Genomic DNA, 57,671 nt, shown 5'->3' with positions numbered 1-57,671 from the left:
CTTGCGCATAATTTGTGTATCGTTGTCTTGTAAAGCGGCTTCACAATAAAAATTAGCAATGGCTTTAACATGCTGCGGTTTTGTAAATAGCTCACTGTGCGCCTCGTACATGTTAATGCCTTTATCCCACTCTCGCGTTTGCGAATATAGGTTAATAATAGGCTCTAAGGCTTCTTTGTATCCGGCTTTCACAAGCCAGACTAAATGCTCTTCCGCACCATCTAACAGCCCTGCCATAATATAATCTTCGGCAAGCTCTAAACGGCTGGAGGCTGCTTGTTGTTCATCTAAACTGGGGTGTTTTAATAACAGCTCATGAATTTTAATTGCACGGTCTAACTCGCCACGACGGCGAAACATGGTCGCCAATGTTGAATAGTGTTCAACGGAGTCTGCTGCAACTTCAAGAAGATTAATTAAGTGTTCTAAGCCTTGGTCTTCTTCTCTGTCTAAGAGAAACTTTAGGCCTTTAGAATATTCAGAGGTGATTTGGCGATTAAGCTGATGAGCTTGGTTTTTAGCACTGTTTTTACCCATTATCCAGCCGTAACCGGCTGCAACGGGTAAAAGTAAAAACAGAAGCTCAATCATGATTAGGTGTCTTTATTAGCAACAAGCTTTTTATTGTTTTTTTCAGGCGCTAACTTTTTCTTTAAGCGATAATTTTGCCACTTTAACTGCGAAAACAGTGTAAAGCTTATAAAACAACCAATGGCGACACCTAAAATAAAGCAGATACTTATTACAACAGCTAAGGGCAACGTATTACTGGCAATTAAATAATTGATTTGCACAAGTTGTGGATTTTGTGAACCAAGTACAAATGCAATAAATAAGCACAGCGCTATTAATACAATTTTTAATACCCTAAACAAGTAACTACTCCTGTATAAAACTAGGCAATACTCGCATTTACGCGGTCACGTAATTCTTTACCTGGTTTAAAATGTGGTACGTGCTTACCGTCTAGCTCAACTGTTTCGCCAGTCTTTGGATTACGACCTGTGCGCGGAGAACGATAATGCAATGAGAAACTTCCAAAGCCACGGATCTCGATACGATCTGAGCTAGATAATGAACCGGCCATTTGTTCAAGAATTTCTTTAACGGCATTTTCAACATCTTTCACTGGAATGTGTGCGTGTTGTTCAGCTAGTTGTTCTATCAATTCTGACTTAGTCATAACGTTTCCTTAAAAAGAGATAAAGGAAGGGCAAAACTGCCCTTCCAATTAAAGACTATAGATTAGTCTTTTTGAGCATTTTTGAATGCTGCAGCCATTGCGTTTTCAAACGCTGGCTCTTCTTTCTTAAGCTTCTCTAGTACTTCTTTCTCTTCTGCTTCGAAAAGAGCTTTAACAGATAAGCTTAAAGTGCGGTTCTTACGATCAACACCAACGTATTTCGCTTCGATTTCGTCGCCTGCAGAAACTACAGTAGTAGCATCTTCAACGCGCTCTTGAGCGATATCAGCTACACGGATGTAACCTTCAACGCCTTCGATTAGCTCAACAGTTGCGCCTTTCGCATCAACTTCAGTCACTTTACCTTTAACAATAGCACCTTTTTTGTTTGCGTCCAGGTAGTTATTGAAAGGGTCAGCTTCGATTTGCTTAACGCCTAGAGAGATACGCTCACGCTCTGGGTCAACTTGCAATACGATAGCAGTGATTTCGTCGCCTTTCTTGAATTCACGTACAGCTTCTTCGCCTGGCGTGTTCCAAGAAATGTCTGAAAGGTGAACAAGACCGTCAATACCGCCTTCAAGACCGATGAAGATACCGAAGTCAGTGATTGATTTGATCTTACCAGTAACTTGGTCGCCTTTGTTTTGTAGACGAGCAAATTCTTGCCATGGGTTAGCAATACATTGCTTAAGACCAAGAGAAATACGACGACGCTCTTCGTCGATTTCAAGAACCATAACTTCAACAGTGTCACCTAGTGAAACAACTTTTGAAGGGTGGATGTTCTTGTTAGTCCAATCCATTTCAGAAACGTGTACTAGACCTTCAACGCCTTCTTCGATTTCAACGAAACAGCCGTAATCTGTAAGGTTAGTAACACGACCAGAAAGCTTAGAACCTTCTGGGTAACGACCAGCGATAGCTGCCCATGGATCTTCGCCAAGTTGTTTAAGACCTAGAGATACACGAGTTTTATCTTTGTCGAATTTAAGAACTTTAACTGCGATTTCGTCGCCAACATTAACGATTTCTGAAGGGTGCTTAACACGCTTCCACGCCATGTCTGTGATGTGTAGTAGACCGTCAACACCACCAAGGTCAACGAACGCACCGTAGTCAGTAAGGTTCTTAACGATACCTTTAACTTCTTGACCTTCAACAAGGTTAGCAAGAAGTTCTTCACGCTCTTGTGAGTTTTCTGATTCGATAACTGCACGGCGAGAAACAACAACGTTGTTACGTTTTTGGTCAAGCTTGATTACTTTGAACTCAAGCTCTTTACCTTCAAGGTGAGTTGTGTCACGTACTGGACGAACATCAACAAGTGAACCAGGTAGGAAAGCACGGATTGAATCAACTTCAACAGTGAAACCGCCTTTAACTTTACCGTTGATAACACCAGTAACAGTTTCTTGCTCTTCACATGCTTTTTCTAAGCGGATCCACGCTTCGTGACGCTTCGCTTTCTCACGAGAAAGGATAGTTTCACCGAAACCGTCTTCGATTGCATCTAACGCAACATCTACTTCGTCGCCAACAGCAACTTCTAGTTCACCAGCAGCATTTTTGAATTGCTCAGCAGGGATTGCACTCTCAGATTTAAGACCAGCATCAACAAGTACGATGTTGTTCTCGATTGAGATAACTGTACCTTTAACGATAGAGCCTTGCTCTGCTTCAAAACCCTTTAGGCTTTCTTCAAATAACTGCGCAAAATTTTCTGACATTATACGTCTCTAAATAATTAAATAACCAATTAGCAACCATGCTGCATGGGGTTGTTAAAATAGCGCTGGCATCCTGCCGGCACATTAAAAAATTTACTTTTTAGCTTTAGGGAGCTTACCCGCAAGTACGGCTTCGTCGACTAAAGTAATAACTTTATCAAACACTTGCATTGCATTGAACTCGCTAGTATCGATTTCAATGGCATCTTTTGCAGGCACAAGCGGCGCAACTTCACGTGTCATATCACGGTGATCGCGTGCTTTTATGTCCTCAAGTAGACCACTTAGTGTAACATCTAGTCCACGATCGTTCAACTCAGCAAAGCGACGACGCGCACGCTCCTCAGCAGTCGCTGTTAAATATATTTTTAATGGCGCGTCTGGAAACACAACCGTGCCCATATCGCGACCATCTGCAATTAATCCGCTTTCAGAACGAAACGCGCGTTGACGACGCAATAATGCTTCTCTTACGCGTGGTAAAGCAGCGACTTTTGAGGCTGCAGCACCGACTTCTTCGTTGCGAATTGTTGTTGTGACGTCTTCGCCTTCTAGTACAATTTTAGACGTGTGTGTTTGGCTATCTACCAAAAACTGTACATCTAAGTTTGCAGCCAGCGGCACTAATGCATCTTCATTGTCTAATTCAATTTGATGATGAAGTGCAGCAAGTGACAGCACACGATAAATCGCCCCGCTGTCTAATACATCCCAACCTAATTTCTCGGCTAACAAGCGACAAACAGTTCCTTTACCTGAACCACTTGGGCCATCAATGGTGATTACGGGCATTAATAACGCCTGCATTTATAACCTCCTGCAATGCACACCAAAATAAAACCGCAACATTATACGTCAGTTCTCGTAATAGATCCGCACTTTGAATGTAACTTTTTATATTTTCTTCTGTTTTATTGACTTGAGACAGACTCTAGTACCTTGAAAAACGTTGGAAAAGTTTTATATGTACACTTAGGATCATTAATGGTTATTGGCTTACCGCCAACGGCCACCATCGCAAAGCACATGGCAATACGGTGATCATTGTATGTATCTATCGCTACATCATTAAATGTTTTTGGCGGTGTAATTTCGATGAAATCTTCACCTTCGACTACCTCAGCGCCCACTTTACGAAGTTCTGTCGCCATGGCGTACAAGCGGTCTGTTTCTTTTACACGCCAGTTATAGATATTGCGGATTGCAGTTGTACCTTTTGCGAATAACGCAACAGTGGCCAGTGTCATGGCCGCATCAGGAATAGCGTTTGCGTCGATATCAACCGCGTTAAGTTCACCTTTACGCACAACCAGCTTTTCATCGTACCAATCAATCTTAGCGCCCACTTGTTCCATCACTTTAGCAAAGCCAATGTCACCTTGAACAGACGCAGCACCAACACCGTTAATTTCTATTTCACCACCCGCTATTGCGGCAGCTGCAACAAAGTATGATGCGCTCGATGCATCACCTTCGACCATAATGCGCTCTAGTGCTTGGTATTGTTGGCACCCTTTTACATAAAATACTTCGTAGTTGTCGTGTTTAACTAACACACCAAAACGCTGCATAACATCTAAGGTAATATCAATATAAGGTTTTGATACTAACGTACCTTTAATACGGATTTCTGTATCACCATTAAATAATGGCGCTGCCATTAATAAGGCCGTTAAAAACTGACTAGATATACTGCCGTCAATTTCAACTTGGCCGCCATTAATTTTACCGCCTTTAATGGCCAGTGGTGGATAATCTTTATGTTTTAAATATTCAACATCACCACCCAGCGCATGCAGAGCATCCACTAAATGCCCAATAGGACGCTCTTCCATACGTGGCTCACCGACAAGCTCATACTCGCCCTCTACAGCGGCAAGAACCGCTGTTAAAGGCCGATAAGCTGTGCCAGCATTGCCGAGAAATAACGGCTCGCTAGGTGTTAAGAATTTACCTGCTACACCTTCAACGGTCGCAACGGTTTTATCGTCATTTAAGGTAACATTCACACCCAATAGCTTAAGTGCGCCTAACATATGACGAATATCATCACTGTCTAGCAAATTATCAACGACCGTGGTGCCCTGTGCAAGCGCCGCCAAAAGTAAAATACGATTTGATAAGCTCTTTGAGCCCGGCAGCGTGACACTGCCATTTACCTTTGAGATAGGTTCAAGACGAAGCTGTTCCATATTAGCTATTCTCCTTGGCGAATTTATCCATAAAATCAACCAAGGCTTGTACACCAGCAAGTGGCATTGCGTTATAAATACTTGCGCGCATACCACCTACAATGCGGTGGCCTTCAAGCGCCAGTAAACCCGCTTCTTTCGATTCTTTAATAAACTGGTCATTAAGCGATTCATCGTTTAACCAAAATGGTACGTTCATACGCGATCGGCAATGCTTAGCAACTTTATTATTATAAAAATCTGAATTGTCGATAAAGTTATACAGCAATTCTGCTTTGGCAATATTTTGCTCTTCCATGGCTTTTACGCCACCGTTTGCTTCTAACCATTCAAACACTTCTGCTGCTAAGTACCATGCAAATGTCGGTGGCGTGTTGTACATGCTGCCTTGCTTTGCTTCTAATGCGTAATCAAGAATACCTGGTTTTTCGAGACCTTCGCGCTCAAGCAACGTTTTACGAATAATAACAATTGCTAAACCCGATGGGCCGATGTTCTTTTGTGCGCCTGCATAAATGACATCGAACTGGTTTACGTCAATTTCGCGTGACAAAATTGTTGATGACATATCGGCGACTATTGGCGCAGATGGGTGTGAAGGCACGTCAAAAATCTCAATACCATCAACCGTTTCATTTGGGCAATAGTGAATGTATGACGCATCAGCTGGTAATTCCCAGCTTGTCGCTGGTTTAATTGAAAACTGGCCATTTTGCTGCTCGTCATTACGAACATTAATACTTGTCACTGCGGTGAACTTTTCGGCTTCTTGTGTCGCGCCTTTTGACCACACACCGTTTTCACAATACACCGCGGGCTTATCTGCTAAATGCAAATTTAGTGGTACAGCACTAAATTGGCCTCGGCCACCGCCATGCATAAATAAAACTTCAAATTCGTCACTGATATTCATTAGACGACGTAAGCTTGCTTCACATTTTGCTGTAAGCTCTAAAAAGTCGCTACTACGATGGCTGATTTCCATCACAGATACGCCTAAACCTTGCCAATCTATAAATTCTTTTTGTGCTTTTTGCATTACTGCCGGCGGTAACATTGCCGGTCCTGCACAAAAATTATATTTAGTCATTACTTTGCCTCATTCCAGTAATTATAGTGCGGATAAAAAAAGCGGCCGAAGCCGCTTTTTAAATCAATTTTACTCTGAAGGTGGGTTATCAACCGTTTCTTCAGTATGTGTATCGACTACTTCAACGCCCTCGCCTTCGATGGCTTCAAGCTCATCAACTTCGATTTCTTCGATACGTTGTAAACCAACTACTTGCTCTTCGTCAATAGTTCGTATCAAAATAACGCCCTGCGTATTACGACCAACCGTAGAAACCTCATTAACACGAGTACGTACAAGCGTACCACGATTAGAGATAATCATGATTTCGTCGTTTTCATCAACTTGTACTGCACCAACCACTGCGCCATTACGCTCGCTTACTTTGATTGATACAACACCTTGTGTTGCACGGCTCTTCGATGGGTAATCGGCAAGTGCTGTACGCTTACCATAACCATTTTCAGTCACGGTGAGGATTGCACCGTCTGTCTTAGGCACAATTAACGACACAACGCGTTGGTCGTCTGCCATCTTAATACCACGCACACCGGTTGCAGTACGACCCATTGGGCGTACACCTTTGAAGCGGATTTCAGGGTTACCCTCTTCATCAAGTACCGGATTGCCATTTTCATCAACGACGGTCGACTCTTCCGCTTCTTTAAAGCGTACTACCTTGCCTGCGTCTGTGAATAGCATGATTTCGTTTGTACCATCAGTGATATCAACACCAATTAGGCTATCGCCTTCATTTAGGTTGACCGCAATGATACCGCTTGCACGTTGACGGCTATAAGCCGTTAATGGTGTTTTCTTAACTGTACCAAATGCTGTAGCCATGAAGATGTATTTATCTTCTTCGTACTCACGTACAGGTAGAATTGCAGTGATACGTTCGTCAGCTTCAAGCGGCAGTAAGTTCACAATTGGCTTACCACGCGCTGCACGGCTGGCAAGTGGTAATTGGTATACTTTCAGCCAGTATAAACGACCAGCAGTCGAGAAACACAGAATCGTATCGTGTGTATTTGCAACAAGGAGACGTTCAATGAAATCTTCATCTTTCATCTTCGTTGCTGATTTACCTTTACCACCACGACGTTGTGCTTCGTAGTCTGATAATGGCTGATACTTCACATACCCTTCATGAGAAAGCGTTACGACAACGTCTTCTTCATTAATTAAGTCTTCAAGGCTGATATCGTGAGCTGCTGCACTGATTTCTGTACGACGCTCGTCACCATATTGTTCTTTAATTTCAACTAGTTCGTCGCGGATTACTTCCATAAGGCGATCTGGGGTTGAAAGGATATAAAGTAGTTCAGCAATAAGATCGAGTAGTGTTTGGTACTCGTCTAAGATCTTCTCATGCTCAAGACCCGTTAGTTTGTGTAAACGTAGGTCAAGGATCGCCTGTGCTTGTTGCTCAGATAAATAGTACTCACCATCACGAATACCTAGCTCTGGTGCTAGCCAATCAGGACGCGCTACATTTTCTTCACCGGCTTTTTCAAGCATGGCTTTAACAGTGCCTAGTTCCCAAGACCTTGCTGTTAAAGCTGCTTTTGCTTCAGCAGGCGTAGGTGATTTACGAATTAACTCAATGATTGGGTCGATATTCGCAAGGGCAATCGCTAAGCCTTCAAGCGTATGGGCACGGTCACGGGCTTTGCGTAAATCAAATACCGTACGACGGGTGACTACTTCGCGGCGGTGAATGATAAATGCTTCAAGCATTTCTTTTAAGTTGAAACACTTAGGCTGGTTGTTATCAAGTGCAACCATATTCATACCAAACACGGTTTGTAACTGTGTTTGTGCATAAAGGTTATTCAGAATAACTTCACCTACATCACCACGTTTAATCTCGATAACGATACGCATACCGTCTTTATCTGATTCATCACGGAGTGCGCTAATGCCTTCAATTTTTTTGTCTTTAACAAGTTCAGCGATTTTTTCAATCAAGCGTGCTTTGTTAACTTGGTACGGAATTTCGTGGACGATGATCGTTTCACGACCCGTTTTTTCGTCTACTTCAATTTCTGCGCGTGCGCGGATGTACACTTTACCACGACCCGTTAGGTAAGCTTGCTCTATGCCTTTCTTACCATTAATGATCGCGGCTGTAGGGAAATCTGGACCTGGGATATATTCAATCAGATCAGCAATTGTCATATCTGGGTTTTGGATCAGTGCCAAACACCCATTAATAACTTCAGTTAAGTTATGTGGCGGAATGTTCGTCGCCATACCAACCGCAATACCCGATGAACCATTCACTAATAAGTTAGGTACTTTCGTCGGTAATACGTCAGGAATTTGCTCCGTACCATCATAGTTAGGTACGTAATCAACCGTTTCTTTTTCGAGGTCGGCTAATAGCTCATGTGACATTTTTGCCATACGGACTTCCGTATAACGCATTGCTGCCGCAGAGTCACCGTCAACTGAACCAAAGTTACCTTGGCCATCAACAAGCATATAGCGTAATGAGAAAGGCTGCGCCATACGTACGATGGTGTCATATACCGCGCTGTCGCCATGTGGGTGGTACTTACCGATTACATCACCAACAACACGTGCTGATTTTTTGTAAGGCTTATTCCAATCATTATTGAGTTCGTTCATTGCGAATAAAACACGACGGTGAACAGGTTTTAGACCATCACGTACGTCTGGCAATGCACGTCCTACAATTACGCTCATTGCGTAATCAAGGTAGGAGTTTTTTAATTCATCTTCAATATTGACTGGCAGAATTTCATTGGCGAGATCAGTCATTTGATTTCACATTCCTTCAGTATTGACTCATAAAGAGGCAAAGCGCCGCCTTTAGAGCTTTAGTTATTATTTCATGACCATGCTACCACAATTAATTTAGATTTACAGGCGCTAAATCTTTGCGATTTATTAATTTACCCCTATATAATGGCCTCAGATTGACGAGGAAGTTTTTTATGACCGAACATCAAAATGTAGATAATGCAGAAATTGCAAAGTTTGAAGCCATCGCTGAACGTTGGTGGGACCGCGACGGAGAGTTCAAACCTCTTCATGAAATAAATCCTCTTCGCTTGGATTTTGTTGCCGACAAAGTTGGCGGCTTATTTGATAAAGAAACCTTAGATGTTGGCTGTGGTGGCGGCATTTTAAGTGAAAGCATGGCACGCATGGGAGCTAAAGTAACAGGCATCGATATGGGTCAAGAGCCATTAACCGTTGCTAAGTTACACAGTTTAGAAACCGGTGTCCCTGTTGATTATATGAAAGTACCGGCTGAAGAGTTTGCGAAAGAGCACCCTGCTCGCTTTGATGTAATCACCTGTATGGAAATGTTAGAGCACGTGCCAGACCCTGCTTCTATCATTCGTGCGGTCGCTGAGCTTGCAAAACCTGGCGCCGATGTGTTCTTTTCGACATTAAATAAAACACCTAAAGCGTATTTATACGCCATTGTGGGTGCTGAAAAGTTATTAAAAATGGTGCCCGAAGGCACGCACGACCATAAAAAGTTTATAAAACCCGCCCAATTAATTGCATGGGCAGAAGATGCAGGCTTAAAAGTAAGAGCAAGCACAGGCCTCAGCTATAATCCGTTTTCTAAGCAATACAGTTTAAATGATGATGTGAGTGTTAATTACATTCTTCATTTTGAGAAACTTGCCTAATGGCTGGTTGTAATCCTGATATCGCTTTTGATGCCTTTATTTTTGATTTAGATGGCACATTACTCGATACTGCGGATGACCTTGGCGGCGCATTAAATCGCGTATTAGCAGATGCGAATATCGCGCCTGTTGATAAAAGCATTTATCGCCCAGCAGCGTCAAATGGGGCCAATGCATTATTAGAGGTCGGCTTTGGTGATAAATGGCCCGACGTTGAACAATTAGCATTAAGGCAGCAACTGCTCGACTATTATGCAGAAGACATTGCGATTCATAGCAAGTGCTTTAATGGCATAGAGCAACTTCTCGCCTCACTTGAGCAAAACAGCATTAAATGGGGGATCATGACCAATAAGCCCGGCTTTTTAACCGAGCCATTGGTGCAAGCTATCCCAAGCCTTGCTAATGCCATGGCTGTCGTGAGTGGTGATACCTTAGCAGTTGCTAAACCATCGCCAGAGCCACTTATTCATACTGCAAACATGCTCGATGTTGATCCAACGCGTTGCTTATACATAGGTGATGCCGAACGCGACATACAAGCAGCAAAAGCTGCCAATATGTACAGTGCAACTGCACTTTGGGGTTATATACCAAGTGTGGATACCGCACTGAGCTGGGGCGCAGATTTTAACTGGCAAACTCCAACTGATGGATTTATCCATATATAGTGTTAGTTTTAAGTTAAAACACCATATATTGTGATTGGGTTGAGTTTTAAGCAAACTTTGTTGATAAAAAAAACAGTCAGAAATTATTTTTAAAAACGATAATTTTTGTAGATCTTGAGTTGATTTTTACAAATTTCATCATCAATGAATGATCAAAGGTTAATGCTTACTAACACAATTCGTTTATCCAATAGTTATCCACAAAATGGGGCATTTCTATCCCTTGCAAATGATCGCAGACCACACTATCTTGTGATCTGCGTTTTAAAGAACACCAGATATTGTGGCTAAATGTTATTCAATTGACTCATGCTGGTGCTAATAATAATTATAATTAAGAATACCTTTGTCACTAAAAATATAATTTCCCAAGGAATACAGGCAAAACTATGAACCAACAGCTATCTGTAAGCAAACGTGACGGCCGTAAAGAGTCACTTGATCTAGATAAGATCCATCGCGTCATCGCTTGGGCCGCCGAAGGTCTAAATAATGTGTCTGTGTCACAAGTTGAATTGAAATCACATATTCAATTTTACGATGGCATTCGTACTGACGACATTCACGAAACTATCATTAAAGCAGCAGCCGATCAGATCTCTAAAGATACCCCTGATTATCAATACCTTGCTGCTCGTTTAGCTGTATTCCATTTACGTAAGAAAGCGTATGGTCAATTTGAGCCGCCGCGTTTATACGACCACATTACAAAACTGGTTGAAGACAAACGTTATGATCAACACTTACTCGTTGATTACACTGAGCAAGAAATTGACGAGTTAGATGCGTATATTGATCATAACCGTGATCTAAACTTCAGCTATGCCGCTGTAAAGCAGCTTGAAGGGAAATACCTAGTACAGAACCGTGTAACGGGTGAAATTTACGAAAGCGCGCAGTTTTTATATATCTTAGTGGCAGCGAGCTTATTCTCTGACTACCCTCGAGAAACACGCCTTGATTACATCAAGCGCTTTTATGACGCGGTTTCGACATTCAAAATTTCATTGCCGACTCCTATTATGGCTGGTGTGCGTACACCTACGCGTCAATTTAGTTCATGTGTACTGATTGAGTGTGGTGATAGCCTTGATTCAATTAATGCGACATCATCTGCGATTGTAAAATACGTATCACAACGTGCAGGTATTGGTATTAATGCGGGCCGTATTCGTGCTTTAGGTAGCCCAATCCGTAACGGTGAAGCATACCATACTGGGTGTATTCCATTTTATAAACACTTCCAAACGGCGGTTAAGAGCTGTTCTCAAGGCGGTGTCCGTGGTGGTGCAGCAACCCTATTCTACCCGCTGTGGCATTTAGAAGTTGAAAACTTATTAGTCCTTAAAAATAACCGTGGTGTTGATGACAACCGTGTTCGTCATCTAGATTACGGTGTACAGTTCAACAAATTAATGTACAGCCGTTTAATTAAAGACGACTACATTACTTTATTCAGCCCATCAGACGTACCGGGTCTTTACGATGCATTCTTCGAAGACCAAGCTAAATTTGATGAGCTATACGTAAAATACGAGCAAGATGAGTCGATTCGTAAAAAACGTATTAAAGCGATTGAGCTGTTCTCAATGTTCGCACAAGAGCGTGCTAGTACAGGTCGTATTTACTTACAAAACGTTGACCACTGTAATACTCATAGCCCGTTTATCTCAACGGTAGCACCGATCCGTCAGTCTAACTTATGTTTAGAAATTGCATTACCGACTAAGCCACTTAGTAACGTAATGGACGAAGAAGGCGAAATCGCACTGTGTACACTTTCTGCATTCAACTTAGGTGCAATTGAGTCACTTGATGAGTTAGAAGAGCTTGCTGAACTTGCAGTACGTGCGCTTGATAACTTACTTGATTTCCAAGACTACCCTGTCCCTGCAGCGAAAAACGCAACCATGGGTCGTCGCACGTTAGGTATTGGTGTCATCAACTACGCATACTACCTTGCTAAAAACGGTAAACGTTATTCTGACGGTAGTGCAAATGCATTAACGCACCAAACATTTGAAGCAATTCAATATTATTTAATGAAAGCATCAAATGAGCTTGCTAAAGAACGTGGTGCTTGCCCTAAATTTAATGAAACAACGTACTCGCAAGGTATTATGCCAACAGATACGTACAAGCGCGACCTTGACCAAATCTGTGATGAACCTCTTCACTTAGATTGGGATACACTGCGCGCAAACATTAAAGAACATGGTATGCGTAACTCAACATTGTCGGCATTAATGCCATCAGAGACTTCATCACAAATCTCTAATGCAACAAATGGTATTGAGCCACCGCGTGGACACATCAGTGTTAAAGCAAGTAAAGATGGTATCTTGAAACAAGTAGTACCAGAGTATGAGCGCCTAAAAGACAATTATGAGCTACTTTGGGATATCCCATCAAACGATGGTTATCTGCAATTAGTGGGCATTATGCAGAAGTTCGTTGACCAAACGATCTCTGCGAATACAAATTATGATCCATCTAAGTACGAAGGCGGTAAAGTACCTATGAAGGTGCTTTTAAAAGACCTCCTTTCAGCATATAAACTGGGTGTTAAAACGTTGTATTATCATAACACCCGTGATGGCGCTTCAGATGCTCAAGATGAGCTTACACCTGAGGTGGAAGATGATGGTTGTGCAGGCGGTGCTTGTAAAATCTAATTAAATTAATAACATACACAAGCGGGCTCCTTAGCCCGCTTTGTCCTGACTGTTTTTTGAGTATTCACTATGTCATATACAACTTTTAGCCGAAACCATAATAACCAATTACTAGAACCGATGTTTTTCGGCCAGACGGTAAACGTGTCACGTTACGACCAACAAAAGTACCCTATCTTCGAGAAGCTAATTGAAAAGCAATTATCTTTCTTCTGGCGTCCTGAAGAAGTTGACGTAAGTAAAGACCGTCTTGATTTTCAAGCTTTACCTGACCATGAAAAACACATTTTTTTAAGTAACTTAAAATACCAAACATTACTTGATAGTGTGCAAGGTCGTTCGCCTAACGTTGCCTTACTGCCAATTGTGTCAATTCCTGAACTTGAAACGTGGATTGAAACATGGGCATTTAGTGAAACAATTCACAGCCGTTCTTACACGCACATTATTCGTAACGTAACGCAGTCACCTGAGCTTATTTTTGATGATATCGTGAGTAACGAAAAAATCAGTGAACGTGCCGATGCGGTGACTAAGTATTACGATGAATTAATCAACATGATTTCGATTTACAACCTTTACGGTGAAGGTAAACATGTGATTAATGGTGAAGAAGTTAAAGTGAGCTTGTTCGACCTTAAAAAGTTGCTTTACCTTGCGATGATGTCGGTTAATATTCTGGAAGCAATTCGTTTTTATGTCAGCTTTGCATGTTCATTCGCGTTTGCTGAACGCGAGCTAATGGAAGGCAATGCAAAAATCATTAAATTAATTGCGCGTGATGAAGCTCTTCATTTATCAGGCACACAACACATCTTAAACATTATGCAAGACGGTAAAGACGATCCTGAAATGGCGATTGTTGCAGCGCAATGTAAAGATGAAGCAATTAAAATGTTTGTTGATGCCGCAGAGCAAGAAAAAGACTGGGCTGAATACCTGTTTAAAGATGGCTCAATGATTGGCTTAAATAAAGATATTTTATGCCAATACGTTGAATACATTACAAATGCACGTATGACTGCGGTAGGCTTACCTGCTCAGTTTGAAAGTAAGAGCAACCCGATTCCATGGATCAATTCGTGGTTAGTCTCTGATAACGTGCAAGTTGCACCGCAAGAAGCCGAGATAAGTTCTTACCTTGTTGGTCAAATCGATTCTCAAGTTGATGCATCAGACTTTGGTGATTTCGATCTGTAATGAGCACTAAACACACTGCACAGGTTATCCTTGCAGGAACAGACAGCCAGAGTATAGATTTTGACTCTGGCTGTTCATCTCTCCTTGAATGCCTTGAACAACATAAAATAGATGTACCCTATCAATGCCGCGAAGGATATTGCGGTGCTTGTCGTGCTCAGCTTGTAGAAGGCGACGTACGTTATAATCAAGAGCCCCTTGCCTTTGTGCGTCCAGGTGAAGTATTACTGTGTTGCAGTAAACCTAACGGTAAAATTACTATTGAACTTTAATGCCATACAAGATCACGTGTTTGGTAAAAATGGTGTTTATCTGCCACGCTAATCGTTTGCTGATCAATAGTAATATCCCACTGCAAATTTTTACTTAGATGAGTAACGAGTTGTTCAATAAACTGGCTATCGAAAGCGATAAGGTGACTGTTGCTGATCAACGCAAGCTGACGTTGATACTCATTTAACCAGTCACTTTCAAGCGTGGTGACAACCCACAGTTCATCAACTCGCTTAGCGATTTTAGTTAACATGGATATATCGGGCTGATCAACAGACAGCCACGTCTCATAATGCTCATCGAGCGCTTTTATTGACACATCGGGTTGATTGTTTTTTAGCCGAGCATTGATAGTTGCCTGCTTATTATGCGAAAACAAACAATAGCTCAGCAATTTGAGCACAAAATGCTGATAACTTTCCCCTCTGTCACAGGCGGTGGTGAAGGTTTCCTGATGATTACAATGCTCACGTAAATCTGCGATGGTGAACTGCGCCTTAAATACTCTATTTTTATCAGACATAACCACGGGCCATACCGATTAAATAATCTAAGTATAGTGTATGAAATTTAAATCGCGACAGTTTATAAGTTATAGTATAACGTTATTGCCATTGAAAAATGGTGGTGTTATATTATATCACAACATTCAACAACCAACGTAAAAAGTAGTAACAATGAAGCAATTTTCAATTATTTCTAGTGCTGTTGCCGCTGCACTGTTTTCTCAATCAAGCATTGCTGCTGTTATCACAGGCCAAGTAGTAGATAAAAATCAACAACCCGTTGTTAATGCACAAGTCCATGTACATGGTAAATCACAGGCTGTAATGACTGACGCGCAAGGTGAATTTAAAATTGATGTCGACAGCAAAGGTCAACTTCATGTAAGCAAAGATAATTTCATTGATAAGCGTGTTGATATTAATGGGGATGATCAATCTGTTGTTGTTACTTTGACGCCTACATCCGTAGAAACCGTTGTTGTGTATGCGTCAGCCTTACACAAAAACAGCTTAGAGATGATCTCACCGGTTAATGTGTTATCAGGTGACAATTTAAAAAATAAAGCGAAACCGACTCTAGGTGAAACTTTAAAAGGCTTACCGGGTGTTAATGCCAGTTATTTTGGTCCCGTTTCATCAAGCCCTATAATTCGTGGTTTAGATGGCCCGCGTGTTAAAATTACACAAAATGGTTTAGACAGTAGTGATGCATCTCGTATCGGACCCGATCATGCCACTTCAAATGACAGTTTAGCAGCAGAGCAAATTGAAGTGCTTCGTGGCCCAGCTACCCTACTTTATGGTTCAGGCGCAATTGGGGGTGTTGTAAACGTTGTTGATAACCGTATTCCTACCGATAATATCGAGACATTGACAGGTGCGGCTCAATACACACACGACACAGTATCAAATACGAATACCTATGCAGCTAAGTTAGAAACAGGTAACAACGGTTTCAACTTCCATTTTGATGGCACAAAACGCACGGGTGACGACTACAAAACTCCCACGTTTGAACTTCCAGAAGAGCATGAAGAACACGAAGGTGAAGAACACGCTGAGCACGAGACTGCTAACAGCGTAGAAAATACCTTTATAGACAGCCAAACCGTTAACTTTGGAACTAGCTACGTTGGTGAACATTTAACGTTAGGCGTGTCATATGGCCGTATTGAAACAGATTATGGTATTCCTGCCCATGAACATCATGGCCACGATCATGAAGAAGAAGCTGAACATGAAGAAGCTGGACATGGCGAAGAAGCCCATGAAGAATCTGTATTTGCTCAGTTAGAGCAAGATCGTTGGCAAGGCTACATGAGTTACGCTCTTCATAATAATTGGATTGAAAACATCTCGTTGCGCGTAGGTTATACAGATTATAAACATGCTGAAATTGAAGACGGTGAAGTTGGAACGGTGTTCAGTAACAAAACAACTGAAGCACGTGCGACAGTCGAGCATAAACTTGGTCTTTGGCACGGTATGGCTGGTTACCACTATACAGAATCTGACTATGATGCCGATGGCGAAGAAGCGTTCACACCGGCCAGTGTAACAAAATCAAACGCGCTATTTTTACTTGAGGAAAAACAATTTGGTGATGTCACTGTTGAACTAGGTGCGCGCATCGAAGATTACCAAATCGATTCTGCTGTCACAATGGCTGAACATCATCATGATCATGCAGAAGAAGCGCATGATGAAGAGGAAGAAGCTGAAACAATTAACTACAGTGCCGATTTCACTAACTTAAGCTTATCTGCGGGTGCTATTTGGCAATATCAAGAAGGCCAAAGCGTTGCGCTTAGCGTGTCTCACTCTGAACGTGCACCATTAAGTGCAGAACTACTCTCGAATGGTGTTCACATTGCAACAGGTACTTATGAATTAGGCTTAGGTTATCATATTGAAGAAGGTGAAATTCACTTTGAACCTGAAGACATCAAACAAGAGACTGCAACAAACTTTGATTTAAGTTTCCGTCGTTTCATTGGTGACTTTGGTTATACAATCAACTTTTTCTATAACGACATTGAAAACTTCTATTACCAACAAAATACGGGCTATTTCTTTGATGAAGAACATGGCTTAGAAATGGCAGAAGAAGTACACGATGATGCCATGGCGGTTTACCAATTTACCAGTAAAGATGCCAAATTGTATGGGTTAGAATTTGATGTGCACTATCAAGTTTCACCTAGCACCTTAGTGAAAGTATTTGGTGACTCGACGACAGCTAAATTAAAAGATGACAATAACTACTTACCACGAATCCCAGCGAATAAATTGGGTTCAGAGTTACAGTATACCGTCTCTGATTGGCAGTTTAGCCTAACAGGTACACATTACTTTGAGCAGTCAGACATCACAGCCTACGAGGCAAAAACTGAAGGGTATACTTTGTTTGATGCGTCAGCGAATTATCAACTTGACTTAGGCCCAGTAGATACACAACTTTATATCAACGTTGATAACATAACAGACGAACTTGGCTTTGTTCACAGCTCGTTTATTAAAGAAAAAGCGCCACTACCGGGCAGAAACTTCAGCCTAGGTATCCGCGGTTACTTCTAAAAAGTAACGAATATAAAAAAACCCTTTCACTTTAATAAGTGAAAGGGTTTTTTATTATCTTTTAAAAAAGTTAAACGCGCTGTTTAACCTTTTTGTTCGATTTTAGCCCATGAATCACGAAGACCCACCGTTTGGTTGAACACAAGTGTCTGTGCTTTATTATCGCGACAGAAATACCCTGTACGTTCAAACTGGAAGCCCTGCTCTGCTTGTGCATTTGCAAGTGAAGGTTCTAACTTCGCATTTGATAACACCACAAGCGACTCTGGATTAAGCGTTGCATTAAAGTCTTCAGCAGCTGCTGGGTTAGGTACGTTGAATAGACGATCGTATAAACGTATTTCTGCAGTAATAGACTCGCTAGCAGATACCCAATGGATTACCCCTTTCACCTTGCGACCATCACTTGGGTTTTTACCCAGCGTTTCATCATCGTAAGAACAGAAGATCGTGGTGATTTCACCATTAGCGTCTTTTTCAATGCGTTCAGCTTTTATCACATAAGCTCCGCGTAAACGCACTTCTTTACCCAGCACTAAACGCTTAAACTTATTGTTTGCTTCTTCACGGAAATCTTCGCGTTCAATATAAAGCTCGCGAGTAAATGGCACATCACGGCGTCCCATTTCTTCTATGTTCGGGTGATTAGCGACTGATAACGTTTCTACTTTATCTGCATCATAGTTCTCTAGAACCACTTTAACAGGGTCAAGTACAGCCATAGCACGTGGTGCATGTTCATTTAAATCTTCACGAATACACGCTTCCAACATGCCCATTTCAACCATGTTTTCTTGCTTAGTAATACCAATGCGTGAACAGAACTCACGTACTGAAGCTGGTGTATAACCACGACGACGTAAACCAGCAATCGTTGGCATACGTGGGTCATCCCAGCCTTCAACATGGCCATTAACCACTAAGTCATTTAATTTACGCTTAGACATAATGGTGTATTCAAGATTTAAACGTGAAAACTCGATTTGCTGTGGATGGCATTCTAGGCTGATGTTATCAAGCACCCAGTCATAGAGACGTCGGTTATCTTGGAATTCAAGCGTACATAAAGAATGTGTAATACCTTCAAGCGCATCCGAAATACAATGTGTAAAGTCATACATTGGGTAAATGCACCACTTATCACCTGTTTGGTGATGGTGAGCAAAACGTACACGGTACAAAATAGGATCGCGTAATACAATAAACGAGCTTGCCATATCAATTTTAGCACGCAGTACACACTCGCCTTCTTTAAACTCACCGTTACGCATTTTTTCGAATAAGGCTAAGTTCTCTTCAACAGGTGTATCACGATAAGGGCTATTTTTTCCTGGCTCTTTTAGCGTACCACGGTACTCACGTGCTTGGTCTGCTGACAAGAAACACACATACGCAAGCCCTTTTTCGATAAGTTCAACGGCATAGCCATAAAGTGCATCAAAGTAGTTTGATGAATATTTAATTTCACCATCCCATTGAAAACCGAGCCACTGCACATCTTCTTTAATAGAGTTTACGTAGTTGATATCTTCTTTTTCTGGGTTTGTATCATCAAAACGTAAGTTGCAAAGGCCATTGTAATCCTGGGCAATACCAAAATTTAAGCATATAGACTTTGCATGACCAATGTGTAAAAAACCATTTGGTTCTGGTGGAAAACGTGTATGCGTAGTCGCGTGTTTACCGCTTGCGAGATCTTCGTCGATACGCGTTCTTATAAAGTTACTTGGGCGATTCTCAATTTCCGCCATAGGAGCATAATCCTCTGAATATTGCATGGTGACAAAACTACTGCATTATTACAAAAAGAAGCGCTAACATACAGTAGTTGATGTGTGTTTATCGAAGATAATAATGCGATTGTTAAAACCCTACGGTCAAATCGGTAAAAAAGTTGTTCTAACGCAATAAAATGATCATTGACTGACGATATAGTGCCGATAGTTTCACTATTTAATAAGGAAAAGAGATGGCTTCACTCAATCAACACCGAGTCTATATTCCTAGCTCTGCACGTGCAAACCAGTATGTGTTAGTTGAATTTAAACCCAATGATGAGTTTTTTGCCCAGTTTACGAACATTAGCTGCGGTTACAAGCGTCTTGCAAGGGAATTATTTGCGCTGTGCGATGAGTATGAACTTCATAACGTACATCTCATTGCGAATGATAAACTACCTGTCGTACGCTACCATGACGAGGCGTACAGTTTAGAAACAACAAAACAAATATTATTTTTCTATAATCCACAATACCACGAAGCACACAATGTATTTGCTAATGGCGAAGAAAAATGCAAAAAAATTCGCTTATTATTCTTAGCAACCGGTGACGATATTCGTGCAAATGCGGCACAGTTCCACCATAAAGTGCAACGGGTAATCAATACATTACAAGACAAGCTTTTAAGCAACCAACCCCCGCTTAAGATTAGAGATCATCAACACTTAACCTATGACTTATTTGCCAAAGCCAAAGGCCACAAAGAAAGCTATGGCTATAAGTTGCGAAGTTTATATCCGCGTTATCAATCGCGCCAATGCCATTTGCCAAGCGATTACAGCGAAATGACCTATGCAGGCTTTTCAATTCCTGTCACACGCGCAATTAAGACACAATTTCAGCATATGCTAAATGAAGAAAACTACAGTCAGTTTTATCACTATATTTTTGATGCGTTTAAACGTGCCTGTGATAAGCGTCAACTTAACTTAGCTGCCTTTATCGCAAATGGCACACGCCCGATTGTGCGTAATAGTAATATTGACAATGCACAGAGCAATAGCGAGTTACAAAAACTGACTTTCGACTGCACCAGCGAGCAAGTACAAATACAACAATTTTGGAATGCGGATACGTTGGTCGATGTGCTGCACTTTGTTATTGCAGCAGCAGAAAAAGATAAGCACGATATCGGTTACGGCCGATTTATGAACCAAGTACAAAGTGCCATTAATGAGGTGACAGACGAACTTGCGTTTAATCCAACACGCCAAGACTTACGCGTGCGCTTTTATCAGCATATTAACTATCAATATTAAACAGGTTTTACGTGGGTGACAGCGATGTGTCACCCCTTTTACCTTAACGATTTTTTGGTAATTTAGATAAGTCTAAGCGTAATACCTTTGAGCGTCGCTGGTAGTTATACAGCGACTTTTTCTTTGCGGGCAGTTCATCGACCGTCACCAATTCAAAACCTTGTTCAATAAACCAATGAATACTGCGCGTTGTTAACGCAAATAACCCATGATAACCACAACGTTTGGCTTTATTAATTATAAAACGTAATAAATTACTGCCACGGTCTGCATCACGATATTGAGGGTGAACAGCAAGACTTGCAAATTCACCAACCTGCTCTTCATCAAATGGGTAAAGGGCAGCGCACGCGATAATAAGTCCATCACGCTCAATCACTGTGAATTGCTCAATTTCTATCTCTAATTGCTCTCTTGAGCGACGCACTAAATAGCCCTGCTCTTCAAGTGGTCTAATTAAGTTTAAGATACCGGTTATATCACTGATCGTTGCACTACGAAGTTGTTCAGAACTTTGCGGCGCAATCTGGGTCCCGATACCATCCAAAGAAAAGAGCTCTTGCAATAAGGCACCATCTTCTTTGTAGCTGACAAGGTGACACCGATGCACCCCGCCCCGACATGCATCAATAGCAGCTTGCAAAAAGACAGGGGCGCTCAAACATGAAGGTGTATGAGTGCGATAGTGCTCTAACACTCGCTCGGCTTCGTTTGGCATTAATTCAGCTATCGCTTCGCCATTTTCATCTAAAATACCTGCATCTTGGCTAAACCCTAGCATTTTGTCTGCTCTGAGCTTTAAAGCAACTTGAGTCGCAATTTCTTCTGCGGTTAAATTAAAGCTCTCACCCGTCACTGAGGCAGCAATCGGACCTAGGAGCACAATACTATTGTTATTGAGTTGGTGGCGTATTCCCTCAACATCAATTCGCCTAACACGCCCCGAGTGGTGGTAATCAACCCCTTCATCAACGCCTAAAGGCTGCGCTATAACAAAATTACCACTCACTACATTTAAAAATGAGCCCGACATGGGGGTGCTACTTAATGACGTGGATAAACGTGCGGTGATGTCAAATTGCATTGCTCCGGCCACTTTTTTAATCACTTCAAAAGTGGTGTTATCGGTAACACGGATCTCGTTATGAAAATGACTAGTTATGCCAACCTCATTCAAAGCGGCATTAAATTGTGGCCGTGCGCCAAACACCAAAACAATCTTAATACCTAAGCTTGTTAATAGAGCAACATCATTAATAATACTTCGACAGCCTGGCTGGTCTATCGCCTCACCACCCAGCATTACAACGAAAGTCTTGCCTCTATGGGCATTTACATAAGGAGTCGACTGACGAAATCCGTCTACTAATTCTGTAGTACGCACGTGCTAATTACCTTTTAAATTCAAGCGTTTTTTATTAAAACGGAAACAGAGGAATTAGTGTAAGGAATTTTTATTCATAAATAAAGAATTTTTATTCTTTATTTATGAATAAAAATTGACAGTGAATTTAGCAATAAAAAAGGCCCGCATAAGCGAGCCTCTTTTTAAGAGATTAAAGACCGATTACCAGCCTGTTTTCTCTTTAAGTGCAGCACCGATGTCAGCTAGTGAACGTACTGTTTTAACGCCAGCAGCTTCTAATGCAGCAAATTTCTCATCAGCAGTACCTTTACCGCCTGCGATGATTGCACCCGCGTGACCCATACGCTTACCTGGAGGCGCAGTTACACCCGCAATGTAAGAAACAACAGGCTTAGTTACGTTGTGCTTGATGTATTCAGCAGCTTCTTCTTCTGCTGTACCACCGATTTCACCGATCATAACGATTGCTTCAGTTTGCTCGTCTTTTTCGAACATTTCTAAAACGTCGATGAAGTTAGTGCCAGGGATTGGGTCGCCACCGATACCAACACATGTTGATTGGCCGAAACCAGCATCAGTAGTTTGCTTAACCGCTTCGTAAGTAAGTGTACCAGAACGTGATACGATACCTACTTTACCAGGCTTGTGGATGTGACCAGGCATGATACCGATCTTAGTTTCACCCGGAGTGATAACACCTGGGCAGTTAGGACCGATCATGCGAACACCAGTTTGCTCAAGCTTAACTTTAACGTCAACCATGTCTAGTGTTGGGATACCTTCAGTGATACAAACGATAAGCTCGATGCCAGCATCGATAGCTTCTAAGATTGCATCTTTACAGAAAGGTGCTGGTACGTAGATTACTGATGCAGTTGCGCCAGTTGCTTCTACAGCGTCACGTACTGTGTTGAATACTGGAAGACCAAGGTGCGTTTGACCGCCTTTACCTGGGCTAACACCACCAACCATTTGTGTACCATACTCAAGCGCTTGCTCAGAGTGGAAAGTACCTTGGCCACCAGTGAAACCTTGACAGATAACTTTTGTATCTTTATTGATTAATACAGACATTATTTGCCCTCCGCAGCAGCAACAACTTTTTCAGCTGCGTCTGTTAGTGATTCAGCAGCGATGATGTTAAGGTCAGAATTAGCAAGTACTTCACGACCTAGTTCAGCGTTAGTACCTTCTAAACGTACTACTACTGGTACGTTTACGCCTACTTCTTTAACTGCACCAATGATACCTTCTGCGATCATGTCACAACGAACGATACCACCGAAGATGTTAACTAAAACAGCTTTTACGTTGTCGTCTGAAAGGATGATCTTGAATGCTTCAGATACACGCTCTTTCGTCGCGCCGCCACCAACATCTAGGAAGTTAGCTGGCTTGCCACCGTGTAGGTTTACGATGTCCATCGTACCCATTGCTAGGCCTGCACCGTTAACCATACAACCCACGTTACCGTCTAGTGCAACGTAGTTAAGCTCGAAGCTTGCAGCGTGAGCTTCACGTGCATCTTCTTGAGATGGATCGTGCATTTCACGGATTTTAGGTTGACGGTAAAGCGCGTTACCATCTACACCGATTTTGCCATCTAGACAGTGAAGGTTGCCTTCGTCTGTGATAACAAGCGGGTTGATTTCTAATAATGCGAAATCGAAATCGTTGAACATGTTCGCAAGACCCATGAAGATCTTAACAAACTGTTTCATTTGCGTTGGGTTTAAACCTAGTTTGAAGCCTAATTCACGAGCTTGATACGCTTGAGGACCTACAAGTGGATCGATTTCAGCTTTGTGGATTAGCTCTGGCGTTTCTTCAGCAACAGTCTCGATTTCAACACCACCTTCAGTAGATGCCATGAAAACAACTTTACGAGAAGCACGATCTACTACAGCGCCTAGGTATAATTCGTTAGCGATGTCAGTGCAGCTCTCAACAAGGATCTTAGCTACTGGCTGACCATTTTCGTCTGTTTGGTAAGTAACTAAGTTTTTACCTAACCAGTTCGCAGCGAACTCTTTAACTTCGTCGATTGTTTTAACTAGCTTAACACCGCCAGCTTTACCACGGCCACCTGCGTGAACCTGTGTTTTAACAACCCACATATCACCGCCAATTTTCTCAGCAGCTGCTGCAGCTTCTTCAGGTGTATCGCAAGCGTAACCGTGAGAAACTGGTAAACCATATTCGGCAAAAAGTTGTTTTGCCTGATACTCATGCAAATTCATGATGCTTTATCCAATTTTTTATACTAAAAGAGCTGAATATTTATGCAAATAAACAGCTATCCCAAATTGCGCACCTAGTATAAATCCCAAGGCTCAACATGAAAACCCCAGTTAGACCAAAGGCGCAAAAAAAAAAGCTGTGAACGCAGTCCACAGCTTACATTTTATACAACTAGATTAAACATCTAGTAATAAACGTGTTGGATCTTCAAGTAACTCTTTAATTGTCACTAAGAAACCAACAGATTCTTTACCATCAATTTGACGGTGATCGTACGATAACGCTAAATACATCATTGGTAAGATTTCAACTTTACCATTTACAGCCATTGGACGATCTTGGATTTTGTGCATACCTAAGATTGATGACTGAGGTAAGTTGATAATCGGTGTAGAAAGTAACGAACCGAATACACCACCATTAGTGATAGTGAAGTTACCACCTGTCATATCATCAAGTGTTAATTTGCCGTCACGACCTTTAAGCGCTAATTCACGGATACCTTTTTCAATTTCTGCAACTGATAACTTGTCACAATCTTTAAGTACTGGTGTAACTAGACCACGTGGTGTTGATACCGCGATGCTGATATCGAAGTAGTTGTGATAAACAATATCATCACCATCGATTGATGCATTCACTTCAGGGAAACGTTTAAGCGCTTCTGTTACTGCTTTCACATAGAAAGACATGAAACCTAAACGAATACCATGACGTTTTTCGAATACTTCTTGATACTGCTTACGAAGGTCCATGATAGGTTTCATGTTTACTTCGTTGAATGTTGTTAACATTGCAGTTGAGTTTTTCGCTTCAAGAAGGCGATTTGCAATAGTCTTACGTAAACGCGTCATTGGAACACGTTTTTGAGTACGGTCACCCATAGGTGCAGCAGGTGCTGCCGCTTCTGCTTTAGGTGCAGCCGCAGGCGCTTTTAAGAATGTATCAACGTCTTCTTTCGTTACGCGACCATTTTTACCCGTGCCCTTGATTTTTGATGCATCAAGGCCCTTTTCAGCGATTAGACGACGCACTGACGGTGTTAATACGTCTGAGCTATCGCTTGAATCGCTTGCTGGTGCCGCTTCTTCTTTTTTCGATTCTGCTTTAGCAGGTGCTGCACCCGCTTTAACAGTACCAATCACTTGTTCGCCAAGCACTGTTTCGCCTTCTGCGTGGATGTGCTCGCCCATGATACCGTCTTCTTGAGCAACAACTTCAAGAACAACTTTATCAGTTTCGATGTCAACTAGGTTTTGGTCGCGCGTTACCGCTTCACCTGGTTGAACATGCCAAGTAGCTATTGTCGCGTCTGCGACTGATTCTGGAAGTACAGGTACTTTAATGTCCACTTCTTTACCTTCTGATGCTGGTGCTGATTGCGCCGCTGGCGCGTCTTCTGATTTTGCTGGTGCTGATTCTTTAGCAGAATCGTCACTTGCTGGTGCAGCATCTGCATCACCAAGTAAACCAATTACTTGTTCACCAAGTACGGTTGCACCTTCTTCTTGTGAAATTTCAGTAATGACACCGTCGTTTGGTGCAACTACTTCTAAAACAACTTTATCTGTTTCAATATCAACTAAGTTTTGGTCACGGCTTACTTTGTCGCCAACACTTACGTGCCATGTTGCTACGGTAGCATCAGCAACCGACTCAGGAAGTACAGGAACTTTAATTTCTGTGCTCATTGCTTATCCTTTATTTTCAATAGTAAGCGCATCTGCAACGAGCGCTTGTTGTTCTTTAGTATGCACTGACATGTAACCACATGCTGGCGATGCTGATGCTTTACGGCCAGCATATTTTAATTTAGCGCCTTGTGGAATTGCATCGACAAAGTGGTGTTGAGAACAATACCAAGCACCTTGGTTTTGTGGCTCTTCTTGACACCAAACGAAGTCTTTAACGTGTTGATAACGCTGCATGATTGCATCCATCTCATCGTGTGGGAATGGATAAAGTTGTTCAACACGAACAATTGCAACATTATTAAGCTCTTGCTTACGACGCTCTTGAAGTAGTTCGTAGTAAACTTTACCGCTACAGAAAACAACGCGTTCAACTTTCTCTGCTGGGATGTCATCAATCTCGTCAATCATATTATAGAACACACCTTCAGATAACTCTTCCAGTGTTGATGTTGCTAATGGGTGACGTAATAATGACTTCGGTGTCATAACAATCAAAGGACGACGCAGTGGACGAACTGATTGACGACGTAGCATTGCGTAAACTTGCGCAGGTGTTGATGGCACACACACTTGCATGTTGTGATCAGCACACAGTTGTAAGAAACGCTCTAAACGGGCTGAACTATGCTCAGGACCTTGACCTTCATAGCCATGCGGTAACAAACACGTTAGACCACATAAACGGCCCCACTTTTGCTCGCCTGAACTTAAGAACTGGTCAAATACAACTTGAGCGCCGTTCGCAAAGTCACCAAATTGGGCTTCCCACATGACTAATGATGTAGGTTCTGCAGTCGCATAACCATATTCAAACGCAAGCACCGCTTCTTCAGATAACACTGAATCGTATACTTCAAATGCACCTTGCTTTTCGCTGATATTTTGCAACGGTAAGTAAGTTGACGCATCTTGTTGATTATGAACAACAGCATGACGATGGAAGAATGTACCACGGCCTGAGTCTTGACCCGTTAAACGGATATCAGTACCTGCATCAACAAGTGTGGCATAAGCCAGTGTTTCTGCCATACCCCAATCAAGTGCTTTTTCACCTGATGCCATTAGTTTACGGTCGTCGTAGATTTTCTTAACACGAGACTGTGCTTTATGACCTTCTGGGTAACTTGCGACTTTCTCGCCAAGTTCTTTAAGTTTCTCTACCGACACTTTAGCGTCGTATTCTACATCCCAATCGTGACCAACGAACTTAGCCCAATCAGATGAATGAGATGTTTCAGGTTGAATTTCTTCAACAACGCACGAGCCACGGTCTAAGCCATTACGGTAATCATCTGCGAGTACTTTAATTTCGTCTTCAGTGAATGAACCTTCAGCCACAAGCTGATCAGCATAGATTAAACGAGGAACAGGGTGTTTTTTGATTTTTTGGTACATAAGTGGTTGAGTCGCATTAGGCTCGTCCGCTTCGTTATGACCATGACGGCGATAACAGACCAAATCAATAACAACATCACGTTTAAACTGATTTCTGAAATCAAGCGCAATTTGTGTTACGAATGCAACGGCTTCTGGATCATCAGAGTTAACGTGGAAAATAGGTGCCTGAACCATCTTCGCAATATCTGTACAGTATGGTGTAGAACGCACATCAGCCTGTTTAGACGTTGTAAAACCAACTTGGTTGTTAACAACAATACGGATACTACCACCACAACTAAATGCATTAGTTTGTGATAGGTTAAATGTTTCTTGTACAACACCTTGACCTGCAATCGCAGAGTCACCATGAATTGTAATAGGCAGTGCTTTAATACCTGACTTATCACCTAAGCGGTCAAGACGCGCACGAACCGAACCCATCACTACCGGGTTTACGATTTCTAGGTGAGACGGGTTAAATGCAAGTGCCATGTGCACATTGCCACCCTTAGTCGCAAAGTCAGATGAATAACCCATGTGATATTTAACGTCACCTGAGCTTAATGTATCTTTATGTTTACCAGCGAACTCATCAAATAAATCTGATGGGTTTTTACCTAAAACGTTCACTAGTACGTTCAGACGACCGCGGTGAGCCATACCAATAACAGCTTCTTTTTGTCCGCTTTCACCTGCACGATGAATCAGTTCTTTAAGCATTGGTACTAACGCATCACCACCTTCAAGTGAGAAACGTTTTGCACCAGGGAACTTAGCCCCTAAATATTTTTCAAGACCATCCGCTGCTGTTAACCCTTTAAGGATGCGCAGCTTTTCTTCTTTAGAAAAAGTTGGGCGTGATTGCACTGATTCCAAACGCTGTTGTAACCAACGCTTTTCTTCAGTCGATGTGATATGCATATACTCAGCACCAACAGAACCACAGTACGTGGTTTTAAGTGCTTGATATAACTCACCTAAAGGCATGGTTTCGCGACCGACTGCAAACGAACCCACATTGAATTCACGGTCAAAATCAGCTTCAGATAAATCGTGGTACTCTAATTCAAGATCGCGAACACGTTCGCGTTGCCAGATACCTAATGGATCTAGGTTGGCATTTTGGTGACCACGGAAACGGAAAGCATTTATAAGTTGTAGCACTTTGACCTGTTTAGGATCACCAGAGCCACCCTCTGCTACCACCACTTCTCTATGCTTGTTTTTAGCAAGCTCCGCAAATTGTGCACGAACTTCAGAATGTTTTACGTCAACATCCACACCATCAACTTTTGGTAATTGTTCGAACACTTCTCGCCATTCTTCTGGCACAGAAGTCGCATCATCTAAGTACGCTTCATAAAGCTCTTCTACGTAAGCAACGTTACCGCCGTTTAAGTGAGAAGATTCTAGCCATGCCTTCATCACACCTTCGTGCATTTATAAGCCCTTTTCTTTAGCGCAGAAATTAATTGTTGTAAAAACAAGGTGGTTAATAAATTAACCACCTTACATATTCAATATTTTAAACCGAACGATTTAAAAGCATTGACTTGATTTGTCCAATTGCTTTGGTCGGATTAAGACCTTTTGGACACACGCTAACACAGTTCATGATACTGTGACAACGGAACACGCTGAACGCATCGTCAAGGTCAGCAAGACGCTCTTCTGTCGCTGTATCGCGGCTATCAGCCAAGAAACGATATGCGTGAAGAAGGCCTGCTGGACCGATGAACTTGTCTGGATTCCACCAGAACGAAGGACACGATGTTGAACAACATGCACATAAAATACACTCATATAAACCATCAAGCTTATCGCGTTCTTCGATTGACTGAAGACGCTCACCCGCCGCTGGCGTGTCGTTGATAAGATAAGGTTTTACTTTTTCGTATTGAGTGTAGAACTGACTCATGTCAATAACAAGGTCACGTACCACAGGTAAACCAGGTAATGGACGAATTACGATTTTACCTTTGCCACCTTTAAGTAGCGTTGATAAAGGCGTGATACATGCCAAACCATTTTTACCATTCATGTTGATACCGTCTGAACCACACACACCTTCACGGCATGAACGACGGAATGATAACGTTGGATCTTGCTCTTTTAATTTCATAAGCGCATCCAACACCATCATATCTTGACCTTCTTGCGTTTCTAGCGAGAAGTCTTGCATACGTGGTGCGTTATCAATATCTGGATTGTAACGATAAACGGAAAATTGTACTTGTGCCATCGTCTCGCTCCTAGTATGTACGTGCTTTAGGTGGGAAAGCTTCACGCAGTTTCGGCGCGTAGTTTACTTCACGTTTGCTCATTTCATCCGTTACAGGATTGAAAATTGAGTGACATAGCCAGTTTTCGTCATCACGATCTGGGTAGTCGAAACGAGAGTGAGCACCACGGCTTTCTGTACGGAAGTTTGCAGCTACTGCAGTTGAGTAAGCTGTTTCCATCAAGTTATCAAGCTCTAAACATTCAATACGTGCTGTGTTGAATTCAGTTGATTTGTCATCAAGACGCGCATACTGAAGACGTTCACGGATTTCTTTAAGCTCTTTAAGACCTGTTGCCATTGCTTCACCTTCACGGAATACCGAGAAGTTAAGTTGCATACACATTTGTAGATCTTTCTTGATTTGAACAGGGTCTTCACCTTGGCCAACTTTAGAGCTTTCCCAACGATTAAAGCGTGCAAGCGATGCTTCAAGGTCTGAATCAGACGCATCTTTACCTGCTTCAACACCGTTTAGGTATTTGCCTAAGAAGTTACCAGCAGCACGGCCGAATACAACTAAGTCAAGTAGTGAGTTACCGCCAAGACGGTTAGCGCCGTGTACAGATACACACGCAATTTCACCAACAGCGAATAAGCCTTCAACAACTTTTTCTTGGCCATTTGCATCAATTTGTAATGCTTGACCATTTACGTTAGTTGGAACACCACCCATCATATAGTGACATGTTGGGATAACTGGAATTGGCTCTTTAGCAGGGTCAACGTGTGCGAATGTTTTCGCAAGGTCACAAACACCTGGAAGACGAAGGTTTAGAGTTTCTTCACCTAAGTGGTCAAGCTTAAGCTTGATATGTGGACCATAAGGACCATCGCAACCACGGCCTTCACGAATTTCTGTCATCATTGAACGAGCAACAACGTCACGCGATGCTAAGTCTTTCGCATTAGGTGCATAACGCTCCATGAAACGTTCGCCGTCTTTGTTTAGAAGGTAACCACCTTCACCACGACAACCTTCCGTCACAAGTACACCCGCACCAGCAATACCGGTTGGGTGGAACTGCCACATTTCCATATCTTGCATTGCAACACCCGCGCGTGTTGCCATACCAACGCCGTCACCTGTATTGATGTGCGCGTTAGTTGTTGATGCAAAGATACGACCTGCGCCACCTGTTGCTAAAACAACCGCTTTAGATTTGAAATAAACAACTTCACCTGACTCGATGTCGATTGCTGTACAACCAACAACGTGACCGTCGCTGTTTTTAACAAGGTCTAATGCATACCACTCAGAGAATACATTTGTTTTGTTTTTAACGTTTTGTTGGTAAAGACAATGCAATAATGCGTGACCAGTACGGTCAGCTGCGGCTGCAGTACGTGCAGCTTGTTCACCACCAAAGTTTTTCGACTGACCGCCGAAAGGACGTTGATAAACACGGCCATTTTCAAAACGAGAAAATGGTAAGCCCATGTTTTCTAATTCAGTAATAGCTTCTGGGCCTGTTTTACACATATATTCGATAGCGTCTTGGTCACCGATGAAATCGGAACCTTTAACCGTATCGTACATGTGCCATTCCCAGTTATCTTCATGTGAGTTACCCAGAGCTACCGTAATACCACCCTGTGCAGACACAGTGTGAGAACGTGTAGGGAAAACTTTTGAGATAAGTGCACAGGTTTTGCCTGACTCAGTGATTGCAAGTGCTGCGCGCATACCTGCACCACCGGCACCAATCACTACAGCGTCAAATTCACGAACAGAATAATTCACTTAAACACCCCATAAAACGATTAGACCTATTGCTACGTAAGCAACGGCCATAAGGTTTAATACAAAGCCTAAAACAGCACGTAATTTAGCGCATTTAACATAGTCAGTTAATACTTGCCAAAGGCCAATACGGGTGTGAACCATGATGCAAACAAGGGTAATTAGTGTAAACCCTTTCATTGCTAGGTTTGAAAATAGGCCTTGCCAGGCTTCAAAAGTGACTTCGGGTGTACATAAAAAATAGCCAACAATAAAAATCGCGTAAGCGCTGATAATTAAAGCGGTTGTACGAAGTGATACGTAATCTTGTACACCATCACGTTTAAGAGTTGCTTGATTTAAAACCATATCCACACTCCTGCTAGAATTGCAGCAACAACGCCTAAAGCCATTGCAACTTTAGCGCTGAAGTTACCTGATTCAAGTTCTTCCCAGTGACCCATATCCATAATGATATGACGGATACCACCAATTAGGTGATACGCCAATACAGAAATGGTACCCCACGCTATGAATTTGGCAATGAATCCGCTGAACAGACCCTTGACGAATTCAAAACCTTCAGGAGAAGAAAGAGACTCAGACCACGCCCAAATGACAAACGTTAAAGCAAAAAATAATGCAACACCGGTGACGCGGTGAAGAATTGATGCTTTAGCCGTAGCCGGCATAGATATAGTTGTTAGATCTAGATTTACAGGTCTTTGCTTTTTCACAGTTACTTGCCCATCTTGCCCACTTAGGGGCTCATCTACTTGTTTTTCTAAAACCCATCAAAATGAATTTCGATGGAACTATCTAAGTAAACCGTGTTAATACACAAAAAGTTCACACTGGTGCAAAACTCAAATGTAAAAATAAAGTTTACCTACAGACAATACGGTATAAAACCTTGGATAGTATATATAGCCAATGGTCTTTTTACAATTCTTGTTTAGTAAGAGACGTTTGCGAATTAGCCAATGGTATAATATTTAATCCTGACAGAATATTTATTATCCTTTTATGCATACTATTTATAAAAATTGACTTTACACCCCTCTTTCACGTTAAAATGAAAAGAATGTGCTTAAACAGATTCAGAACATAACAATCAGAGTTGTTATCTTAATAGGAGATAAATAGATGGCGGATAAGAAAGCCACGGTCCATATTGATGGTCTTGATCCAATCGAACTTCCAATTTACCAAGGCACTGCTGGCCAAGACGTAATCGACGTACGTACGTTAGGTTCTCATGGTTATTTCACTTACGACCCAGGTTTCATGTCAACGGGTTCATGTGAATCTTCAATCACTTACATCGATGGTGGTAAAGGTGTTCTTTTACACCGTGGTTACCCAATTGAACAATTAGCTGATGAATCAAACTACATCGAGCTTTGCTATTTGTTACTTAATGGTGAGTTACCGACTAAAGAACAATACGATGCGTTTGCACAAGAAATCACGCACAACACAATGCTTGATACCAAAATTGCAAACTTCTTCCAAGGTTTCCGCTTTGATGCTCACCCGATGGCAATGCTATGTGGTGTAGTAGGTGCACTTTCTTCTTTCTACCATGAAGATTTAGACATCACTGATGCAACACAGCGTAAAACTAGCGCGATTAAGTTAGTAGCTAAGTTACCGACAATCGCAGCAATGGCTTACAAATATAACGTTGGTCAACCGTTTGTTTACCCACGCAACGATTTAAGCTTTGCTGAAAACTTCTTACACATGATGTTCTCTGTGCCTGCTGAAGAATACAAAGTGAGCCCAGTTTTAGCTAAAGCAATGGACAAAATCTTCATGCTTCACGCTGACCACGAGCAAAATGCGTCAACGTCTACGGTTCGTTTAGCGGGTTCATCTGGTGCAAACCCTTACGCATGTATCGCTGCTGGTATCGCATCACTGTGGGGCCCTGCACACGGCGGTGCTAACGAAGCATGTCTTAACATGTTAGAAGAAATCGGTTCTGTTGACCGTATCGACGAATACGTTGCTAAAGCGAAAGACAAGTCAGACCCATTCCGTCTTATGGGCTTTGGTCACCGTGTTTACAAAAACTTCGACCCACGTGCGACGGTAATGCGTCAAACATGTCATGAAGTATTAGCAGAGCTAAACATTCAAGATCCATTGCTTGATATCGCAATGAAACTTGAACAAATCGCGCTTGAAGACCCGTACTTCGTAGAGAAGAAACTATACCCTAACGTAGATTTCTACTCAGGTATCATCTTAAAAGCAATCGGTATCCCGACTAGCATGTTCACAGTAATCTTTGCTATGTCTCGTACTGTTGGTTGGATCTCTCACTGGGATGAGATGCTATCTCAACCTGGCCACAAGATCAGCCGCCCACGTCAGTTATACACTGGTGAAACATCACGCGATTACGTACCAACAGACAAGCGTTAATACGATTTCGTGTTTAAAAAAGGCCGCTAAGCGGCCTTTTTTATTGCCCACCACTTGTCTATTTGTGCAAAGTAATTAAAATCGTCGCATTCTTGTTGTTTAGGCTTATCCATGTTTGATTTCGAAACTATACGCGCCGACTTTCCTTTACTCACACAGACAGTAAATGAATACCCATTAGTGTATTTAGACTCAGCAGCTACCTCGCAAAAGCCTCTATCAGTTATCAAAGCCTTAGAAAGCTATTACAGTGCTGAAAATGCCAATGTTCATCGCGGTCGCCATTTTCTCAGTGAGCATGCGACACGTCGCTATGAAGATACACGAACAGCAATCGCAGAGTATTTCAATGTACAGCGTACCGAAATTGTTTGGACTAAAGGGGCAACCGAATCACTAAACTTAATTGCAAACGGCCTAACTTCACACCTAAAATCAGGCGATAAAATAGCGATTTCAGCGATTGAGCATCACGCTAATATCGTTCCGTGGCAAGAACTTGCAAAAAAAGTAAATGCAGAGCTCATTATTTTGCCCATTACAGCTGATTTAGTCTTGGATAGTAATGAATGTGCTGCATTTATTCGCGAGCATAAACCGAGCGTTGTTGCTGTAACCCATGCTTCGAATACATTAGGAAATATCACTGACTTAGAGCCAATTATCACTGCTTGCAAAGAAGTTAATGCGACTTCTGTTATTGATGGCGCACAGGCGGCGATGCATTTAAGACCCGATTTAAATAAACTCGATTGTGATTTTTATGTTTTCTCTGCACATAAAATGCTGGGCCCAACAGGATTGGGGGGGCTTTATGGTCGTTACTCACGCTTAAATACGCTTGATGTCTATCAAACAGGTGGCGAAATGATTGAGACTGTAAGCTTAACACACAGTACATTTCGTGATGCGCCAGGCAAATTTGAAGCGGGTACGCCACACATTGCAGGCGTAATCGCCTTTGCCGAAGCAATCGCTTATTTAACAGCACTTGATTTCAATGGAATGCGTCAACATGAGCATACAATTTTCAATTATGCGATAAAACAATTATCAACCATTGCGGGGATTACTATTTATTCGCATAAAGAAAATAACATTGGCAATATCAGTTTTAATTATCGTGATGAGCATCCATTTGATTTAGCAACGCTACTGGATGGTTACGGCATAGCTGTTCGTAGTGGCCATCACTGTACCCAACCAATTATGAGCAAATTAGGCATTCCTGGCACTGTAAGAGCGAGCTTCGCACTGTATAATTCACTTGACGATGTTGATGCGTTTATTAAAGCACTCAAGCACTGTATAGAACTATTAGATTAATGTTGGATATATTATGAATTCACCTTTTCACACCGTGACTCAAGACATCGAGAATGCAAATGGCTGGCAACAAAAATATCGTCAAATTATGCTGTTAGGTAAAAAGCTACCGGTCATGCCCGATGTTTTAAAAGTTGATGATGCGCTTGTAAAAGGCTGTGAAAGTAAGGTATGGCTTTATATTGATTTTGACCACTCCGAAAACAGCCTAGTGCTTGCGGGTGATTCTGATACACGTATTGTTAAAGGGTTACTGGCCTTAATTTTGGCCTTATACAATGGTCTAACACCCGAGCAAGCAACTCAAATTAATGCCTATAACGAATTTGAACGACTTGGTCTAATTAGCCATTTAAGCCCATCACGCGGCAACGGCATAAAAGCCATGGTTGATAAAATTCAAACTATGGCTCAGGAAAAGCGCTAAAAAGCGCTATTTTAAACTTCGCTGTTTTTTATCCAGGTATTTTCTAATTGCTTTGGCTGCAACAAAAAAGCCAAAGCTACCCGTTACCATGGTTGCTGAGCCAAAACCGTTGTTACAATCCATGTTCATCGAGCCATCTGCGCCTTGTTTTGCTTGACACACTTCACCGTCGGACGTTGGATACACTAATTGTTCGGTTGAATAAACACAATCAACATTAAATTTTCGCTTAGGGTTGCTACTAAAGTTGTACTGTTTTCTGAGAATATAACGGACTTTTGCAAGCAATGGGTCATGGGTTGTTTTAGCAACATCACCAAAACTAATTTGGCTAGGATCCGTTTGCCCCCCAGCACCACCGGTTGTAATAACAGGTAACTTGACTCGCTTACAATGGGCTATCAGTGCCGCTTTTTCTTTTACTGCGTCAATACAATCAATTACATAATCAAAGCCCTGAATGTGCTCACGAATGTTATCTAGAGTAATAAAGTCATCAATGACATTGACTTTAATATCTGGATTAATTAATTCACAACGCGCTTTCATCGCGTCTACTTTAGCGTCACCAATCGTGCCAGTTAAAGCATGTATTTGACGATTAACATTCGTTGCGCAAATATCATCTAAGTCAATCAACGTCAATTGACCTACCCCGGTGCGTGCTAATGCTTCAGCAGCCCAGCTTCCAACGCCACCAATACCTATGACACAAAAATGTGCTTGCTGTAACCAATCAAATTGTTGATGGCCATATAAGCGCTTGATACCACCAAAGCGAATGTCTTGTGTTGTTTCTTTCATTTACCAATCCAACGTCCAAGGAGTCAGCCACTCTTTGAATTCGTCTGCGTTAAAAACTTCATTGAGATATGCGCCTGTCGTATGCGCACAGCGATATTCTTTTAGTTGACCTTGATACATAAATTGCAGGGCATATGCATGCAAATTAGTACGTTCATCTGGCGTACCAGCATAAGTAACGTCACCCAATATAGGCGCACCAATGCTTTTCATTGCCACTCTTAATTGATGCGTCTTGCCAGAAAAAGGTTTTAATAAGTATGCGCGCAGGCCGGGGCGAATACTTTTTGAATAAAAGCGCGTGATAGCTGGGTTTTCTTGGCTTTTTAGCAACTTAAACGCACCTCGGCGACTTTTTTGCATATCACCTTTGATCCAGCCTTGCTTTTTTTTAGGTTTTTCATCACTCACAGCAAGGTAAAATTTATTCACTTGGTGCGCAGTGAAAAGCGATGTAAATTCTGCTGCTGCCTGCTTGTTTCTGGCTAAAATAATTAACCCTGACGTTACTTTGTCTAGCCGATGAACAGGAAACAGCTTTTCATTCACTCGTTGCTCTGCAAGTACAACAAACCCTGCACAGTCTTCACTGTGAAAGCTAACGCCCGCAGGTTTGTAAAAAACAAAAAAGTCATCTTCGCTAGCGTGAAGGTGAACAGCGTGAACATCAGTCATTGCACTCGTTGCTCAAAGCGGCTATTACACGTGTGAGATCGTCGGGTGTATCAACACCGGCTTGAGGTTCACACACAGCTCCTGCAATTTTAATGCTATAGCCGTGGTATAAAACACGTAACTGTTCAAGTGACTCAAGTTGTTCTAAACGCGATTCAGGCAATGCGATATATTGCTGAATGAAGCCAGCACGATACGCATAGATACCAATATGACGCGCATAATCAGCCAGATTTAGCGTGCTGTTATCGTCGTTCATCATTGCATCGCGATGATAAGGAATAGGCGCCCGTGAAAAATACAGTGCGTTTTGCTCAGTATCACTGACAACTTTGACACAATTCGGGTTAAATATATCATCAGAGTCAGTTATTTTAGCACTGAGCGTTGCCATCGGTGCATCAGATTCAGCCAGTAACTTTGCCACCTGACTGACGTTTTCACTGGCCAATAATGGCTCATCACCTTGTACATTGACGACAATCGTGTCACTGGCAAGGTTTAGCTTTTCAACCACTTCGGCAAGTCGTTCTGTACCCGATTGATGGTCTTCACGTGTCATTAATACGTTATCTGTAAAGCCCTTTACAACATCAAACACCGCTTGATGATCGGTGGCAACATACACAGCACTTGCACCTGATGCAGCCGCTTTGTTGTAAACATGCTGGATCATGGGTTTACCACATATGTCAGCTAAGGGTTTACCCGGTAAGCGGCTAGAAGCATAGCGTGCAGGAATGACAACTACGAATTCCACTTATCAACCTCTTCTTGGCTTAATTCACGCGCTTCGTTTTCAAGAAGCACAGGGATATCATCTTTTATTGGGTAAGCTAATTTTGCAGCAGTACTTATAAGCTCTTGATTTTCTTTATCTAAGCGCAACTTACCTTTACATACTGGGCAAGCAATTATTTCAAGTAATTTTGTATCAAAGGCCATGAAGGATCCCTTTTTGTTTTAATAATGAATGTAATTTTTCAATAACAGCGGCAGTCGGCCTTGCATCAACAGGTAGATAATACCAATTAGGTTTAGCAAAACTAAAGCACTTTACTGCGTCTTTTTCAGTCATGAACACGGCATCATTTTCAAAGTCCGAAAAATCAGTCGGTTGATAGTTATAATGGTCTCGAAAATGGTGTGTCGAAAGCAGGTCTATGCCTTGTTGCTTAAGGCTTAACTCAAAGCGTAAAGGATTACCAATTGCACTGATAGCGTGCCCGGTATTTAGCGTATCTGATACGCGTTCAAAGGATGCAACCGATCTAAATTGGCTGGGTACTAAGTCATAGCGGTAGTTTGTCGCCCCACCATTCTCTACCACAACATCAACTGACTTTAAACGCGCTTTAGTTTCTCTTAGCGGGCCTGCAGGCATCAAAAATCCATTGCCAAACTGGCGTTCACTGTCGACAATACAACACTCAATATCACGCGCCATTTTATAATGCTGCATACCATCATCTGAAATGATGATATCAATAGCGTGTTCTTGTTGCAGCTTTTCAATACTCGCTTGGCGATTGGGTCCTACCATCACCACGCATCCTAGCCGACGTTGAATAAGTACAGGTTCATCACCCGCTTCACTTGGGGTTGTTTTTTGTGTGACTAACAGCGGATAACTCGAAGACTTACCGCCATATCCACGGCTGATTACCGCGACCTTTAAACCCTGCTGTTGTAAGTACTCAGCGAGCCAAATAACAAAGGGGGTTTTACCATTACCACCTACGCTAATATTGCCAACGACAATGATAGGAACATTGGCCTTAAACGCCTTGAGTATTTTGAGCTTATAGAGACTAACTCGTAAGGTTGAAATTAGCCAAAAGATACAGCTCAAAGGTAAAAGCAGCACCGTTAAAAAGCGGGGCTGTTTGTACCAGCTTTGTTCAATCATACTCACTATTGTTCACCAAATTGCATCTTACAAAGCGCAGAGTAAGTACCGTTTTTTTCTAGCAGCTCGTTATGAGTGCCCTTTTCGATTACTTGGCCATTATCGATAACATAAATACAATCACTGTTTTCAATCGTTGATAAACGATGCGCAATCACGATTGATGTCTTCTCTTTCATTAAAGTATCAAGTGCCTGTTGGATCAGTTTCTCTGACTCGGTATCAAGCGCTGAAGTTGCTTCATCAAGAATCAAAATAGGTGCATCTTTTAAGATGGCTCGCGCAATGGCAATACGCTGACGTTGACCACCCGATAACATCACACCATTTTCTCCTACCAGGGTATTTAAACCCTCAGGTAAGTCTTTTACAAACTCCCAAACATGGGCCTGCTTGGCAACAGCAATTAATTCATCTTCAGTCAAACTTCTGTCTAACCCATAACAAATATTGTTCGCTATCGTGTCGCTAAACAACACGACTTGCTGAGAGACCAATGCAAACTGTTTACGAAGATCCGTTAGCTTGTAATCGGCAAGTGACACACCGTCGAGTAATATTTCGCTTTCACCTTCTAATTCATAATAACGAGGTAATAAATTAGAGATTGTAGATTTACCCGAGCCTGAGCGCCCGACCAATGCAATACTTTCACCGGCATCAATGCTGAGTGTTAAGTTTTTAAGAACAGGCTCTTCTTTAGTAGGGTAACAGAATGTCACGTTTTTAATTTCAATGCGGCCTGTTACCTTATCTACTGTATATGTACCTGTGTCTTTTTCGATTTCTTCATCAAGCACTAAAAATATACTTTGTGCAGCCGAAATACCTCGCTGAAGGTCGCTGTTCACATTAGAAAGTTGCTTTAAGGGTCTTAACAACATCATCATAGATGAAATTAATAACACAAAATCACCTGAGCTTATCGTGTCAATCATCGACGGCATCGATACAACCCATAAAATAACCGCCATCGCACTGGCTGCTAATATTTGTATAATCGACACGCTTAAAGCTTTCGTCGCATCCATTTTAATGCGTTGCTGGCGGTTGTGGTTGTTAATTGCAGAAAACTGAGCGATTTCTTGTTGTTGTCCACCAAAACCATGGATCACTTTATGGCCTGACAACATTTGCTCTGAAGTACGGGTAACTTGACCCATTGCTGATTGAATTTTTTTTGAAATCATTCGAAAACGTTTAGATACAAACGCAACAATCACTGCAACGAGAGGAATAATCACTAAGAAAATAAGTGATAATTTCCAGCTAGTATAAAACATATTAAACAATAAAAAAACAACAAAGGCGCCCTCTCTCACCACAATTAATAATGCTTTGGTAATCGCTTGCTGTACTTGTTCTGTATCAAATGTGATCTTTGATATTAAGTCACCATTCGAATTTTTATCATGAAAAGAAACGGGTAAATGTAAAATATGTTCAAATAACTGTTGGCGTAATGTACGCACGACTTGTGAGCCAACATAACTCAAACAATACGATGACATGTAGTTGAACATCCCACGTCCCAATACCAGTGCAACAACGACAAATGGAGCATATGTTAACACCTTCGAATTACGGGCATTTAACCCTTCATCAATGAAAGGTTTCATTAAGTTGATAAACAAGGCGTCCATTGCTGAATAACCAATCATGCCCACGATTGCAAAAAACGCGATTAATTTGTAATCACCGACATAACTCACTAATCGCTTATAGATTTGGGTTGTAGTTTGATCCATAACACTCTCTTATTCATAGACTTCGACTATTGTAGCCTTATGACAGTAAAAACAAAACGCCAATCTTATTCAAACCAGTAACTTTCCTGCTCACGGGCGAATTCTAAACGGTATGACTGAGGGTAAAATTCTATTCTTATGTGTCCATACTCAGCTGTGGTGTATTGTGGTATGTCACGGTCATTGTATCGCTTAACGACATCAGAATGAGGAAACGACCATTGTCCTTGGTAGGCAGATGAATGAAGTACAATCTCAGGATTTACAGCATCGATAAATAGGCCACTTGAAGATGTATTGCTACCATGATGGGGACTGATAAGAATGGTCGCATTTAAATCAACTTCCTGACTCACTAACTGCTGTTCAATGAATTTAGAAATATCGCCAGTCAATAACACGCTATGCTGGGGATTGCTTATTTTTAAAATACAGGAGCGGTCATTATTATTATCATGATTCGAGTCGGCTGTAAGCGAAGTGATATTGAGGTTTTCAAATTTAAAATGCTGAGACAAACATGGCAGTTTGATTCCACTGGGATGAAACTTTTCAAACGTAGCAGTGTAACCTGCTTGTTTCCAACTCGTCAGTCCTCCCGCGTGATCATTATCTTGATGACTTATAATAGTCGCCACAACTTCTAAGTTTTGTTGTCGAATATTTGCAACGAGTACTGAATTTACATAATCATAACGCGCAAAGTATTGCGGACCTAAATCATACACAATGGCTTTATTATTGGTGCTTATCATCGCCATTAGACCATGCCCTACGTCAAATAAATCTAATTGAAATAAAGGTTTTGGTGTCAGCAACCAGTCAATAATAAAAATAAAGCTCGGGATTATACTAAAGCGTTTAAATGGGCTAAACAGCCCAATTAACAAGGTACAATACAAGTACAACAATGATTTAAAACCATTAATCCTCACATCAATCCAACGCCAATCATGAGGCGTTGAAATAATAAACTCAAAGGAGCTGTAAAATACAGCATCGAACAGCTTAAAAACGTAACTTGTATCAACAATCATAGACAACAGCGAATACATTACTAAGAGCGGCATAACCACTAAACTAATCAATGGCACAGCTATCAAATTAACTAAAAGCCCAATGACACTGACTCCGTCGAAAAAATATAACGACAAAGGTAAAAGCCCCACAAAAAGCGCTCCTTGGATCATAAACAGCTGAACACTGTGCTTTATTAAACCGTTTTTTATAGTTAGAGGCTGGTTAATCACTAAAAAAATAATGGCAACAGCAGTAAAACTAAAATAAAAACCAGGATTGAGTAGTGAAAATGGATTCATGACCAACACCACTGATAAAGCAAATAAGATACTTCGCCACTGCAGAGGATTTTTAGCTAAAAGGTAAATTATTAAGTAACAACCCAACATCACCAACGCTCGGGTTGCAGATACAACAAAATCGCTTAAGTAAACATACAAAAATGCACAACAGAACCCAAACACCACAAAAAGTTTACTAAGTTGCATGCTTTGTTTAATAGCAATCTGAGTACACATAAACACCCATTTGCAGGTATAAAAACCGAGCGTAAATATCAGACCAATATGTAGTCCCGATATCGCAAGTAAATGACTGAGCCCCAGTTCGCGCAAATGAGTTTTATCGACTGACGAAATTTTACTTCTGTCCCCTGTTAATAAGGCATAGTACATCCATTGTAGTTTCGTACCCGCGGTAATATCACTGATATAAGATTGATAGTGTGACCTGATCGCAGCGCTACTTGTACTGCTTAAATGATGTGTTTTGCCAACTGTTCTGCCCTTATAAATAATTCGCTCTGTGAACGCAAAGCGCTCACGATTAAAGCTGTCAAAGTTTTTAACAGTTCGAAATGCTTTTAATTTAATTTGGCTTGTTAACAAGCTTCCCACATCTAGTTGCTTTTCAGTCGTAATACTTAGCATCGCTAAAGGGGCTATAAACCGAGGCAGCGAGCAGCCTTGAACATTAATCAAGCGTACTTTGGCATAATAAGGCGATGCAACAGAGTGAATTGAAATAATCTGTAAATGAGCGTCAATGGGTTTGTCTATTTCTATTTGGCATAAACTGGCTGAGTAAAAAATAAGATAATGAAAGATTACGATAAAAATACCACAAATAAACCCTGACAATACCGACAAAAAAGGCTTAAAATAGAGACTCGCTAAAATGACAGCAAAACTCATTATATAGAACGCCGCAGTGTTCAGTGTGTAAACGGTTATAAAACACCCCAACACAAAGCCACTGCATAACCAAATAGATGTAAATGGTTGCTTTAGATGGCTAAAAAAACGATCCAACGGTTTTTACCCGATCATAACAAGGTAAGAGATCATAAATATTTAAGAATTTTTGGTCGTTTATTACATGACGCCAACTTATGGCACTTAAATAGACGCTCCGCTCGGGGTGCTTTTGCGGTAGGTTTGTTTTTTGCTTTCATCCCTGTTCCTTTTCAAATGGTTTTAGCTGCCGCCTTGGCAATTCCATTACGTGTTAACTTGCCTATTTCTGTTGCAACAGTGTGGATCACTAACCCGTTGACAATGCCCCCTATCTTTTATTGTTCATACATTGTTGGGACTATAGCCCTTGCTCAACCCACTCAACATTTCCACTTTGAGCCAAGTTGGCAATGGTTTATAGATAGCCTCACTACGATTGGACCCGCTTTTTTAGTCGGCTCATTAATTTGTGCTTCAGCGGCATCACTTGTAGGCTATTTTGCCATTGATATGCTTTGGAAGCGCTCAGTGCGAAAAGCGTGGCTACACCGTCATAAATAAAGCAACAACAAAATACTAAAAAACATACCTTTCAGTATAGACAAAAAACCCAGCTTAAAGCTGGGTTTTTTCTGTTAATTATCGCGTAGTTAATTATTTCTTACTGAACACGCGGCGCACTGCAGCAAATGGCAACAGTAAAAACGCAAACCACGGAAAGCTTGCAGATTGGCGTTCATATTGCTCAACTTCTTCAGCCGGGCATTCCTCTACACTGCCACTAATAGGTGTTAGTTTTACAGCTACCGTAACACTCTCGTGTTCGATGTTGCCATCGACATCACGCACTACATTACCAAACGAATCTGTTTTCTCAACCGTTTTAGTCGCAACACCGAAAATTTCGTTATTGTTGTTGATTGCTTTCGCTTCAGCTATTTTATAACCAAAACGTGTTTCACCATCCGCTTCATAGCACGGTAATAAGTCATTTAAGTTAACAATTTTATCTTCACCAATGGTGTACATAAAACCTTCACGGCGACGTGTAGACGAATTAAAAATATCGGTTTCACCTTCACCGACAATAATACCATTATCGTTTATGTCATTAGCAATTGAGTTTGAACTTGCAAAGTAGTCGCTTGGGAATACAACAGTGTCATTTTGCTTGTCATAATAATAAAACTTAGTTGTTGTTCTACCCTCAATACGCTTTGAAGCATAACCAACAATAATGTCATTGTCATTCATCGACAGCACTTGGCCTAATTGCCAATCATCGTCCTGATTGATAAATTCTTTGACTTCTCCGTTTTCGAATATAACCGGCATCGTGGTGCGTCGATCTGTGTCTTTGTATCGCACTTCAGACATACCCGCAATTAACCCATTTTTGTTAATCGCATAAGCGCCACTTTTAAAAGCGAACTTTTCATCGTCTTTGGGGGTTAAACCTATACCCAAAATTTCAGTATTCGTGATGTTGAAATTATTATCTAATGTCCATTTAACGGCACGTTTATTGTATATTCCATTATTGTTATTTCGTTCAATACTCTCAACACAATCTGAAACAGGCTCGTCTTCACCATCACACCTGTCGTCGATATTTTCTTGGCGATCTTCTGCAATGTCTGTCGACACGGTACCAACAACTTCGTAACCAAGCTCTGTTTTAACAATATCATAAGCAGCACTAAAACCGCCAAATTCATCAAACTCAGGCGTAAGAGGCACTTTTACACCATCAGCTGAAATCACCACTCCCCGTCTAATAAAATCACGTAAGAAATGTGTCTCCGCTTCGTCTTCATCAGCTTGTGTAAAAGATGTTTTCTCGTAAGGAGCACTGCCCCAACCCGCCATAACACCGTCTTCAGCAACCGCACTTAAGTAGTTAGATGTAGAGCGTGTTAAACCATCATAATCCAATGATTGTTCATCAAAAATAACTTGTTCAGTTGACCCCTCAGCGCTATAGACAGTGGCAATTGCACTCGCTAATTTCTGATACTCGGAATCCACAGAACGGCTATCACTCGCTAAAAAACGGATCATAAACGTATGCGCATCGGCATTGGTATTTACGGCATCGTTATTTTCAATGTCATCAAGTGTAAACGTAATTTCTTTATCAATTAGTTCAAATCTGTCTTTTTCGCTTTCGTAAGCAGACTTAATAGCATTGTCATCAAAATCAATATAAGAAATATCAATTGGTAATCTGTAAACACCATTACTTAAACCAATAACATGACCATTTTCGCTAACGTCTGTTACATAATTCAGTTTTGCGCCATCTAAGCCACCAAGCTCTGTTAGCTTATAGGTCGCGCTCATCGCTGAGGTACTTAAGGTGGCTAAAATACTGGCAGCGAGTAGTTTATATTTCATTTTAATCCTTACTACTGATTCTTTAAATCTTCGAGTTCTTCCCAGCGCTCAAATGCGGCTTCAAGCTCAGACTCTAACTGGGCTAAATGGTTCAATGCTTCTGTTGTAATTGCTGCATCTTGCTTAAAAAAGTCCGGATCACTAACCACAAGTTGCTGAGCATCGAGCGCTTTTTCAAGTTGTTCCACTTTACTGGGTAATTCTTCTAATTCAAGTTTTAATTTGTAAGAGAGTTTATTGCTCTTCTTTTGTGTTTTATCATTGCTCACACCAGCAGACTTTTCTGGTTTCACTTGTTGTTGCTGTTGTTTTTGCTGTTCGGCTAAATATGCGGTGTAGGCTTCATAATCGCTGTAACCACCCACAATATCACTTATTTTACCATCACCCTCGAAGGCCCACACGGAGTTACATGTATTATCAATGAACTCACGGTCGTGACTTACAATCAAAACAGTTCCTTGGTATTGGTTAATAATATCTTCCAATAGCTCGAGTGTTTCAATATCTAAATCATTGGTCGGTTCATCCAGAACCAAAATATTTGAAGGCTTTAAAAATAACTTCGCGAGTAATAAACGGTTTTTCTCCCCACCTGACAGTGCTTTAACAGGCGTGCGTGCACGAGCTGGCGGAAATAAGAAATCTTGCAAATAACCCAACACATGACGTGAACGACCGCCCATCATCACTTCTTGTTTACCTTCTGCTACGTTATCTTGCACTGTGGCTTCTTCATCCAATTTCTCGCGATATTGGTCAAAATAAGCAAATTCAAGGTTTACACCTTGCTTAACGGTACCTGCATCAGGTTGTAAATCACCAAATAGAATTTTTAATAATGTTGTTTTACCGATACCGTTAGGACCGACAAGACCAATACGATCACCACGCATAACAAGAGTAGAGAAGTCTTTAGCAATCACTTTATCTTTAAAAGCGTGGGCAATATGCTTCGCTTCAAAGACTAACTTACCAGAGCGCTCTGACGTTTCTATATTGAAATCTGTTTTACCCACTTGCTCAACACGTTGTTGACGTTCTTTACGAAGCGCTTTTAACGCACGCACACGTCCTTCATTACGTGTTCTTCGGGCTTTGATCCCTTGACGGATCCACGTTTCTTCTTCTGCTAAACGTTTATCAAAAAGGGCATTCTGCGCTTCTTCTACTTTTAAATCATGTGCTTTTTGCTCTAAGTAGGTGGCATAATCCCCAGGATAAGAGACAAGTTTACCGCGGTCTAAATCAAGAATCCGCGTTGCAACAGCACGTATAAAGGCACGGTCATGTGAAATGAAAACAATGCCACCTTTAAACTCTTTTAAAAATTGCTCAAGCCAAATAACACTGTTCATATCCAAGTGGTTGGTTGGCTCGTCAAGCAATAACAAATCGGGTTCGCTTACTAAGGCTCGCGCTAAGGCAACTTTACGAAGCCACCCGCCAGATAATGACTCTAATTTAGCTTCAGGTGCGAGCTCTAAACGTGACAAAACCAGTTGAATACGCGTATCAAACCGCCATCCATCCACTGTTTCAAGTTGATTTGATAAACGTTCAAGTTTATTCAGCAACTTGTCATTGCAGTCGGTTTGCATTTGATTACTGACCTGATGATAATCAATTAATAGCTGAGCTATATCTGGCATGCCCTGGGCTACGTAGTCAAATACAGTACCTTGAGCACCTTTTGGTGGATCTTGCTCTAAACGAGAAATGCGGATACCACCTAGCTGGTTTATCTCACCATCATCTAGGGTAACTTGCCCATCTAACACTTTTAATAACGTTGATTTACCGGCACCATTGCGCCCTACAATACACACTCGTTCACCTGACTCAATAACCGCATCAGCATCATCAAGTAAAGGATGTGTACCGTAAGCAAGCTGTGCTTTGGCAATTCTGATTAAATCCATCGTGACTACTACTCTTATTCTTAATTATCAGCAATAAATTTTGCTAACTGTAATTCATCAAATGGCCAATATAGTGTTTCACCATTTTCTTTTTTAACAACTGGAATACTCGTTTGATACGCACTGATTAACTGTTCATCGTCCATAATATCGTGCGCTACAAAATTTACCTTGGCAGCCACTAATAATTCATCGGCCAATTCACACAAATGACAACCATCTGTGTGATACAAAGTAAACTTAGCCATGAGTAATTAGCCAGCTATTATGAATTTGCTTATTACGCTTAAAGTCTGGAGATAAGGTATTCGCTGAAATATTTTCTGCTTTTAACCCTAAGCCCATCAGACCCACTTCATCAATTGTGAAACCGCGTTTGTTATTAGAGAAAATTAATGTGCCATTTGGACTTAGAATTTTCTTTACCCAAGTCAATAATTTAATATGGTCGCGTTGAACATCAAAAGCATCTTTCATGCGTTTTGAATTTGAAAACGTTGGCGGATCTAAAAAGATAAGATCATATTGGCCCTGCGCATACTCTAACCACTTTAAACAATCGGCTTGTTCAAAACGATAACGAGTATTACTAATACCATTAAGGTCAAAGTTATCTTGTGCCCATTTTAAATAGGTTTTCGACATATCAATCGTGGTAATCGCTTTTGCACCACCCAATGCAGCATGCACAGATGCACTACCGGTATAAGCGAATAAATTTAAAAAGCGTTTATCTTTCGCATTTTGCTGAATGTAGCGACGAGCCAAGCGATGGTCAAGGAATAAACCCGTATCTAAATAATCAAACAAATTCACTTTAAACTTAGCGCCAAATTCTTCAACCACTTGGGTGCGATTTTGTTTTGAAACTTTGGTGTATTGCTCTTCGCCTTTTTGTTTTTTGCGAACTTTTACTGCAATATTTTCAGCGGCTATATCTAATTGCTCAGCGGTTAAACTTATGACATCTTGCAAACGTTTTTGCGCTGTACTGTCATCAATTTCTTTCGGGGCGGCGTATTCGAAAATAACCGCGGCGTTATCATATACATCAACAGCGACGTTGTATTCAGGAATATCTGCATCGTAAACACGATAGCAACTTACTTCGTTTTGTTTTAGCCAATTTTTTAGGTTCTGCTTATTTTTCTTTAAACGATTAGCAAATGCTGTTGAACCTTCATAGTTAAGTGCAGGTTTATCTTCTTTACTTAATTCAACTTGTTTATCGTCCAGTTGATAGAGATTAAGCACGACATCTAATGGGCCATTTTTAAACTTATAGCGTTTGAGTTTTACTAACTTCAATAATTTAAATAAGCTTTCATCTGTGCCTAATAAAGCTAACTTCCAATGATTAAAGTGCTTTTTAAAGCCCACACCTAAACTACGATGCAAGTTAACCAGCTCAGCCATTGAGCCGAGTCGCTCGCCATAAGGTAAGTTCGAAATCACAACACCGGGTAACTTAGCAACACTAGTCAGTTTTGTAGCATCACTTTGCTTGAACTTGATCACGCTTGCAAGGTCTGCTCGCTCAGCATTTTCTTGTGCTTTTGCAATAACAGAGGCATCAATATCATGACCAATTAACCACAATTTAGGCTCTGTAATTTGTGCCATTAATTCTGCTTTTAATTCTTTATACTTTTGAATTCGAAAACTAGGTAAGCGCTCAAATGCAAAGCCTTCGCGGAATAAACCAGGTGCTTCGTTTCGTGCCATACTAGCCGCTTCAATCAAAATAGTACCAGAGCCACAACATGGATCGAATAATGGTTGTTGAACATTTTCAAGCCAGCCACTGCGTTTTACAAGTGCAGCTGCTAAGTGTTCTTTTATGGGGGCTTTGCCTTGATCTTGACGATATCCACGTTCAGACAAACGAGGACCAGAATAATCAATATACAACGCCACACCATGACGGTTTAATCGTGCAACAACACGCACATTAGCATTGTATTTATCAACATTTGGACGCTGTTCGAACAAATCAGCAAAGTAATCAACAATTGCATCTTTTATTACTAAACCAGAAAACTGCGTGTTTTTTAAGTAATCATTCGTACCCGTAAAATCAACAGCGAATGTCTGTTTTGGCCCAAACCATTCTTGCCATGGCTGCAATCGTGCAAAATTATACAGGCTGTCTTTGTCTTTAACGCCTTCTTTCTCTTCTATCAACATTAGAATTCGCGTCGCAAACCGACTCGATAAACAAATTTTTTGTGCTAATAAGCTGTCAGCTTCAAAACGGACAGAACCAACAGTTTGCTTTGAGACTTCTGCGCCAAGCTCTGTTAACTCTTCAACAAGTAAATTTTCGATTCCGATAGAAGTAAGTGCGATAAATTGCAAAGTAAAAACCCTTAAATGCTAATTGCGCAGGATTATAGCATAGCTTAGCGAACAAAAACGCCATCATTTAAAGGGATATTAAGCAGATTTAAACTGTTTTTGTTGGATATAAACAGGAAAGATACGATTGTTTAGCACTTTGATAGCTTCAAATTGCTGCAACGATAGATTTTCATCTAACTTAAAGTGCTCACTTAAGTTAATACACACAGACGCATCGCTGCAATGATCAACAATTAAAAACTCACCTTCTTGGGCGTGTGAGCAAAGTTTAACAACCGCTTCAACACTTGGTTCACTGCCATGGTACTCATGAAAAAACCAACTTTTAGCAAGCACTGGTTTTAAATGAAATTTAACCGCAGTCGCGTTCAAAGCAATTTGGCAAAGTTGCGCAGGGCTCCAGAGCGAGAATGTCTCAAGATATTGATAGACTTGTTGGTAAAAATCAGCGTCTTCGAGGCTAAAATTTGGTTCACACAAGACAGCATCAGTGAGCTGACGAAGTTTGTAAGGCGTGCACAGCTGCATATTTTGGTCAAGGTCAACCAAAAGACGATTATTTTTAGAACAAGCAAGCCATTTCCATTGCTTTGATGCTTGTAACATGACTCCTCCCTCTACTAAAAATAAAAATTCCTGCATACTTAGCACATAAGTATAACTAAAGCAGACCATTAATAAAATGATTTTTTAGAACATTTTATTAATGATCAATTGCTTAGATAACTGATCCTTATAAGCCTTTTAGGATCGTTTTTACCAATTCTGGGCCTTTATAAATGAAACCCGTGTAAACTTGAACGAGGTCTGCACCGGCAGCAAACTTCTCTTTTGCTGATTCTGCATCATCAATTCCACCAACACCAATAATAGGTAACTTACCCTCAGTTAGACGCTTTATCTCACTAACGACGTGGGTTGAGCGAGCACGTACAGGTTGCCCCGATAAGCCCCCAGCTTCATCTGCATACTGTTGTCCTTGAACTGCTGCACGTTCAAGTGTGGTGTTTGTCGCAATAACACCATCGATCTTATTATTGATCAATGAGTCACTGACTTGTGAAATCTGTACTGCATCAAGATCAGGCGCTATTTTGACAAGCATTGGCACGTGCTTATTATGTTTTGCAGCCAAATCCAACTGTTCATTTTTCAGGCTTTGTAATAAATCATCTAGCGCTTCACCGTACTGTAAATCACGCAATCCTGGCGTATTTGGCGAAGAGATATTGACCGTAATGTACGATGCATATTCGAATACTTTGCGCATACAGTGGATATAGTCGTCTTTACCCTGCTCGTTAGGTGTGTCTTTATTTTTGCCAATATTGATACCTAGAATGCCATCATACTTTGCAGCTTTAACATTATTAACAAGGTTATCGACCCCTTTATTATTAAAGCCCATACGATTAATGATCGCATTTGATTGAGGTAAGCGGAAAATACGTGGTTTGTCATTACCGGCTTGTGGACGAGGTGTCACTGTACCGACTTCAACAAAACCAAATCCCATTTGTGAAAAAGCATCAATACACTCGGCATTTTTATCTAGCCCAGCTGCAAGACCCACCGGATTTTTGAATTCTAAGCCAAGAAAATTAACAGGTTTATTAGGGACTGTTTGTGACCATGCTGCACTCAATGGAGTATGCGCAAATCGACGTAAATTATTAAGTGCAAATTCATGAGCCCACTCCGCATCACGGGTAAACATAAAACGGCGAGCTAGATCATAAAACATGGTTTGTTCCTTAGGTAAAATAAACAGTGTAGCTTTATTAAAACGGTACATTGCAAATTAAGGGCAAAAAAATACCCCAGCGAGCTGGGGTATGTATTTTAACGACTTTTCATTTAATTGGAAGTGTCACAGTTGTGGCTTAGCAACATTAGTTCACGAAGTGCCACTGAGAACTTCGCAAAATCATGGCTTTGCGATGTCTTAAACTCAGATAACATCTGTTTCCAACGTTGTAATAACAACTCTTGATTATCCATCCACTCGTCAATTTGTGCGTCTACATCTTTGTTGTCACCAACAAAGCTATTTAACACAACCGCTGACAATGTGCGTTGTTGCCAGTCAAGCTCTTCTCGGTATGATGCACGAGCAAGTGCTTGCCAATGGTTTGCAACAGGTTGATTCGTAATTTGGTCTAAGAACCAATGTAATCCCATACGCGCACCCAGCTTGAAGTAAGTGTTAGACACCATGTCGATACTGCAATTTGAGTTATTAGCAATTTCAGCTAAGTCCATTACAGAGAATAAGCTTGAAAGTGAGACAATGCGCGTAGCCAGTGCTTTTGGCACATTGTTATCAATCAATTTATCTGCTGCTTTAACTAAGCGTTCGCTTTCTTTCTCCACCATGTAGCTGTTTAAGTTTTCGCTTAAATCGGCGAATGTGGGTGAGAAGAACTCAATTGCTTGTTCAATCGTTTGTGCTTTATTACGGTGACGTAAGAACCAACGTGTTGCACGACGAACAGTACGACGTAATTGATACAGCATTTCTGTCTGAACTGCCGCTGGTATCTTATTATCAAGCGCCACAATTGATGACCACGTATCTGTCATCTGGAACACTTCTTTAGCGATTGAATAACACAGTGCTATTTCAGCTTCGTTTGCACCGGTTTCTTCATTCATACGAACCATGAAGTTAAGGCCCATATCGTTTACGATATTATTGGCAAGTTTAGTTGCGATAATCTCTTTACGAAGTGGGTGATTATCCATTGCGTCGTTAAACTTCTCGCGAAGGGGCACTGGGAATGAATTAACTAACAACTGACGGTAATAAGGGTTTTCTGTGATCTCTTCAACAACAAGAGACTCTTTAAGAACCATTTTCGCGTATGAAACAAGCACAGACAGCTCAGGACGAGTTAAGTCTTTACCTGCGGCTGCGCGCTCAGCTAATTCTTCATCTGTTGGGATGAACTCAATCGCACGATTTAACTTGCCATCTTTTTCAAGTGCATGAATAAAGCGTACTTTTTCTTTAAGTGTTGACGTACCTTTAGACTGAGTAATAGACAGTGTATGCGTTTGACGGTAACAATCTTTAATGACTAGTTGTGACACTTCATCGGTCATTGAATACAGTAACTCATCACGTTGTTTACGTGTTAAGTCACCTTCTGCCACTAAACCATTTAATAAAATTTTGATATTAACTTCGTTATCCGAACAGGCAACACCGCCCACGTTATCAATAAAGTCAGTATTTACACGGCCACCTTTGGCAGCAAATTCGATACGACCCAGTTGCGTCGCACCTAAGTTACCACCCTCACCTAAGATTTTCGCACCAAGTTCAGCACCATTAATACGTAATGCATCATTCGCGCGGTCGCCCACATCTGCATCTGTTTCTTTAGAGTTCTTAATATAAGTACCGATACCACCATTCCACAGTAAATCAAACTCCATCATTAAGGCAGCTTTGATTAACTCATTAGGTGTCATGCTTGCTTTCTTGGTGCCAAGCATTTTCTTCATTTCAGGGCTTAAGCTAATTGATTTAGCGGCACGAGAGAAAACGCCACCCCCTTGTGAAATAAGATCTTTATTGTAATCTTCCCACGAAGAACGTGGTAGATTGAATAAACGCTCACGTTCTGGATATGACGTCGCTGCATCAGGGTTAGGATCAACAAAGATGTGCATGTGGTTAAACGCCACTTGCAGTCGAATGTGCTTAGAAAGCAACATACCATTACCAAATACGTCACCCGCCATGTCACCTATGGCCACCACAGTGAAATCTGTTGTTTGACAGTCGATATCCATTTCGCGGAAATGACGTTTAACAGATTCCCACGCACCTTTTGCAGTGATACCCATTTTCTTATGGTCATAACCCACTGAACCACCTGATGCGAAAGCATCACCTAGCCAGAAGTTATACTCGTTAGCAATGCCATTTGCGATATCAGAGAATGTAGCAGTACCTTTATCGGCAGCAACAACAAGATATGGGTCGTCTTCATCATGACGGACAACATCAACAGGCGGAACAATTTCGCCACGCTCAATGTTATCTGTAATGTCTAATAAACCACGGATAAAGATTTTGTAGCACTCTTGGCCTTCTTTAAAAAATGCTTCACGGTCTGTTGGAAGTTGCTTACAAACGAAACCACCTTTCGAGCCTACTGGCACAATAACTGTATTCTTAACTTGTTGTGCTTTAACAAGACCCAATACTTCAGTACGGAAATCTTCACGACGGTCTGACCAACGCAGACCACCACGCGCAACTTTGCCACCGCGTAAATGCACACCTTCAACACGCGGCGAGTAAACGAAAATCTCGAACGCTGGAAGCGGTAGTGGCATTTCAGGGATCATTGAAGGCTGTACTTTGAACGATACATATGACTTAAACTGGCCATCAGCTTCTTTTTGGAAGAAGTTAGTTCTCAGTGTCGCGTTAATCATATCAACGTATAAACGAATGATACGGTCATCATCTAGGTTAGCAACGTTTTCAAGCTCAAGGTAAATTTGACTAATCAGTTTCTCAAGCGTCTTTTCGCTACCAGGGTTCTTAACAGAGAACTTCTTAGTAAATAAATTAACGATTTGCGATGCAATATGCGGGTAATTAGCAAAAGTACTTTCAATGTAAGTTTGCGAGAACGTTACACCAATTTGACGCATATATTTCGCGTAAGCACGTAAAATTGATGCTTCACGGCCTGTTAAGCCACCCATTAATACTAAACGGTTGAAGCCGTCGTTTTCTAAACGATTGTTCCAAACATTTGTTAATGCAGCACGGAATCGAGCTGACACTTTATCAAAGTCAGCGATACCCTTGTTGTCAATTAGCATGGTGAAGTCCATGATCCAATTAACGTTACCATCAGTTGTTTTTACTGAGTAAGGCGTTTCACCTACAACGCGAAGTCCAAAGTTTTCTAACATTGGCATGACGTCAGATAAATGAATAGGCTCATCCTTATGGAACAAGCTTAAGCGTACAACATTGGTATTCGCTTCTTCTTGCGGACGGTAGAACAACATTTCTAATTTGTTTTCGTCGCTAAGAAGCTCAAGCTTTTCAATATCAACAACTGCAGCGCTTGGAAGAACTTGATCTTTATACGCACTTGCAAAAGCTTGCGCATATTTACGGTTTAATTCTTTACCGCGTGCTTCACCTGCACTTTCAAGTAATGCAGATTGTAATCTATCTTCCCAAGTACGGGCCGCTTCAATTAGGTTATTTTCGATGTCTTTCACGTTATATTCAATATTATTGTCAGTCACACGCACCGTGTAGTGTGTACGGGCTAATGTCGACTCAGAGAAGAAAGTAGTAAATTCGACTTTTTCGTCAGAATTAAATGCATTCGCTAAAATACTTTGTGTTTCACGGCGAAGTGCGGTGTTGTAACGCTCGCGTGGTACATAAACCATACACGAGAAGAAACGACCGTATGCGTCTTTACGAACAAAAATGCGACACATATCACGCTCTTGTACTTGTAACACGCCCATTGCAACTTCTAGCAGCTCGGTTTCACGTGCTTGTACAAGCTCATCACGCGGGTACGTTTCTAAAATATTTAACACGGCTTTGTATGCATGCGTACCTTTCGCAAAATCACACATTTCCATAATGCGGTTGATTTTACTTTTTAGTACAGGCACATCAGCGGCGCTGTTGTTATAAAAACTTGATGAGAATAAACCGATGAAACGGTCTTCACCAACCACGTTACCTTTGTCATCGAAACGTTTAATGCCTACATAATCGATGTACGCAGGACGATGAACGCGAGACACTGAGTTCGTCTTTGTTAAGATGAGTAAGTTATTGCTACGCGCTTCTTGACGCGCCACTTCAGGTAACTCAGATAAAAGACGGCTGTGCTCTTCGTCTGAGTTTTTCATCAAACCTAAGCTAGTGCCTTTTTTACCTTTTAACTGATAGTCGCCTTGAACTGGCGAAAGCTCGTATTCACGGTATCCCATTAGAGTGAAATTATCTTTCGCTAACCAGTCTAAAAACTCAACCGTTTCAGAAACTTCACTTTCTTTATTATTATGGTGACGCTTCGGTAAGTCTTTCGTTACAGCAATTAGTTTTTCACGAATTGGCTGCCAATCTTCTACAGCAACAGAAACATCAACAAGCACAGATTCAAGCTCTTTCTTAAACGATTCAATCACTTTTGCGTCTGTTTGACGATCAATTTCGATAAAGAATACCGTTTTTGTAGACGTTGATTCTTGCTCTGCTTTTAAGCTAGAAATACCCGTGATTTTTGCGTTTTTATCACGTTGAATTTTAAGCGGAGAGTGAAGTAGCAAGTGAGAAGCGATGTTTTCGCGGGTCATGGCCATGCGCACAGAATCAACTAAGAAAGGCATATCTTTAGCGATAATTTCTACAATTGTGTGCGATGACTGCCAGCCATCTTTTGCTACTTCAGGATTGAAGACACGGACAACCGCGTCATCAGAATTATTTTTTTCTAGCGAGTTCCATAGGCTTAGTGCAGCGCCATATAAGTCACTATCGTTGCGATGTGCCAAATCCTCTTTAGACATATTGCTGTACAAGGCTTTGGCGAATTTCTCAACGAGTAACACATTATCAGCGTGAACTTTTTTCTGGATCAGCTTACAGACATTATCTAAGATAACCGAGGCTTGCCCTTCATTTCGTGTCATTGTATGTTCCTTAATCTATACTACTTATTGATTAGTAGAATATTTGTACAGCCATTTATTAGCGTGGAGTCAGGTAAATTCTAACTCTTTTACAGCTAATAAACAGCCTTTTCGATGAAATCATTTTAAGCTTTTCAGCTATTTGGTCATCTATTCACAAAATATAGATATATATGGCCATTCCTGGCCATATCGGAGCACAATTATTTACATTATTTTTTCTGGTCAGTCCAGAGGAAGCTACCAATCGCGGGTAAAAGCAGCACTGCACCTAACATATTCACTAAGAACATAAAGGTAAGCAGAATACCCATATCCACCTGGAACTTCAGATCAGAGAAAATCCACGTGCTCACCCCTATCGCCAAGGTGATACCTGTGAAGAGTACTGCACTGCCTCGTTCAACAAGGGCGTTACGGTAAGCGACTTCTAATGCGACGCCACGTTTTAACTGTGACATCATCGATGACAGAATGTAAATTCCGTAATCAACGCCAATCCCCACCCCTAATGCGATAACAGGTAAGGTTGATACCGTTAAGCCTATTTCTAATTGCACCATTAATGCTTGCGCAAGTGTTGATACGATATACAACGGCAGTACCACGGCTACTGTGGCTTTTACGCTCCTAAAACTCACTAAGCAAAGTAAAATAACTGCGCCATAAACATAGAGCATCATCGGTAATTGTGCAGCCGACACAGATTCATTTGTTGCAGCCATTACCCCAACAGGGCCTGAAGCTAGCTTAAATTGCACTTTATCGGTTTGCTCTTGAGCTGCAAACTCTTTTACCTTTGCGACAACATGATCAATTGTCTCTGCTTTATGGTCATTTAAGAAAATGATTACAGGCATCACTGAACAGTTACCATCTAACAAACCAGAGCTGGTCTCAACACGCGATGTCGATTGCACTAAGCTTGCGGTATTACGCGGTAAACTTTGCCATTTTAAATTACCTTCATTAAAACCAGCATTAACCGACTGAGCAACGCTACTTAAACTCACTGCTGATTGTACGCCAGCTACATTTTCCATTTGCCATTGGAAACGACCGATTCGCTCCATTACATCATGCTCTGTACACGCTGCAGGATATGCTTCAACAATCACTTTTAAAATATCAGATGAAATCGTGTACTTATCTGAAATCAAGAAGGTGTCTTGATTATATCGCGCATCTTGATGCAGTGAAGGAGCGCCGGCGTGCAAGTCACCAATACGCATTTTATCTGCCT

General features: G+C 41.3%; 45 protein-coding genes (2 of these 45 only partly in view). 11 read left to right on the top strand and 34 right to left on the bottom strand.

Annotation, left to right across the window (positions count from 1 at the left end; genetic code table 11):
* From lapB to gyrA, 8 genes are all read right to left on the bottom strand, one after another.
* On the bottom strand, positions 1-591 hold the 5' portion of the coding sequence (gene lapB / locus IT970_RS07615; RefSeq protein WP_065979890.1) for a lipopolysaccharide assembly protein LapB. The gene continues 546 nt to the left of window position 1, outside the view; only the first 591 of its 1,137 coding nucleotides appear in the window; its start codon is at positions 589-591; the stop codon falls past the left edge of the window.
* 2 nt (positions 592-593) lie between these two features.
* On the bottom strand, positions 594-875 hold the full coding sequence (locus tag IT970_RS07610) for a lipopolysaccharide assembly protein LapA domain-containing protein (RefSeq protein ID WP_054551349.1): 282 nt from the start codon (positions 873-875) through the stop codon (positions 594-596).
* Between the two features lie 20 nt (positions 876-895).
* On the bottom strand, positions 896-1,183 hold the full coding sequence (ihfB, locus tag IT970_RS07605; protein ID WP_036968575.1) for an integration host factor subunit beta: 288 nt from the start codon (positions 1,181-1,183) through the stop codon (positions 896-898).
* A 62-nt stretch (positions 1,184-1,245) separates the two neighbouring features.
* Positions 1,246-2,913: a 30S ribosomal protein S1 gene (gene rpsA / locus IT970_RS07600; RefSeq protein ID WP_036968578.1), complete on the bottom strand. Its 1,668-nt coding sequence runs from the start codon at positions 2,911-2,913 to the stop codon at positions 1,246-1,248.
* Between the two features lie 93 nt (positions 2,914-3,006).
* Positions 3,007-3,720, bottom strand: a complete 714-nt coding sequence (cmk, locus tag IT970_RS07595) for a (d)CMP kinase (protein WP_118844234.1) — start codon at positions 3,718-3,720, stop codon at positions 3,007-3,009.
* A gap of 104 nt (positions 3,721-3,824) precedes the next feature.
* The gene (gene aroA, locus IT970_RS07590) at positions 3,825-5,105 is read right to left on the bottom strand and encodes a 3-phosphoshikimate 1-carboxyvinyltransferase (protein ID WP_118844233.1); all 1,281 of its coding nucleotides are present in this window, start codon (positions 5,103-5,105) and stop codon (positions 3,825-3,827) included.
* Between the two features lies 1 nt (position 5,106).
* The gene (serC, locus tag IT970_RS07585; RefSeq protein WP_036968587.1) at positions 5,107-6,195 is read right to left on the bottom strand and encodes a 3-phosphoserine/phosphohydroxythreonine transaminase; all 1,089 of its coding nucleotides are present in this window, start codon (positions 6,193-6,195) and stop codon (positions 5,107-5,109) included.
* Positions 6,196-6,264: 69 nt separating this feature from the next.
* The gene (gyrA, locus tag IT970_RS07580) at positions 6,265-8,961 is read right to left on the bottom strand and encodes a DNA topoisomerase (ATP-hydrolyzing) subunit A (protein WP_036968590.1); all 2,697 of its coding nucleotides are present in this window, start codon (positions 8,959-8,961) and stop codon (positions 6,265-6,267) included.
* 176 nt (positions 8,962-9,137) lie between these two features.
* Here gyrA and ubiG point away from each other — a divergent pair, with 176 nt between their 5' ends.
* The 5 genes from ubiG to yfaE all read left to right on the top strand — a co-directional run bounded on the left by ubiG (position 9,138) and on the right by yfaE (position 14,666).
* The gene (gene ubiG, locus IT970_RS07575) at positions 9,138-9,848 is read left to right on the top strand and encodes a bifunctional 2-polyprenyl-6-hydroxyphenol methylase/3-demethylubiquinol 3-O-methyltransferase UbiG (protein ID WP_075593609.1); all 711 of its coding nucleotides are present in this window, start codon (positions 9,138-9,140) and stop codon (positions 9,846-9,848) included.
* On the top strand, positions 9,848-10,519 hold the full coding sequence (locus tag IT970_RS07570; protein WP_036968596.1) for an HAD family hydrolase: 672 nt from the start codon (positions 9,848-9,850) through the stop codon (positions 10,517-10,519). The genes ubiG and IT970_RS07570 overlap by 1 nt, the downstream gene beginning before the upstream one ends.
* A 389-nt stretch (positions 10,520-10,908) precedes the next feature.
* Positions 10,909-13,194, top strand: coding sequence for a class 1a ribonucleoside-diphosphate reductase subunit alpha (gene nrdA, locus IT970_RS07565; RefSeq protein WP_036968599.1), 2,286 nt, complete (start codon positions 10,909-10,911; stop codon positions 13,192-13,194).
* 69 nt (positions 13,195-13,263) lie between these two features.
* The gene (nrdB, locus tag IT970_RS07560) at positions 13,264-14,394 is read left to right on the top strand and encodes a class Ia ribonucleoside-diphosphate reductase subunit beta (RefSeq protein WP_036968602.1); all 1,131 of its coding nucleotides are present in this window, start codon (positions 13,264-13,266) and stop codon (positions 14,392-14,394) included.
* Positions 14,394-14,666, top strand: a complete 273-nt coding sequence (gene yfaE / locus IT970_RS07555) for a class I ribonucleotide reductase maintenance protein YfaE (protein ID WP_036968605.1) — start codon at positions 14,394-14,396, stop codon at positions 14,664-14,666. Before nrdB ends, yfaE begins: the two co-directional genes overlap by 1 nt.
* Here the strand turns inward: yfaE and IT970_RS07550 are convergent.
* The gene (locus IT970_RS07550) at positions 14,663-15,190 is read right to left on the bottom strand and encodes a YaeQ family protein (protein WP_065979888.1); all 528 of its coding nucleotides are present in this window, start codon (positions 15,188-15,190) and stop codon (positions 14,663-14,665) included. The genes yfaE and IT970_RS07550 overlap by 4 nt on opposite strands.
* A 154-nt stretch (positions 15,191-15,344) precedes the next feature.
* On the opposite strand from IT970_RS07550, the gene IT970_RS07545 reads away from it, so the two are divergent.
* Positions 15,345-17,750 carry a TonB-dependent receptor gene (locus IT970_RS07545; RefSeq protein WP_180311535.1) on the top strand — a complete coding sequence of 802 codons (2,406 nt, stop codon included), beginning with the start codon at positions 15,345-15,347 and terminating at the stop codon, positions 17,748-17,750.
* A gap of 83 nt (positions 17,751-17,833) precedes the next feature.
* Here the strand turns inward: IT970_RS07545 and glnS are convergent, their stop codons facing one another.
* Positions 17,834-19,501: a glutamine--tRNA ligase gene (gene glnS, locus IT970_RS07540; protein WP_180311534.1), complete on the bottom strand. Its 1,668-nt coding sequence runs from the start codon at positions 19,499-19,501 to the stop codon at positions 17,834-17,836.
* A 218-nt stretch (positions 19,502-19,719) separates the two neighbouring features.
* On the opposite strand from glnS, the gene IT970_RS07535 reads away from it, so the two are divergent.
* On the top strand, positions 19,720-20,790 hold the full coding sequence (locus IT970_RS07535) for a DUF3083 family protein (protein ID WP_180311533.1): 1,071 nt from the start codon (positions 19,720-19,722) through the stop codon (positions 20,788-20,790).
* 43 nt (positions 20,791-20,833) lie between these two features.
* On the opposite strand, the gene argA is transcribed toward IT970_RS07535, so the two are convergent.
* From argA to sdhC, 9 genes are all read right to left on the bottom strand, one after another.
* Positions 20,834-22,174 carry an amino-acid N-acetyltransferase gene (gene argA, locus IT970_RS07530; RefSeq protein WP_036968615.1) on the bottom strand — a complete coding sequence of 447 codons (1,341 nt, stop codon included), beginning with the start codon at positions 22,172-22,174 and terminating at the stop codon, positions 20,834-20,836.
* Between the two features lie 183 nt (positions 22,175-22,357).
* Positions 22,358-23,230, bottom strand: coding sequence for a succinate--CoA ligase subunit alpha (gene sucD, locus IT970_RS07525; protein ID WP_036968616.1), 873 nt, complete (start codon positions 23,228-23,230; stop codon positions 22,358-22,360).
* Positions 23,230-24,396 (bottom strand): ADP-forming succinate--CoA ligase subunit beta, encoded by a 1,167-nt coding sequence (gene sucC, locus IT970_RS07520; RefSeq protein ID WP_036968617.1) that lies wholly within the window; start codon positions 24,394-24,396, stop codon positions 23,230-23,232. Before sucC ends, sucD begins: the two co-directional genes overlap by 1 nt.
* 177 nt (positions 24,397-24,573) lie before the next feature.
* Complete coding sequence (odhB, locus tag IT970_RS07515; protein WP_036968619.1) at positions 24,574-26,088, bottom strand: 2-oxoglutarate dehydrogenase complex dihydrolipoyllysine-residue succinyltransferase; 1,515 nt, start codon at positions 26,086-26,088, stop codon at positions 24,574-24,576.
* A 3-nt stretch (positions 26,089-26,091) separates the two neighbouring features.
* Positions 26,092-28,911, bottom strand: coding sequence for a 2-oxoglutarate dehydrogenase E1 component (locus tag IT970_RS07510; protein WP_065979886.1), 2,820 nt, complete (start codon positions 28,909-28,911; stop codon positions 26,092-26,094).
* Positions 28,912-28,996: 85 nt separating this feature from the next.
* Positions 28,997-29,713, bottom strand: a complete 717-nt coding sequence (locus tag IT970_RS07505) for a succinate dehydrogenase iron-sulfur subunit (protein ID WP_065979885.1) — start codon at positions 29,711-29,713, stop codon at positions 28,997-28,999.
* A 10-nt stretch (positions 29,714-29,723) separates the two neighbouring features.
* The gene (gene sdhA, locus IT970_RS07500; RefSeq protein WP_065979884.1) at positions 29,724-31,496 is read right to left on the bottom strand and encodes a succinate dehydrogenase flavoprotein subunit; all 1,773 of its coding nucleotides are present in this window, start codon (positions 31,494-31,496) and stop codon (positions 29,724-29,726) included.
* A complete protein-coding gene (sdhD, locus tag IT970_RS07495; protein ID WP_036968629.1) occupies positions 31,497-31,844 on the bottom strand; it encodes a succinate dehydrogenase, hydrophobic membrane anchor protein in 348 nt (115 codons plus the stop codon).
* Entirely contained in the window at positions 31,835-32,212 is a 378-nt protein-coding gene (gene sdhC / locus IT970_RS07490) for a succinate dehydrogenase, cytochrome b556 subunit (protein WP_065979883.1), read from the bottom strand. Before sdhC ends, sdhD begins: the two co-directional genes overlap by 10 nt.
* A 409-nt stretch (positions 32,213-32,621) precedes the next feature.
* Here sdhC and IT970_RS07485 point away from each other — a divergent pair, with 409 nt between their 5' ends.
* From IT970_RS07485 to IT970_RS07475, 3 genes are all read left to right on the top strand, one after another.
* A complete protein-coding gene (locus IT970_RS07485; protein WP_036968634.1) occupies positions 32,622-33,908 on the top strand; it encodes a citrate synthase in 1,287 nt (428 codons plus the stop codon).
* 111 nt (positions 33,909-34,019) lie between these two features.
* Entirely contained in the window at positions 34,020-35,234 is a 1,215-nt protein-coding gene (locus tag IT970_RS07480) for an aminotransferase class V-fold PLP-dependent enzyme (protein WP_074988255.1), read from the top strand.
* Between the two features lie 13 nt (positions 35,235-35,247).
* Positions 35,248-35,661 (top strand): SufE family protein, encoded by a 414-nt coding sequence (locus IT970_RS07475; protein WP_074988256.1) that lies wholly within the window; start codon positions 35,248-35,250, stop codon positions 35,659-35,661.
* Positions 35,662-35,667: 6 nt separating this feature from the next.
* Here the strand turns inward: IT970_RS07475 and tcdA are convergent, their stop codons facing one another.
* From tcdA to IT970_RS07440, 7 genes are all read right to left on the bottom strand, one after another.
* Complete coding sequence (tcdA, locus tag IT970_RS07470; RefSeq protein WP_036968641.1) at positions 35,668-36,465, bottom strand: tRNA cyclic N6-threonylcarbamoyladenosine(37) synthase TcdA; 798 nt, start codon at positions 36,463-36,465, stop codon at positions 35,668-35,670.
* Positions 36,466-37,140: a TIGR01621 family pseudouridine synthase gene (locus IT970_RS07465; protein ID WP_065979880.1), complete on the bottom strand. Its 675-nt coding sequence runs from the start codon at positions 37,138-37,140 to the stop codon at positions 36,466-36,468.
* The gene (kdsB, locus tag IT970_RS07460; protein ID WP_036968651.1) at positions 37,133-37,900 is read right to left on the bottom strand and encodes a 3-deoxy-manno-octulosonate cytidylyltransferase; all 768 of its coding nucleotides are present in this window, start codon (positions 37,898-37,900) and stop codon (positions 37,133-37,135) included. Before kdsB ends, IT970_RS07465 begins: the two co-directional genes overlap by 8 nt.
* Entirely contained in the window at positions 37,888-38,085 is a 198-nt protein-coding gene (locus IT970_RS07455; RefSeq protein WP_036968654.1) for a Trm112 family protein, read from the bottom strand. The genes kdsB and IT970_RS07455 overlap by 13 nt, the downstream gene beginning before the upstream one ends.
* Positions 38,075-39,055 (bottom strand): tetraacyldisaccharide 4'-kinase, encoded by a 981-nt coding sequence (lpxK, locus tag IT970_RS07450; protein WP_074988257.1) that lies wholly within the window; start codon positions 39,053-39,055, stop codon positions 38,075-38,077. Before lpxK ends, IT970_RS07455 begins: the two co-directional genes overlap by 11 nt.
* On the bottom strand, positions 39,055-40,797 hold the full coding sequence (msbA, locus tag IT970_RS07445) for a lipid A export permease/ATP-binding protein MsbA (RefSeq protein WP_065979878.1): 1,743 nt from the start codon (positions 40,795-40,797) through the stop codon (positions 39,055-39,057). Before msbA ends, lpxK begins: the two co-directional genes overlap by 1 nt.
* A 65-nt stretch (positions 40,798-40,862) precedes the next feature.
* Complete coding sequence (locus IT970_RS07440; RefSeq protein ID WP_196857720.1) at positions 40,863-43,010, bottom strand: DNA internalization-related competence protein ComEC/Rec2; 2,148 nt, start codon at positions 43,008-43,010, stop codon at positions 40,863-40,865.
* 96 nt (positions 43,011-43,106) lie between these two features.
* Between IT970_RS07440 and IT970_RS07435 the strand changes: the two genes are divergently transcribed.
* On the top strand, positions 43,107-43,613 hold the full coding sequence (locus IT970_RS07435; RefSeq protein WP_065979876.1) for a DUF2062 domain-containing protein: 507 nt from the start codon (positions 43,107-43,109) through the stop codon (positions 43,611-43,613).
* A 93-nt stretch (positions 43,614-43,706) separates the two neighbouring features.
* On the opposite strand, the gene IT970_RS07430 is transcribed toward IT970_RS07435, so the two are convergent.
* The 8 genes from IT970_RS07430 to IT970_RS07395 all read right to left on the bottom strand — a co-directional run.
* A complete protein-coding gene (locus tag IT970_RS07430) occupies positions 43,707-45,449 on the bottom strand; it encodes a DUF3466 family protein (RefSeq protein WP_180311530.1) in 1,743 nt (580 codons plus the stop codon).
* Positions 45,450-45,460: 11 nt separating this feature from the next.
* Positions 45,461-47,371 (bottom strand): ATP-binding cassette ATPase Uup, encoded by a 1,911-nt coding sequence (uup, locus tag IT970_RS07425; protein WP_180311529.1) that lies wholly within the window; start codon positions 47,369-47,371, stop codon positions 45,461-45,463.
* A 20-nt stretch (positions 47,372-47,391) separates the two neighbouring features.
* Positions 47,392-47,619, bottom strand: a complete 228-nt coding sequence (locus tag IT970_RS07420) for a glutaredoxin family protein (protein WP_036968675.1) — start codon at positions 47,617-47,619, stop codon at positions 47,392-47,394.
* Positions 47,612-49,729 (bottom strand): bifunctional 23S rRNA (guanine(2069)-N(7))-methyltransferase RlmK/23S rRNA (guanine(2445)-N(2))-methyltransferase RlmL, encoded by a 2,118-nt coding sequence (gene rlmKL / locus IT970_RS07415; protein WP_196857719.1) that lies wholly within the window; start codon positions 49,727-49,729, stop codon positions 47,612-47,614. The genes IT970_RS07420 and rlmKL overlap by 8 nt, the downstream gene beginning before the upstream one ends.
* Before the next feature lie 78 nt (positions 49,730-49,807).
* A complete protein-coding gene (locus IT970_RS07410) occupies positions 49,808-50,338 on the bottom strand; it encodes a cell division protein ZapC domain-containing protein (protein ID WP_196857718.1) in 531 nt (176 codons plus the stop codon).
* A gap of 127 nt (positions 50,339-50,465) precedes the next feature.
* Positions 50,466-51,476 carry a quinone-dependent dihydroorotate dehydrogenase gene (gene pyrD / locus IT970_RS07405; RefSeq protein ID WP_065979872.1) on the bottom strand — a complete coding sequence of 337 codons (1,011 nt, stop codon included), beginning with the start codon at positions 51,474-51,476 and terminating at the stop codon, positions 50,466-50,468.
* 113 nt (positions 51,477-51,589) lie between these two features.
* On the bottom strand, positions 51,590-56,428 hold the full coding sequence (locus IT970_RS07400; protein ID WP_196857717.1) for an NAD-glutamate dehydrogenase: 4,839 nt from the start codon (positions 56,426-56,428) through the stop codon (positions 51,590-51,592).
* A gap of 212 nt (positions 56,429-56,640) precedes the next feature.
* Positions 56,641-57,671 carry the final stretch of an efflux RND transporter permease subunit gene (locus IT970_RS07395; RefSeq protein WP_196857716.1) on the bottom strand. 1,294 nt of this gene lie beyond the right edge of the window, so 1,031 of the gene's 2,325 nt are visible here — the last part of the coding sequence; its start codon lies beyond the right edge, outside the window; the stop codon is at positions 56,641-56,643.

The organism is Pseudoalteromonas sp. A41-2 (assembly GCF_015767615.1).
Classification (GTDB): Bacteria; Pseudomonadota; Gammaproteobacteria; order Enterobacterales; family Alteromonadaceae; genus Pseudoalteromonas; species Pseudoalteromonas lipolytica.
Note: the sequence above shows the minus strand (reverse complement) of the source record. Positions and strands in the feature narration are given on the sequence as shown.

Coding starts and splice junctions, on each gene's coding strand:
- ihfB (WP_036968575.1), bottom strand. CDS start 1,183: ATGACTAAGTCAGAATTGATAGAACAACTAGCTGAACAACACGCACAC.
- rpsA (WP_036968578.1), bottom strand. CDS start 2,913: ATGTCAGAAAATTTTGCGCAGTTATTTGAAGAAAGCCTAAAGGGTTTT.
- cmk (WP_118844234.1), bottom strand. CDS start 3,720: ATGCAGGCGTTATTAATGCCCGTAATCACCATTGATGGCCCAAGTGGT.
- aroA (WP_118844233.1), bottom strand. CDS start 5,105: ATGGAACAGCTTCGTCTTGAACCTATCTCAAAGGTAAATGGCAGTGTC.
- serC (WP_036968587.1), bottom strand. CDS start 6,195: ATGACTAAATATAATTTTTGTGCAGGACCGGCAATGTTACCGCCGGCA.
- gyrA (WP_036968590.1), bottom strand. CDS start 8,961: ATGACTGATCTCGCCAATGAAATTCTGCCAGTCAATATTGAAGATGAA.
- ubiG (WP_075593609.1), top strand. CDS start 9,138: ATGACCGAACATCAAAATGTAGATAATGCAGAAATTGCAAAGTTTGAA.
- IT970_RS07570 (WP_036968596.1), top strand. CDS start 9,848: ATGGCTGGTTGTAATCCTGATATCGCTTTTGATGCCTTTATTTTTGAT.
- nrdA (WP_036968599.1), top strand. CDS start 10,909: ATGAACCAACAGCTATCTGTAAGCAAACGTGACGGCCGTAAAGAGTCA.
- nrdB (WP_036968602.1), top strand. CDS start 13,264: ATGTCATATACAACTTTTAGCCGAAACCATAATAACCAATTACTAGAA.
- yfaE (WP_036968605.1), top strand. CDS start 14,394: ATGAGCACTAAACACACTGCACAGGTTATCCTTGCAGGAACAGACAGC.
- IT970_RS07550 (WP_065979888.1), bottom strand. CDS start 15,190: ATGTCTGATAAAAATAGAGTATTTAAGGCGCAGTTCACCATCGCAGAT.
- IT970_RS07545 (WP_180311535.1), top strand. CDS start 15,345: ATGAAGCAATTTTCAATTATTTCTAGTGCTGTTGCCGCTGCACTGTTT.
- glnS (WP_180311534.1), bottom strand. CDS start 19,501: ATGGCGGAAATTGAGAATCGCCCAAGTAACTTTATAAGAACGCGTATC.
- IT970_RS07535 (WP_180311533.1), top strand. CDS start 19,720: ATGGCTTCACTCAATCAACACCGAGTCTATATTCCTAGCTCTGCACGT.
- sucD (WP_036968616.1), bottom strand. CDS start 23,230: ATGTCTGTATTAATCAATAAAGATACAAAAGTTATCTGTCAAGGTTTC.
- sucC (WP_036968617.1), bottom strand. CDS start 24,396: ATGAATTTGCATGAGTATCAGGCAAAACAACTTTTTGCCGAATATGGT.
- odhB (WP_036968619.1), bottom strand. CDS start 26,088: ATGAGCACAGAAATTAAAGTTCCTGTACTTCCTGAGTCGGTTGCTGAT.
- IT970_RS07510 (WP_065979886.1), bottom strand. CDS start 28,911: ATGCACGAAGGTGTGATGAAGGCATGGCTAGAATCTTCTCACTTAAAC.
- IT970_RS07505 (WP_065979885.1), bottom strand. CDS start 29,713: ATGGCACAAGTACAATTTTCCGTTTATCGTTACAATCCAGATATTGAT.
- sdhD (WP_036968629.1), bottom strand. CDS start 31,844: ATGGTTTTAAATCAAGCAACTCTTAAACGTGATGGTGTACAAGATTAC.
- IT970_RS07485 (WP_036968634.1), top strand. CDS start 32,622: ATGGCGGATAAGAAAGCCACGGTCCATATTGATGGTCTTGATCCAATC.
- IT970_RS07480 (WP_074988255.1), top strand. CDS start 34,020: ATGTTTGATTTCGAAACTATACGCGCCGACTTTCCTTTACTCACACAG.
- IT970_RS07475 (WP_074988256.1), top strand. CDS start 35,248: ATGAATTCACCTTTTCACACCGTGACTCAAGACATCGAGAATGCAAAT.
- tcdA (WP_036968641.1), bottom strand. CDS start 36,465: ATGAAAGAAACAACACAAGACATTCGCTTTGGTGGTATCAAGCGCTTA.
- IT970_RS07465 (WP_065979880.1), bottom strand. CDS start 37,140: ATGACTGATGTTCACGCTGTTCACCTTCACGCTAGCGAAGATGACTTT.
- IT970_RS07455 (WP_036968654.1), bottom strand. CDS start 38,085: ATGGCCTTTGATACAAAATTACTTGAAATAATTGCTTGCCCAGTATGT.
- msbA (WP_065979878.1), bottom strand. CDS start 40,797: ATGGATCAAACTACAACCCAAATCTATAAGCGATTAGTGAGTTATGTC.
- IT970_RS07440 (WP_196857720.1), bottom strand. CDS start 43,010: ATGAGTTTTGCTGTCATTTTAGCGAGTCTCTATTTTAAGCCTTTTTTG.
- IT970_RS07435 (WP_065979876.1), top strand. CDS start 43,107: ATGGCTAAAAAAACGATCCAACGGTTTTTACCCGATCATAACAAGGTA.
- IT970_RS07430 (WP_180311530.1), bottom strand. CDS start 45,449: ATGAAATATAAACTACTCGCTGCCAGTATTTTAGCCACCTTAAGTACC.
- uup (WP_180311529.1), bottom strand. CDS start 47,371: ATGGATTTAATCAGAATTGCCAAAGCACAGCTTGCTTACGGTACACAT.
- IT970_RS07420 (WP_036968675.1), bottom strand. CDS start 47,619: ATGGCTAAGTTTACTTTGTATCACACAGATGGTTGTCATTTGTGTGAA.
- IT970_RS07410 (WP_196857718.1), bottom strand. CDS start 50,338: ATGTTACAAGCATCAAAGCAATGGAAATGGCTTGCTTGTTCTAAAAAT.
- pyrD (WP_065979872.1), bottom strand. CDS start 51,476: ATGTTTTATGATCTAGCTCGCCGTTTTATGTTTACCCGTGATGCGGAG.
- IT970_RS07400 (WP_196857717.1), bottom strand. CDS start 56,428: ATGACACGAAATGAAGGGCAAGCCTCGGTTATCTTAGATAATGTCTGT.